The sequence below is a fragment of the Clostridium sp. OF09-36 genome (assembly GCF_003481985.1).
In the GTDB taxonomy this organism is placed as follows: domain Bacteria; phylum Bacillota; class Clostridia; order Lachnospirales; family Lachnospiraceae; genus Brotaphodocola.
The window spans coordinates 1-57,671 of sequence record NZ_QUMD01000006.1; the positions used below are offsets into that span (position 1 = coordinate 1).

The 57,671-nt window shown below is 41.9% G+C and carries 57 protein-coding genes and 3 pseudogenes (1 of these 60 running past the window's edge); 51 read left to right on the forward strand and 9 right to left on the reverse strand.

Annotated features, from left to right (window positions below; all coding sequences use genetic code 11):
* The first annotated feature begins 586 nt into the window (after positions 1–586).
* The 8 genes from DXA97_RS06510 (at position 587) to DXA97_RS06545 (ending at position 12,021) form a co-directional block, all read left to right on the forward strand.
* Complete coding sequence (locus tag DXA97_RS06510; RefSeq protein WP_118542808.1) at positions 587–1,729, forward strand: hypothetical protein; 1,143 nt, start codon at positions 587–589, stop codon at positions 1,727–1,729.
* A complete protein-coding gene (locus DXA97_RS06515) occupies positions 1,729–2,334 on the forward strand; it encodes a hypothetical protein (protein ID WP_118542809.1) in 606 nt (201 codons plus the stop codon). The genes DXA97_RS06510 and DXA97_RS06515 overlap by 1 nt, the downstream gene beginning before the upstream one ends.
* A 14-nt stretch (positions 2,335–2,348) precedes the next feature.
* Complete coding sequence (locus DXA97_RS06520; RefSeq protein ID WP_118542810.1) at positions 2,349–2,537, forward strand: hypothetical protein; 189 nt, start codon at positions 2,349–2,351, stop codon at positions 2,535–2,537.
* A gap of 166 nt (positions 2,538–2,703) precedes the next feature.
* The gene (locus DXA97_RS06525; protein ID WP_118719047.1) at positions 2,704–3,867 is read left to right on the forward strand and encodes a hypothetical protein; all 1,164 of its coding nucleotides are present in this window, start codon (positions 2,704–2,706) and stop codon (positions 3,865–3,867) included.
* 645 nt (positions 3,868–4,512) lie between these two features.
* A complete protein-coding gene (locus tag DXA97_RS06530; protein ID WP_182436822.1) occupies positions 4,513–6,507 on the forward strand; it encodes a TraM recognition domain-containing protein in 1,995 nt (664 codons plus the stop codon).
* A 1,723-nt stretch (positions 6,508–8,230) separates the two neighbouring features.
* Positions 8,231–8,794: an alkyl hydroperoxide reductase subunit C gene (ahpC, locus tag DXA97_RS06535; protein ID WP_118542815.1), complete on the forward strand. Its 564-nt coding sequence runs from the start codon at positions 8,231–8,233 to the stop codon at positions 8,792–8,794.
* Positions 8,794–10,416 (forward strand): FAD-dependent oxidoreductase, encoded by a 1,623-nt coding sequence (locus DXA97_RS06540; RefSeq protein WP_118542816.1) that lies wholly within the window; start codon positions 8,794–8,796, stop codon positions 10,414–10,416. Before ahpC ends, DXA97_RS06540 begins: the two co-directional genes overlap by 1 nt.
* 306 nt (positions 10,417–10,722) lie before the next feature.
* A complete protein-coding gene (locus tag DXA97_RS06545) occupies positions 10,723–12,021 on the forward strand; it encodes a DUF3854 domain-containing protein (RefSeq protein WP_182436823.1) in 1,299 nt (432 codons plus the stop codon).
* A 72-nt stretch (positions 12,022–12,093) separates the two neighbouring features.
* Here the strand turns inward: DXA97_RS06545 and DXA97_RS06550 are convergent, their stop codons facing one another.
* A complete protein-coding gene (locus tag DXA97_RS06550; RefSeq protein WP_118542818.1) occupies positions 12,094–12,495 on the reverse strand; it encodes a hypothetical protein in 402 nt (133 codons plus the stop codon).
* Between the two features lie 131 nt (positions 12,496–12,626).
* On the opposite strand from DXA97_RS06550, the gene DXA97_RS06555 reads away from it, so the two are divergent.
* From DXA97_RS06555 to DXA97_RS06570, 4 genes are all read left to right on the forward strand, one after another.
* The gene (locus DXA97_RS06555; RefSeq protein ID WP_243032099.1) at positions 12,627–12,800 is read left to right on the forward strand and encodes a helix-turn-helix transcriptional regulator; all 174 of its coding nucleotides are present in this window, start codon (positions 12,627–12,629) and stop codon (positions 12,798–12,800) included.
* Between the two features lie 309 nt (positions 12,801–13,109).
* Entirely contained in the window at positions 13,110–13,850 is a 741-nt protein-coding gene (locus tag DXA97_RS06560; protein WP_118542820.1) for a metallophosphoesterase, read from the forward strand.
* A gap of 456 nt (positions 13,851–14,306) precedes the next feature.
* Positions 14,307–15,158: a hypothetical protein gene (locus DXA97_RS06565; protein ID WP_118719049.1), complete on the forward strand. Its 852-nt coding sequence runs from the start codon at positions 14,307–14,309 to the stop codon at positions 15,156–15,158.
* 10 nt (positions 15,159–15,168) lie between these two features.
* Positions 15,169–15,606 (forward strand): DUF1810 domain-containing protein, encoded by a 438-nt coding sequence (locus DXA97_RS06570; RefSeq protein WP_118542822.1) that lies wholly within the window; start codon positions 15,169–15,171, stop codon positions 15,604–15,606.
* A gap of 388 nt (positions 15,607–15,994) precedes the next feature.
* Here DXA97_RS06570 and DXA97_RS06580 read toward each other — a convergent pair whose 3' ends face one another.
* The gene (locus DXA97_RS06580) at positions 15,995–16,495 is read right to left on the reverse strand and encodes a hypothetical protein (protein ID WP_118542824.1); all 501 of its coding nucleotides are present in this window, start codon (positions 16,493–16,495) and stop codon (positions 15,995–15,997) included.
* A 26-nt stretch (positions 16,496–16,521) separates the two neighbouring features.
* Positions 16,522–17,913, reverse strand: coding sequence for a hypothetical protein (locus DXA97_RS06585; RefSeq protein WP_118719051.1), 1,392 nt, complete (start codon positions 17,911–17,913; stop codon positions 16,522–16,524).
* Positions 17,914–18,591: 678 nt separating this feature from the next.
* On the opposite strand from DXA97_RS06585, the gene DXA97_RS06590 reads away from it, so the two are divergent.
* The 20 genes and pseudogenes from DXA97_RS06590 to DXA97_RS06685 all read left to right on the forward strand — a co-directional run bounded on the left by DXA97_RS06590 (position 18,592) and on the right by DXA97_RS06685 (position 39,334).
* Positions 18,592–21,207, forward strand: a complete 2,616-nt coding sequence (locus DXA97_RS06590) for an ATP-dependent helicase (RefSeq protein ID WP_118719053.1) — start codon at positions 18,592–18,594, stop codon at positions 21,205–21,207.
* 163 nt (positions 21,208–21,370) lie between these two features.
* Complete coding sequence (locus DXA97_RS06595; protein ID WP_118542827.1) at positions 21,371–21,811, forward strand: hypothetical protein; 441 nt, start codon at positions 21,371–21,373, stop codon at positions 21,809–21,811.
* 98 nt (positions 21,812–21,909) lie between these two features.
* Positions 21,910–22,134, forward strand: coding sequence for a DUF3791 domain-containing protein (locus DXA97_RS06600; RefSeq protein ID WP_118656560.1), 225 nt, complete (start codon positions 21,910–21,912; stop codon positions 22,132–22,134).
* Positions 22,135–22,200: 66 nt separating this feature from the next.
* On the forward strand, positions 22,201–22,680 hold the full coding sequence (locus DXA97_RS06605; RefSeq protein WP_243032091.1) for a DUF3990 domain-containing protein: 480 nt from the start codon (positions 22,201–22,203) through the stop codon (positions 22,678–22,680).
* Positions 22,665–22,901, forward strand: coding sequence for a hypothetical protein (locus DXA97_RS06610; protein ID WP_118542829.1), 237 nt, complete (start codon positions 22,665–22,667; stop codon positions 22,899–22,901). The genes DXA97_RS06605 and DXA97_RS06610 overlap by 16 nt, the downstream gene beginning before the upstream one ends.
* A 309-nt stretch (positions 22,902–23,210) precedes the next feature.
* Positions 23,211–24,908 (forward strand): hypothetical protein, encoded by a 1,698-nt coding sequence (locus tag DXA97_RS06615; RefSeq protein WP_118719055.1) that lies wholly within the window; start codon positions 23,211–23,213, stop codon positions 24,906–24,908.
* Entirely contained in the window at positions 24,905–25,891 is a 987-nt protein-coding gene (locus DXA97_RS06620; protein WP_118542831.1) for a hypothetical protein, read from the forward strand. Before DXA97_RS06615 ends, DXA97_RS06620 begins: the two co-directional genes overlap by 4 nt.
* Positions 25,892–26,331: 440 nt before the next feature.
* Positions 26,332–26,787 carry a hypothetical protein gene (locus DXA97_RS20770; protein ID WP_243032088.1) on the forward strand — a complete coding sequence of 152 codons (456 nt, stop codon included), beginning with the start codon at positions 26,332–26,334 and terminating at the stop codon, positions 26,785–26,787.
* A 28-nt stretch (positions 26,788–26,815) separates the two neighbouring features.
* Positions 26,816–28,384, forward strand: a pseudogene (gene dnaX, locus DXA97_RS06630) (DNA polymerase III subunit gamma/tau); the annotation flags it as partial.
* Positions 28,385–28,492: 108 nt separating this feature from the next.
* Entirely contained in the window at positions 28,493–28,627 is a 135-nt protein-coding gene (locus DXA97_RS21495; protein WP_279220375.1) for a hypothetical protein, read from the forward strand.
* Between the two features lie 416 nt (positions 28,628–29,043).
* Entirely contained in the window at positions 29,044–30,450 is a 1,407-nt protein-coding gene (locus tag DXA97_RS06635; protein ID WP_118542835.1) for a hypothetical protein, read from the forward strand.
* Between the two features lie 991 nt (positions 30,451–31,441).
* On the forward strand, positions 31,442–32,473 hold the full coding sequence (locus DXA97_RS06640) for a hypothetical protein (protein ID WP_118542836.1): 1,032 nt from the start codon (positions 31,442–31,444) through the stop codon (positions 32,471–32,473).
* A 976-nt stretch (positions 32,474–33,449) separates the two neighbouring features.
* Positions 33,450–34,007, forward strand: a complete 558-nt coding sequence (locus DXA97_RS06645) for a DUF4313 domain-containing protein (protein ID WP_118542837.1) — start codon at positions 33,450–33,452, stop codon at positions 34,005–34,007.
* A 330-nt stretch (positions 34,008–34,337) separates the two neighbouring features.
* Positions 34,338–35,066, forward strand: a complete 729-nt coding sequence (locus DXA97_RS06650) for a hypothetical protein (RefSeq protein WP_118542838.1) — start codon at positions 34,338–34,340, stop codon at positions 35,064–35,066.
* 25 nt (positions 35,067–35,091) lie between these two features.
* Positions 35,092–35,529, forward strand: coding sequence for a single-stranded DNA-binding protein (locus tag DXA97_RS06655; RefSeq protein ID WP_118542839.1), 438 nt, complete (start codon positions 35,092–35,094; stop codon positions 35,527–35,529).
* Positions 35,507–35,758, forward strand: coding sequence for a hypothetical protein (locus DXA97_RS19905; protein WP_118656554.1), 252 nt, complete (start codon positions 35,507–35,509; stop codon positions 35,756–35,758). Before DXA97_RS06655 ends, DXA97_RS19905 begins: the two co-directional genes overlap by 23 nt.
* Positions 35,724–35,972: a YodL domain-containing protein gene (locus DXA97_RS06660; RefSeq protein ID WP_118696810.1), complete on the forward strand. Its 249-nt coding sequence runs from the start codon at positions 35,724–35,726 to the stop codon at positions 35,970–35,972. Before DXA97_RS19905 ends, DXA97_RS06660 begins: the two co-directional genes overlap by 35 nt.
* Positions 35,973–37,140: 1,168 nt before the next feature.
* The gene (locus DXA97_RS06675; protein WP_118542842.1) at positions 37,141–38,403 is read left to right on the forward strand and encodes a DNA polymerase IV; all 1,263 of its coding nucleotides are present in this window, start codon (positions 37,141–37,143) and stop codon (positions 38,401–38,403) included.
* Positions 38,404–38,421: 18 nt separating this feature from the next.
* A complete protein-coding gene (locus DXA97_RS06680) occupies positions 38,422–38,736 on the forward strand; it encodes a hypothetical protein (protein WP_243032085.1) in 315 nt (104 codons plus the stop codon).
* Between the two features lie 10 nt (positions 38,737–38,746).
* Positions 38,747–39,334 (forward strand): SOS response-associated peptidase family protein, encoded by a 588-nt coding sequence (locus DXA97_RS06685; protein WP_118563161.1) that lies wholly within the window; start codon positions 38,747–38,749, stop codon positions 39,332–39,334.
* Positions 39,335–39,371: 37 nt separating this feature from the next.
* On the opposite strand, the gene DXA97_RS06690 is transcribed toward DXA97_RS06685, so the two are convergent.
* From DXA97_RS06690 to DXA97_RS06700, 3 genes are all read right to left on the reverse strand, one after another.
* Positions 39,372–39,785, reverse strand: a complete 414-nt coding sequence (locus DXA97_RS06690; protein WP_341460297.1) for a hypothetical protein — start codon at positions 39,783–39,785, stop codon at positions 39,372–39,374.
* The gene (locus tag DXA97_RS06695; protein WP_118542845.1) at positions 39,677–41,047 is read right to left on the reverse strand and encodes a hypothetical protein; all 1,371 of its coding nucleotides are present in this window, start codon (positions 41,045–41,047) and stop codon (positions 39,677–39,679) included. The genes DXA97_RS06690 and DXA97_RS06695 overlap by 109 nt, the downstream gene beginning before the upstream one ends.
* 112 nt (positions 41,048–41,159) lie before the next feature.
* On the reverse strand, positions 41,160–41,621 hold the full coding sequence (locus DXA97_RS06700; RefSeq protein WP_118563758.1) for a hypothetical protein: 462 nt from the start codon (positions 41,619–41,621) through the stop codon (positions 41,160–41,162).
* A gap of 37 nt (positions 41,622–41,658) precedes the next feature.
* On the opposite strand from DXA97_RS06700, the pseudogene DXA97_RS06705 reads away from it, so the two are divergent.
* Positions 41,659–41,979 (forward strand): annotated as a pseudogene (locus DXA97_RS06705) (glucose PTS transporter subunit EIIB); the annotation flags it as partial.
* Positions 41,980–42,162: 183 nt separating this feature from the next.
* On the opposite strand, the gene DXA97_RS06710 reads toward DXA97_RS06705, so the two are convergent.
* Entirely contained in the window at positions 42,163–43,059 is an 897-nt protein-coding gene (locus DXA97_RS06710) for an RsiV family protein (protein ID WP_118542847.1), read from the reverse strand.
* Positions 43,060–43,079: 20 nt separating this feature from the next.
* Positions 43,080–43,577, reverse strand: coding sequence for a sigma-70 family RNA polymerase sigma factor (locus DXA97_RS06715; protein WP_118696812.1), 498 nt, complete (start codon positions 43,575–43,577; stop codon positions 43,080–43,082).
* Between the two features lie 339 nt (positions 43,578–43,916).
* On the opposite strand from DXA97_RS06715, the gene DXA97_RS06720 reads away from it, so the two are divergent.
* The 14 genes from DXA97_RS06720 (at position 43,917) to DXA97_RS06790 (ending at position 55,511) form a co-directional block, all read left to right on the forward strand.
* Entirely contained in the window at positions 43,917–44,177 is a 261-nt protein-coding gene (locus DXA97_RS06720) for a hypothetical protein (protein ID WP_118542849.1), read from the forward strand.
* Between the two features lie 13 nt (positions 44,178–44,190).
* Complete coding sequence (locus tag DXA97_RS06725) at positions 44,191–44,892, forward strand: hypothetical protein (protein WP_118719065.1); 702 nt, start codon at positions 44,191–44,193, stop codon at positions 44,890–44,892.
* Positions 44,893–44,895: 3 nt separating this feature from the next.
* On the forward strand, positions 44,896–46,686 hold the full coding sequence (locus DXA97_RS06730; RefSeq protein ID WP_118719067.1) for a Mov34/MPN/PAD-1 family protein: 1,791 nt from the start codon (positions 44,896–44,898) through the stop codon (positions 46,684–46,686).
* 16 nt (positions 46,687–46,702) lie between these two features.
* Complete coding sequence (locus DXA97_RS06735; RefSeq protein ID WP_118542852.1) at positions 46,703–47,161, forward strand: hypothetical protein; 459 nt, start codon at positions 46,703–46,705, stop codon at positions 47,159–47,161.
* Positions 47,151–48,572, forward strand: coding sequence for a ThiF family adenylyltransferase (locus DXA97_RS06740; protein WP_118719069.1), 1,422 nt, complete (start codon positions 47,151–47,153; stop codon positions 48,570–48,572). Before DXA97_RS06735 ends, DXA97_RS06740 begins: the two co-directional genes overlap by 11 nt.
* Positions 48,556–49,257 (forward strand): hypothetical protein, encoded by a 702-nt coding sequence (locus DXA97_RS06745; protein WP_118542854.1) that lies wholly within the window; start codon positions 48,556–48,558, stop codon positions 49,255–49,257. The genes DXA97_RS06740 and DXA97_RS06745 overlap by 17 nt, the downstream gene beginning before the upstream one ends.
* A complete protein-coding gene (locus tag DXA97_RS06750) occupies positions 49,251–49,736 on the forward strand; it encodes a hypothetical protein (RefSeq protein ID WP_118542855.1) in 486 nt (161 codons plus the stop codon). Before DXA97_RS06745 ends, DXA97_RS06750 begins: the two co-directional genes overlap by 7 nt.
* Positions 49,724–50,503 carry a hypothetical protein gene (locus DXA97_RS06755; RefSeq protein ID WP_118719071.1) on the forward strand — a complete coding sequence of 260 codons (780 nt, stop codon included), beginning with the start codon at positions 49,724–49,726 and terminating at the stop codon, positions 50,501–50,503. Before DXA97_RS06750 ends, DXA97_RS06755 begins: the two co-directional genes overlap by 13 nt.
* A gap of 65 nt (positions 50,504–50,568) precedes the next feature.
* Positions 50,569–51,489, forward strand: coding sequence for a hypothetical protein (locus tag DXA97_RS06760; protein WP_118562744.1), 921 nt, complete (start codon positions 50,569–50,571; stop codon positions 51,487–51,489).
* A gap of 503 nt (positions 51,490–51,992) precedes the next feature.
* The gene (locus DXA97_RS06770) at positions 51,993–52,172 is read left to right on the forward strand and encodes a hypothetical protein (protein WP_118562743.1); all 180 of its coding nucleotides are present in this window, start codon (positions 51,993–51,995) and stop codon (positions 52,170–52,172) included.
* A gap of 510 nt (positions 52,173–52,682) precedes the next feature.
* Entirely contained in the window at positions 52,683–53,804 is a 1,122-nt protein-coding gene (locus DXA97_RS06775) for a hypothetical protein (RefSeq protein ID WP_118562742.1), read from the forward strand.
* Between the two features lie 5 nt (positions 53,805–53,809).
* Complete coding sequence (locus tag DXA97_RS06780) at positions 53,810–54,121, forward strand: hypothetical protein (protein ID WP_118719073.1); 312 nt, start codon at positions 53,810–53,812, stop codon at positions 54,119–54,121.
* Positions 54,122–54,494: 373 nt separating this feature from the next.
* Positions 54,495–54,815, forward strand: a complete 321-nt coding sequence (locus DXA97_RS06785; RefSeq protein WP_118542858.1) for a helix-turn-helix transcriptional regulator — start codon at positions 54,495–54,497, stop codon at positions 54,813–54,815.
* Positions 54,816–54,962: 147 nt separating this feature from the next.
* Entirely contained in the window at positions 54,963–55,511 is a 549-nt protein-coding gene (locus tag DXA97_RS06790; RefSeq protein WP_118719075.1) for an isochorismatase family cysteine hydrolase, read from the forward strand.
* Between the two features lie 373 nt (positions 55,512–55,884).
* On the opposite strand, the gene DXA97_RS06795 is transcribed toward DXA97_RS06790, so the two are convergent.
* Positions 55,885–56,190 carry a DUF2325 domain-containing protein gene (locus tag DXA97_RS06795; RefSeq protein WP_118719077.1) on the reverse strand — a complete coding sequence of 102 codons (306 nt, stop codon included), beginning with the start codon at positions 56,188–56,190 and terminating at the stop codon, positions 55,885–55,887.
* A 74-nt stretch (positions 56,191–56,264) separates the two neighbouring features.
* Here DXA97_RS06795 and DXA97_RS06800 point away from each other — a divergent pair, with 74 nt between their 5' ends.
* The 4 genes and pseudogenes from DXA97_RS06800 to DXA97_RS06810 all read left to right on the forward strand — a co-directional run.
* Positions 56,265–56,429: an aldo/keto reductase gene (locus tag DXA97_RS06800; RefSeq protein ID WP_118542861.1), complete on the forward strand. Its 165-nt coding sequence runs from the start codon at positions 56,265–56,267 to the stop codon at positions 56,427–56,429.
* A 10-nt stretch (positions 56,430–56,439) separates the two neighbouring features.
* Positions 56,440–56,760, forward strand: a complete 321-nt coding sequence (locus DXA97_RS20775) for a hypothetical protein (RefSeq protein ID WP_118585022.1) — start codon at positions 56,440–56,442, stop codon at positions 56,758–56,760.
* 12 nt (positions 56,761–56,772) lie between these two features.
* Positions 56,773–57,177: pseudogene (locus tag DXA97_RS20780) on the forward strand (flavodoxin); the annotation flags it as partial.
* Positions 57,161–57,671, forward strand: the 5' portion of a protein-coding gene (locus DXA97_RS06810; protein ID WP_118585026.1) for a DUF4405 domain-containing protein. The gene runs 179 nt beyond the window's last position; only the first 511 of its 690 coding nucleotides appear in the window; it begins with the start codon at positions 57,161–57,163; the stop codon falls past the right edge of the window. The pseudogene DXA97_RS20780 and the gene DXA97_RS06810, both read left to right, overlap by 17 nt.

Below are 57,671 nucleotides of genomic sequence, written 5' to 3' on the forward strand. Positions count from 1 at the left end.
ATATTTTTCTATGGCGGTTTTCTTCTCATATTTATTATTATCATTTTTATGAATTGATTTATTTTAAATATGATAAATTTCTATTTATCGATCATGAGATACTTCATTCAGTAAGTACATCTTCGAACTTGTTTAATTAGTAAAATTCTCTTTGTGAATTCATCAAATTTATTTTTATGTTTTATCAGCAGTGGGAGAGTAGTAACGCCATCAAAGCGCAATCATTATGCCATTATCACGCAATTATTATGCCATTCACCAAAATCAAGGTTATAGCGCGCCATTTATATGCCATCATCGCGACATTATATCGCCATTTCAGTGCAACTATAGTGCCACTAATACGCAATTCTTGCGCCATTTATTTAGATCAATCCTATTTCAAGAAGATAATAATATTGACATTTCCGTAAATACACAGTATTATAATGGTAACGTCATTATTATTTTTGATAATAATAAATTGGCTTAGTAGTTCTACAGCATCGAAAACATAAGATATAATAATAAAATTGATGTTAATTAAAAAGAAAGGGAAAGCTGCCATCTATGTAATAAAAAGAGAGGGTGAGCAGCAGGAAAAAGAATGGACCAGAAATTATATTTGAGTGTTGACTGCGGATTTGATAAATTTAAGTGCTGTATCGGCGACTATTTACTCGCCTTTTCATCTAAAATGATTGATGTCACCAATTCTATTAATGCTTTATCAGTAGCAGATGGCGACAACACCTACATAGAATACAAGGGATCTGTATACATGTTCGGTGACAGTATCGATCAAATCATCAGTATGAAATCCAATTTAAAAATGTATGCTGAAGAACTTGATAGTAACCGAAACAAACAACGTTTTAAAGACAGAACTTTCCATATTAGTTTACTCGCAGCAATCGGATACTCGATAGTAGCATATGATACCGTCTATAATCCTGAAAAAGATGTTGACAAACATCTTTTTAGAAACCTCAGTAACTTGCAGTATTTTATCGGTATTGGTTTGCCTTATGGCAGCATGAATGAATGGCCACAGATCAAGGAATTTTTGAAGCAGCGCCATCATTTCAAAATCCGCCGTGGTAGCAAATCCTGTACTTTTGATTTTGACCTGGATCTTTCAAACGCGAATTTCTTATGTAACGCACAGGTAATCACAGCTTTTCTTTTCCAAGGTGCATCATCAGACGGTAATTTAACTATTGATAAGAAGGCCTTACCGTGTATCATGATGGATGCTGGATATAAAACAGTTGGATTATTTGAACTGGCAAAGAATCTGTCGATCAATCCAGAAACCGCGTTCAGTGATACAGATCATGCAATGTACAACATTGATAAGTATGTTGAAGAGAAGGTAAAAGATGCTGGAAGAGAGGACTTTAGTTATCTTCAGGTACAGTATCATGCCAGAGGCGAAGGTAATCCAGCAGTTCGTAAGAACACAACCGTGATCAATGTAAAGGATATCTACGAAAAAGTTTTGGCAGAAGAAGCTATCAAACTGTGTAGCCTATTAGAAGGAAAATATTCATTGGATGACGTTGAAAATATGTTCATAACCGGCGGCACCGGAATCGCATATTATCCTCACATAAAAAAATACATGGCTGAACATCATGGACTTACAAAAGTGGTTTTAACAAATCGTGCTGATGATGGATCCGAAATTTCTCCAATGTACGCTATTGTAATCGGACTGCATAAACAGCTCAAAAACAGGTACAAATAATGGCTAGCTACATTCAAATCAACATCAATACAGCTAATGCGCCACATTTCGCTACGTGGTATCATAACCGCAGCGGTCAAGCAATGTCATTCTTGACCGCTGCCGTACTAAATTACGCAATCAAGCGGCAATTTCTCTTAATCGGCTACGCACCGAAAGACATTTCCCTTGAAGAGCTTCCAAAAGTATTTCAGATCCGCATTAAAGGCAATGAATCACTTGTCAAATGGGAAAACGATTTAAAAATGGCAAGCCTCAATAAACGCCGAACGATTGAGTATATATTGGAACAATCCATCAGTACAGATACGCCCATCCGTTATACACAAGCAGAAATGGATATGAAAATAGCCGAGCTTACTTTCGGATCAACAGCCCGAGAAGAGAAGAGTAGTGTGGCACTTTCATATGTACCGGTGGTAAACGAAAATCCTACTGATAATAGTTCCAATGAAGCGATAACGAAATCAACATCTTCCATGAAACAGGATACCTCAAAAGTTGTTTCTGAAAATAAGGATACCGAAACCGCTTCAAGTAGAACTACCGAGGAAAATAATTCCGATAATATATTCATGAACAGTGCATTTGCTGGCCTAGAATAAAAAGGATGATGACCATGCATATAACAAAGAAAAAACGAGATGCAATTGTCAAACTGCACCGTCAGGGCGAGTCGATCGAACTTCTGACCGCCATTAGCGGTCTCAACCGAACCACCATTACATCCATTATCAAAAAAGATGATAGTGAAAAGCTTTTTCGCGAATTCAATATGGTAAGTGAAAAATTATCGTTTGAGCGTTGATAAGTATTTCTGATCAGGTAAGAATTTACAAAGCTCATCTGATGTGATAAAATACCTATTACAAAACCCGCTTTCCGGCATAACATAATCAATCTGCAGAATTGCTGCAGCCGATTATGTTATGCTTTTTTGTGCCCAAAATTTGAATTTGTGAAAGGATTTTAAGATGATAAAAATGAAATCAGTTCCCATTATTTTCCTCATATTCATGTTCATCATATTGACGATCCCAGCATATGCCGCTGACACCAAAAAGATCACCAGCGTAAACATCCAGAGAATTTATAAAGCAAAGGAGGGCGAAATCAATCCAGATCAAGTATCTTTTAAGCCCGGCCGTTCCGAGTATACCATCACTTATCAGGGAATGTATGATGCCAGCGATTTACCAATCGGTTCTTATATGGACTATAGGATTACTCTTAATGCTAAAAAAGGGTATGATTTTGAATGGCTAAAAGAACGAAATTGTCTTTCAGATTCCGGGACAATACAGGGACTCTCTATATCTGCAGATTACTCATCCTGTAGTTTTACCCTACATTCCTATCCGCTACCAATGGTTTTAAATCAGCCACAGCAGCTTCGTTGGAATGGGACAGTCGCAGAATGGGATCCTGTTGAACATGCCGACTCATATCATGTGACTATATATACCATCGAAAAGGACGGTCGTCTTACCCAACGTGGAAAAGAACTTACATGCAGCACAACCTCTATCAACACAAGAGAAATCCTATATTCAAAACCAGGTGATTATATTTTTAAAGTCGAAGCAGCCAGCGACCAAACATACCTGTATACCAGTAAAAAAGCAGAGCTGGCCTATAATCATTCAAAATATCTATCATCTGAAGATATTGGCTATTATACAGGATACTGGCAGAAGAAAAATGATGCGCAGCTCTATAAGCTCGCTTCCTCCGAACGCTCTGAATACGATAGTGAATACCTTATAAGTGGCCGATACCTTATAAACGGAGACTACTACACTTTTAACGAAAACGGTGAGCGGCTGACCGGCTGGCAATCTTTTGGCGGAGAATGGACTTATCACGATGAAAACAATGGAAGAGCAGTTCGCGGATGGTTTTCAAAAACATGTAAAAAATACTACTTCGATCCTGCGTCATCCATTATGATAACCGGTTGGAAGACGATCGATCATCAAAGATATTATTTCGATCAGTCCGGGGCCATGGTCACTGGCTGGCAAAAAATCCATGGAAAGATATATCTATTTCAGAATAATGGCACGCTAAACCTTAGTACGATAGTGATCCAGGGGAAAACCTATAGTTTTCAAGCCGATGGAAGTCTCATTCAGTAAACACATTTTCACTTGGAAAGGCAGGAATCATTTATGCTCAGTTTGATATTTAAAATTCTACGGGATAAAGTAGGCGAGTTATACAATTCCATCAATCGGAAAATCCAGCCCTTACCATTTGGGGATGACCAGGACTATATCTTTGACTCCGATACTGTAACCGTATCTGATTTCTGGAAGAATTTTAAAAAGTATAGCCAGAGCCCCGCTCTGGTTGGTGTATTTTATGCGTTTTTGCTTCTCAACATAATAATAAATTTATTTATTATTATCATTTCTATTTCTAATCTTTCCAATCACTACTTAGGAAATCATTTACTATCACTCATAATGGCACTTTTCTGGCTATTTATGCCTCCGTTTATCTGGATGTATTCTACCAGATATGTTTTTTGGAACTACCGTTTGTACAAATATGGAAGCCTCATCCTCCTAACATTGAATGACCTTATAATCATTCAGAAGTTCATAATGAGCAGCCTTTATCCGCCCCTGATTCGTTTTCTCTCAGTCATTCCGGTGGGAGAGTACATCGGCAAGGATATGATCATGCAACTGGGCATTTTCCTATTTGCCGGACTACCGCCTCTTATTCCCATCTATATCGGATGCAAATTATATGGCACATTTTCTTCGGACCTAGTCTTGGATGAAATCGATCGGTTTAAACTCGATCATTACATAGATTTCCGGAAATCCAAAGAATTTGCTTATGATTTTAAAGCAGTCCGTTATCTTTCAACGGGATCCCAATTTATTGTAAAAGAGTTGGACCGATTTTTGCATATGTACTGCGACGGTACAACCGGCACCGCGAAAACATCCAGTGTGCTCACTGTTGCCATTGCAGACGACCTTGATCAGAAAGTATATAATGAGGACTATCAGAAAAGAACTTGTTATGCAGCTCTAAAAGAGGGGAAATTACGGATTTGTGTTCCATTCAAGGAAACCGATTTTTCCATCAATTACTTTGAACCGGTTCTGTTAGAAAACCCGAATACAGACAGACAGATTGAAAAAGAAAACAACAGCAGAAAAGAGCTGTACCGGCATCTCAAGTTTGACTCCCAATCCGCCGGCATCACCGTTGTAGCACCCAATGCTACATGGGCAGATCAGTGCTACTATATGGCCAAAAATCGCAAACTGAAGATCCATAGAATTGATCCGATTTTAAAAGATGGGAAACACAAAGAAGGGTTCACCGGTTTCAATCCTTTTAAAATCGATCCGTCACTGACCGGAAAGGCACTGGCAACCACCATCACAGCCCAGGCCTCCAATTTCGCTACCGTAGTCCAGTCCATTTATGACCAGTCAGGAGTATCCGATCCATATTTTTCTAGTCTCAATGAAACAGTAACTGTCAGCATAGCAGAACTATTAATGCTGACTTATCATCTGGTGCACCCCGGGCAGGTTCCCAAAGCATCCGATGTGCAGAACCTGATCAACGACTGTAGCCGCTGCCGTCCATATCTGGATGCACTTATTAAGCACTATTCCGTTCACAGCCTCAGAAGCAATGGAAATGACCGCACAGAACAGGTTGCTGAGATTGTAGATGTAGGGCAGTGGCAACAGGTATACACAACCATCAACAATGATCTTCTGGGCGAAAATAAAGCAAATATGTACGATCGCTGCAATGGTCTGCGAAACCTGATCAACAATTTCCTAAATGATCCTCTGGTCCGCGATGTTTTTGAAGCAGAAGAGACCGTTGATATTGATAAAGCCCTGGAGTACGGTGAGATCATCATATTAAATTATGCCCTTGAGCGAGGCGATTCTGTGGCAACCGGTTTTGGCCTGTTTTTCCTGCTTTCCTATGAAACGGCCGTCCTCAGGCGTCCTGGATCAGAAAATGACCGTATCAAAAATTTTATTTACATCGATGAGCTTCCTGTGCTCCTGCATCCGAAACTGCAAAGTTTCTTCACACTGTTCCGCCAGTACCGGGTTGCTGTCATCTGTGCCATCCAGACACTGGATCAGGTAAAGAAGATACAGCTTGACAGCATCATGCTCGGTAACTGCGCACACCAGATCATATTTGGACGCGTAAGCACCACGGAAATGGATATCTTTTCCAAAATGGCTGGCGAGACCCTGGAACACGTCACACAGGAAACTGTTACGGAAACAGCAATCACCGCAGAGCTACCGGCTTACTCATATTCCAGGCGCTCTACACCTACCTTATCCGAACGTTTTTCTGGCACGGTATTCCGGTATTTGGGCTTTCAGGAAGTTATATTCTTTTCCGTAAACAATTCTTCACCCATTTATCCCTTTAGGGGAAAAGTGAATTTTCTGCCCAAACCGAGAGAGAAGAGCGCCCCAAGACTAAAGATCGAATGGGAGCCATTCATGCCAGGACCGTTGCATCCATCCGTTTTTGAAAAACGATTCAGCGTTGCCCACATATCATCAAACGGGTATTTTTCTTCAGGCAAACCAGGAAATTATTTCCTCGCAGGAAATAAAAAATCCATTCCAGAACCCCAGGTCCAGACGGATCTGACCACAGAAACAACTGAAGCTGTCTCAGATGCAGAAGATCAAACGCCAGTAGAGCCGACCCATATCATAACCCCCACGGAACACACCGATGGCATCTTCTTCGGTGAATGAAAATGAAAGGAACGCGAATACCACCGCATATACCATGTCCTATTCCCCATTTCGATTTGATAGCACCACAACCATTAAATCCATTCAGGTCCCTAGATCATCAGGAGCATGGCAATCCATCACAAAAAATGAATTGTCTGATCTGGAACTGCTCATCCTATCCATAGTCTATGAGCTGCAGTATTGTACCGCATCTCAGGTAAGAGATTTTCTATTGTTTTGTGGGTGTGAAAACAGATTCAAGCGTTTTTCCGACGGAAACGGTAATCCCTATCGAAACCCCATCCAGCTCTGATACGCAAAGGATTGTTGATCCCACTTTCCATATTTCGCGGCGGAACAGCAAGCGGACCGTCTATCCTGCAGTTAAGCTCATTTACAAATAAATTAATGGAATTATTATTCCCGCATCCCAGAATTTTGATCATTTTCCAAACCGTACTGCAAATGATCCATCCACAATTTTAACAGTTCTGGTCCGCAATAGCGCCTGCATCAATATTCTGAGAAGCAATCACCAGATATTCCTTGCGCAGGCCATTGAGAATGCCCCATCTATTCCCCATATCTGCCTTAAGACGCGTTTGCAGGGGCAGATCTTAGTATTTCCCTACCGTTCAAATAAAAAGGCATTAAAAGCGGAACTGGATCGTCAAAATGCCACTTCCTATCAGACATGCATAGTGATCGCCGAAACTTTAGATGATGCAAGGAAATTGAACCACTTTCTGGACACCAGCCATTTTAAAACACCTTTACTCTTTAGCACCGATGCTTCGCTGAAGAACCCAGAAATTCCACTTCTTAAACACTTATACCAATTCACGAATGGGCATATGGAGTGCCTGGCACTTTCTGATACCTAAGAAAGATCGAAGCTTAAATCAGTAACCGTTTCAATACCACAGGAGGACAAAAATTACGATGTATTTGATATGTTTCTTACTTTTCTTGTTTCTTGCAACGCTTCTTTTCTGCATTGTACAGAACAAATCCCCATATGACCAGGCTATTGATGATTTAGCACAGGAAACCGTTCTAACGCAGTATTGTACCCATCGCAATACTAAATATCGCTGATTCCTTCTGTTTTCGTCCATGCACGGCAATGTGGTGATAGACGATGAAGGCCTGGTGTTCTTCACAGTGTTTAATGCCTCTTTTTTGTATTGATGCAACTCGCAAATAATGATAGAATTGGTGAAGCAGGATCATGCCTGACAAATGGCCCACCACTGCGTGTATCATTCGGAGCATGATCTTTTCTGGAATACTGGCCTTAAGAAGGATATGAATATGAAAATGACCTTAAGAAGTCCCAGAGCCGGCGTTGTGTAGAGCGGTTCGGGGACAAAAGAAAGTATCTATACAAAATTGTTGAGAACAACCCACTGTGCTTAATCAAACCCTGCACAACCTTACTTCCCCTGGCAGAAATAAGTGCTGATGCAAAGATCATCGGCCCGGACGGGCAGCCTGTCCCTGCAACCGGCGAATACTATATCACTGCAGAAACCATGGATCCGTACCATATCGTAACAGATTGGTTTTAGGAGCTGCAGGTAAAAGACATATAAGCCCAATGGACTTTGTATGTCTTTTTTGTTTCTGATTGCCATAAGATTGATGCCTTTCTCTATGCAAACGTCATTGTTGCAGCGCGGTCTCCGCATAACTTGATGTGCTTCTGGGAACCATTACTCCATAAAGGAGGACTGCGTAGATGTCAATGATCAACAAAGAAATAAATGATTTTTCTGTTCAGGCTTATCAGAATGGTGAATTTAAAACCATAACCAAAAACGATATCATGAAAGAATGGAGTCTCTTTTTCTTCTATCCGGCAGACTTTACCTTTGTATGCCCTACGGAGCTGGAAGATCTTCAGAACAAATATCCAGAGTTTCTAAAAGCAGGATGCGAAGTTTATTCGGTCTCTACAGATTCTCATTTCGTACACAAAGCATGGCACGATCACTCTGAGCGAATTGGTAAGATCGCATACCCAATGCTGGCCGATCCCGCTCATGTATTATGTAAGGACTTTGGGGTATTGATTGAGTCCGATGGAATGGCCGAGAGAGGAAGCTTCATCGTAAATCCAGAGGGAAAAATCGTTGTATACGAAATAAATGCGGGCAATGTTGGCCGTAATGCGGATGAACTGTTTCGCCGCCTTCAGGCATGCCAGTTCGTAGCAGAACATGGCGATCAAGTATGCCCGGCCAAATGGCAACCTGGTGCAGAAACCTTAAAACCAAGCCTTGATCTGGTAGGTATGCTCTGATGGAAAAGGAAAATTTCTATGATGTAGTAGTGATCGGCGGAGGGCCGGCCGGACTGACCGCCGCATTATATCTTGCACGTGCCCGCTATCGTGTCCTTATCCTTGAAAAAGAGAAATTCGGCGGCCAGGTCACCATCACTGATGAAGTGGTAAATTATCCAGGCATTGAGAAAACCAGCGGGAGAGCACTGACAGAAACCATGCGCAGACAGGCCGAGTTTTTTGGAGCTGAATTTCTATTAAGGGAAGTTACTGCGCTAAAAAAAGAAGAAACTGCATCCGGAGCAGAACTCTGGGAAAGCACTACAGACAAGGACAGCTTCCAAAGCTTTGGAATTCTGCTTGCAACAGGCGCCCATCCAAGAATGATCGGCTTTCCAGGTGAGGCAGAGTTCCGCGGTCATGGAGTAGCTTACTGTGCAACCTGTGACGGAGAATTCTTCTACGGGAAAGAAATCTTTGTAATCGGCGGAGGATTTGCAGCGGCAGAAGAGAGTGTATTCCTCACCAAATTCGCAAGCCATGTGACCATTTTGATCCGAGACGATGATTTTTCCTGCGCAAAAGCTGTTGCAGAAGCAGCCAAAAATCATCCTAAGATTACCGTCCTGACAAATACCGAAGTTATTTGTGTTGAGGGTGACCACATGCTGCGCAGGATCTGCTACAGAAATAGAAATACCGGAAAGGAAACTCTCTTTGATTCTGCAAATGACACGTTCGGAGTGTTTGTATTTGCAGGTTATGAGCCAAACACATCACTGGTAAAAGAACTGGTAAATCTGGATCCCCATGGATATGTGATAACCGATAAGAGCCGGCAGACCAGCTGCCAAGGAATTTATGCAGCCGGTGATGTGTGCCAGAAAAATCTGCGCCAGGTAGTAACGGCAGTGGGAGATGGTGCTACCGCCGCTACGGAGCTGGAAAAATATGCGGCTGCCATGCAGGGAAGAACCGGTATCCATGCAAAACAGGCGGTTAAAAAAGGTGCCGCGCCAGATGTAAAATCCTCAAATAGTTTTTTCTCACAGGATATCATAAACCAGTTAAATACGGTATTTGCCAAAATGGAACGGAAATTGCAGCTTGAGCTGCATCTGGATTCCCGGCCCGTGAGCCAGGAATTAGAAAATTATATGACAGAACTGGCAAAATATACAGATAAGTTGACTGTGCACGAACGCGTCCCTTCTGCAGAGACCGGTGCTTCGCTTCCTTTTGTGGATGTATTAACCGAAAGCGGAGAGCAGACAGGGCTGGCTTTTCACGGCGTCCCTGGAGGGCATGAATTTACGTCCTTTATTCTGGGATTATATAATGCTGCAGGGCCTGGGCAGCCACTTGATCCTGTAATAAGAGAAAAAATACTGGCAATCCAGCATAACGTTCATCTGCAGGTCCTGGTATCACTTTCCTGTACCATGTGCCCGGATCTTGTGACGGCCGCACAGAGGATTGCTTCCCTAAACCCTCTCGTAACGGCTGAAGTATATGATATTGCCCATTTTCCAGATTTAAAAGAAAAATATCATGTTATGAGCGTTCCCTGTCTGATTATCAATCAGGATAAAACCTCATTTGGCAAAAAGAACATCCAACAGATATTGGAATTAATCTGACTGGTCTGCATCTCTTAACCTTCCCATGAGTGTTTAACTTGCAGTCCTTTCAAAGGCTTTCCCTTCGCCGAACAGGGTTTCAGCGCTGTTGACAAGCATTTGTGAAGCAGATATAATAAAACGGTACTCATTTTTTTCAAATATAATTCGCTATGTGAAAGGCATACGATCTCATCCGGGATTGATATGCCCTTTTTTATGCGAAAATGATGCCGACAGGCAATCATATGCGTCAGCAGGACTGACATACTCCGCTACATGGCGGTAAAAAGCAAACAAATATCATATTTACAGGAGGAGAAGAACATGAGCGATGCATGGAAAGGGGTAAGCAGGGCCAGAAAATGCCCCATTTGTCAGCATGAAGACTGGTGTGGCTATTGGACACCGGAAGATTACGGTGGTGAGCTCATCTGCTGCCAGCGTGATAAAGAAAAGTGCAATATGATCGGTTCCGATGGCCAGGAATATGTGTTCATCGGAAGCGCAAAAGGTTCCGGCAGTTCCATCTATGAAGAACGCACTCAGTACGAACTGCTCCGGAAAAAGAAAACCGGAATGAATTATTCGCATATTTCAAAACCACAAAAAAGGGAACTGAAACCGGTTGATCAGATTGTGCCCAAAAACAATGAAAACTGCAGCAGTATTTACACCTATATGCAAAATCTTCTGATCCTTGACCCGGCACACAAGGCTTATCTTCATAGCCAGGGTTGGACGGATGAACTGATTGAAAAGCATCATATTGTATCATTTCCAGAAGAGGACAGCCTGCGGGTAAAGTACCATAACCGATACCGCACCAGAAATATAACCAGAGTCAGGCTTGCAGATCTAATTCTACAGAAATTTGGATCAAATTCACTCGAAGGAATTCCCGGGGCGTATTTAAAAGGAGAGCAGTGGACCTTTGCCGGCCCAAGTGGACTGGTATTTCCGATGTATGACCTCGATGGGAACACCTTTCGTCTTCGGATCCGGAAAGATTTTTCTGACATTGATGCAACCGTGATCACTTCCGGCCAGGATCGTTTCTACTATGCCGAAGGTAAAAAATATTTCATCAGCATGAAGGGAGTTTACTTTGTAACCCCTGGAGGAGAGAAAGAATTTCTCCCGCAAAAAGGAAAATACAGAACCCTGGCTTCCTACTATCAGGATTCTCAGGCTGCAACACGTGGAATATTGGCCAACATCTATAAAAAGGGCTGCGCGGCTGCAAACCAATGCAGTTTTTACGGCCTTCCTTTTGCCAAAACATCCTCCCTTTGGTACATCACGGAGGGTGAGCCAAAAGGACTATTTGCATCCAACGCCTTATCGACTCCGGTGGTAACTCTTCCCGGGGTCAATTCCTATTCTCTTATTTTAGATGACGGTGTCCTTTCTCAAATGAAAGAACTGGGAATGAAAATGGTTGTTGTTGCATTTGATGCAGACAAGCTTCATAATGAGCGGGTTTTATCGTGCGAAAAATCACTGGCAGACGGACTAAAAACCGCTGGCATCCCAGTCGTAATTGCAAACTGGAAAGAAGAAAATGGAAAAGGTATTGATGATCTTCTGGCATCCGGGGGAGCACCTCAATACTGCATTTATTAAGAGAATTCAATGAAAGGTCCATCTCATTAGTGTTTTGCTAATAGGATGAACCTTTTCTCATCCATTCAATTCTTAATCTTCTTCAGGAATACCATATATGAGAGTAAGTTCCACCTCATCAGCTCCAGACCACTTGTTTACAGCAATGTGGTCTGCGAATGCTATTGCCATGTGCATTTGTTTCTGGTTTGCAGTGATATCAACGCCATACTTGCTCCTTAATGTTACTGTCATACCGCCACACGCATCCTGATCAATTTTAAGGCAGCATCCGGAAACAGCAGCAAATTCATTAAGAATCGGGAAAAGAGCCTCATTAAACCATTTTTTAAATTTCATGACCTTTTTCTCTTCTTTTTCCTCTTTTATTTTTTCAATAGCTTCCTTGGCAAATACCGCTTCCTCATAAGACAGCCCATCCACCGCATCATACAAATCATTCGATGTTTCATTACTATAGTCAAATTCCTGCATATTCTCTTACCTCCTTCTAACCAGTATACAACATTGTGCATATATGCACAATGTTGATTTATCCGTAATTCAGCTATGATTGTTCTTAGGAGGACTTTTCAATGGTTGATTACAGCCCGTTATGGGACACGATGCAGAAACGCAAAATTACACAGTATACTCTGTTGAAGGATAAGGTCCTTGACAATCATACGCTTGACCGGCTCAAAAAAGGCCAAAATATAACCTTGGTAACATTAGAACGCATATGCAAATATCTGTCCTGCACGCCCAACGATGTCGTATCATTTACAGATGATGCATGAAAAATCTGCCACTTTCTTTGGAAGTTTACGTTTACGCTGTAAATGTAAACTTTTTTATTTCTAAACTTTGATGCAGACAACAAAGTAATTTTAGCGGGTATGTCTGTTATGGGCATATCCTCTTTTTGTTTTGCCAATCAGCCTCCTGGCCTAAGCCGGCCAGATGTAGGTGAATGCAAATCGAATTGACACTCCCGAAGCAACCCATTATACTAAAAATATCGTTGAGCATCCTCCCCATATAACATCGCAGTTTGTATTGTCCGGCCTGCTCATCAAACATTCATTTTAAATGGAGACTCAGAAAACATGGCACTATATGCTCTGGGAGATATGCATCTGGCCTTTTCCGTAGACAAACCTATGGATAGATTCGGGAAAGTCTGGAAAAAGCATGAAGAAAAACTCGAAAAGAATTGCAGAAAACTGATTGGAAATGAAGATACATTTGTCATCACTGGAGATCATTGCTGGGGCAAAAATCTGTCCGAAGCAAAAACAGATCTTGCTTTTATCGCAGATCTTCCCGGAAATAAGATTTTGCTGCGGGGAAATCACGATATGTTTTGGGATGCCAAGAAAACTGCAGTTCTAAATCAAGAATATGAACCACAGCTGCATTTCCTGCAGAATAATCACTATCATTACCAGGATTATGCCCTTGTAGGAACAAAAGGATATACCTTTGAGGGACCATTCTACATCAATTCAAAAGGGCAGATTGTCGGATGGGATGAAGCCAATGAGAAACAGGCCAAAAAGCTGGTAGCGCGGGAAGCGGAACGATTGCGGATTTCTTTTGAAAGCGCCAGAGAGGCCGGCTTCCGTAAATATATTATGTTTCTCCACTATCCGCCAACAAATATCGTGGAAGAGGAGAGTATCTTCACGCGGATGGCCGAAGAGTACGGAGTGGAGCATGTTGTATATTCCCACTGCCACGGAGAGTCCCGTTACGGCGACAGTATCCACGGAGTTCACCATGGGATCCGGTATCACCTGGTTTCTGGAGACTACCTCAATTTTAAGCCTGAAAAGATCCTGGATTAGATCTTCCACTGGAACGGTAGAATAGCATTATTTATGGAATTTTTCTTTCTATATGCTATAATCGTTGCTCATCTCCATAAAAGTTTACGTTTACGGCGTAAACGTAAACTTTTTGTTCTAAAATGCCTAAACAACTCCAAATCAAAAATATTTGACGTACTTGTCTGCTGAATTATCACATGTGGGAATCAGTGACCACGTGCACTTTAAATTCAACATATATCGTGAAATTCATTGTGTATTCGCCTAATTGCAAAGTAAAATTGATGCTGCATGATATAGCCTTGGGCAAAAATGTCCAGGGCTATTTTTATTTACATTTCTCGCAATAAAAAGTTTACGTTTTTCACTAAAAATAAACTTTCTATTGTTATGTGGCCTGTATGATGCTATAATACAATTAAAGTAAACGTAAATAATGTAAACGTAAACATTTATATCAATCAGGAGCATCCCATGGAAGAAATCAAAGAAAAATCTGCCAAAAAGCCGGTCAGCATGCGCTTGACCGCAACAGCATCGGAACGGCTGATGCACATCATTGATCTGTATAAAAATCTGGAAGACCCAAAAGGCGAGCAGCAGGAGAATGCTATTCTGCGCATTCTTGATATTGCAGAATCCGACAATATCAGAGGGACACATCCTGAGTTAGAAGGCCCCTTACTGGCAGTTGAAGCCACGATCTCTACATTAATTAAACAACTTAATGGTATAGCAGTCGGCCAGGATGCCAAAATTTCTAGGCTTCAGGAAGCATTAAATGCTGCGATTACAGAAAAAGAACAGGCTATTGCAAAGGCCCAAATTGATATGGATAGGGCCCAGCAAAATACTGATTTGGCTAACAGACTCCAAAAAGAGGCCATGGATACGATGAATAAAGCAGAGGAGGATGCCGCTGCCCAGATTGAAGCCATAAAAAAAGAAACCACTGCTCAAATTGAAAAAGTAATGAGTGAAAAAGAGCATGCATGCCGTGAGCGTGATGATGCCCGCACGATTGCCAATGAAAAAACTGCCAGCAATGATCTTCTTCTCAAAAAAATGACTGGTATGGAAGCCGATCTGGAAAAATACAAGGATTTACAGGAGCAGTACAAAGAGCTCCAGGACAAATTTTCAGCCCTACAGTCTCAGTTAAATGAAAGCAAATTGCGTGCGGAATTGATAAAGAGCGCGCCGTCATGGATAAAGAGCGTGAAATGCAGGAGCGTATCAGAGAAGCGGATAGAGAAAATGCAAAGCTGCAGGCAAAAATTGAACAACTGTCACCTGCAGAAGCCTCGCCAAAGTAAATATTTTTAAGGAGCCATTCATGAAAAAATCATTAGATCGTTTCCTAATAGCACAGCAGAATTACTATCATGACGCTTATGAGGAATTAAAGGTAGGTAAAAAGAGAAGCCATTGGATGTGGTTCATATTCCCCCAGATTCGTGGTCTCGGATACAGTAATATGGCGATATACTATGCCATTGAAAGTCGTGAGGAAGCTGAAAACTATATTACGGATCCAACCCTCGGCCATAATCTGATTGAAATATCCACTGTCCTGCTGGAAATTAAAGACAACGATGCAAAGAAAGTAATGGGTGAACCAGATGATAGAAAGCTCCAGTCCTGTATGACCCTATTTGATACTGTAGCTCCGGAAATTGATGTATTTGAAAAAGTACTCAAAAAATTTTTCGGTGGAGAAAGAGATAATAGGACCCTGGAAATTCTGCAGAGTTGTGATCATAGGAATGAATAACTGAGTCAATCAACATATAAAAGCACATTTTCATTCTTGCATAAGCAAAGGCTACCGCCTAACAAATACCAGGACGGCAGCCTTTGCGATTATTCCTAGAAGCCCACTTTTTATCATTTATTGAATTTTCTTTTCTCAATGTAATAACACAAACTTATTAGGTAACCAACCACTCCAAAGGAGAAACACTTCATTATTCCGTATGGGAGTCGTCTCAAAAGATACGTCGGAATTTCAGATAATCTGAAAAAGGTGAAATGCCCCGTCATAAATATCATAAATAGATATAGCAACATTCCACATAGAAATCCCTTAGCTGCACTCTTCAATTTCTTATTACAAGAAATCATCTTAACTGCCTCCCTTCAAATTTGAAGTTGCTGAGGTTTCAGTTAAGTTCATTTCCTTCAGCATCAATAAAAACGTACTCCGATGGGACAGATGAACAATAGAACACATACGGATAGGCATCTTTTTCTATCATTTCTTCATGTGTACCTGCTTCATCCGTAATTTTTACAGAAACACAATTTGGATTGTTCACAATAAAGGCATACCCACGATTCCAGTTCAAAACAGCAATATCCATGAAAGGAGACATCGGTTTGTATGTCCGAACATAAGCATATTCTGCTTCTCCTTTGATTTCTACTTCCATAGGAAGGTAGTAATGCGTCTGATATTGATTGCCAGAAATAAACCAAACGAGTGCCGTATCATCTACGGTACACATACCTCCATACTGCATATCAATCGTATCCGCATCGGAAACTGGAATTTCTTCTCTGGCTTTTTCTATCAGTTCATCCGTACCTTTATATGTCTTTGTACAGCCTGAAATAGAAAAACATAATATGCAAGTCAGTAAAATGCATGTGATTCTTTTCATAAAAAACACCTCTGCAACTCCCTATTTTACATTCCTAAGCCGACAGAATTCTCACGTTCTCCCTCCGGTAACACCTGCAGCGCATCCTGCACAGTACTGAACACACGCTCATTCAGCCAGCCTCCCTGTTTTCTGTTCTGGGCCGCAGATATCACTGGGTACTGCCAGATGGTCTTTTGATGGGTGTAATTGAGCCAGGAATCAATCCACCAGTCACTTTCCTTTGCCTTGATTTCGTAAGCCACGTATCCGCGGCAGTTTTCCCCGCGATGTGGCATGGAAAATTCTGCAAAAATGCTGGCATACTGCTGGCTTCCGTAAAATGGAAAATTCTGGTTGGTATCGTATGCTTCATTTTGTAAAGACGCATACTCTGCGGTGTAAGAAGTCCCATCCTTATTGTAAAGGACCTGGCCGGTAAGTTCTCCCTGGGCAGTCCAACCGCCGTTCAATTCCTGGTATGCAGGATTGATCTGCACTGCCTCTGTCCCGCGAAAGCCCGAATTTCCGTTCCATAAGAAATGATGGATTACCTTCCACTGCCCTTCCTGTTCCAGTTCCACTGCCACGCCGTCAAGCTGCAGCCGCTCATCCCCGTCCCGCAGCAAATCATCGCTTTGATTCAGCAAAATCTGTCTGGCATTTTTGCATGCCAGAATATCTTCTTCCTTTAAATCATGCAAAATCTCTTCCGGAAAACCCAGGGATAACAGATGTGCTTTGATTTCTTCACTCGCCGAATCCTGCGTTTCTTTTGCAGTTGTCCACGCCATGTGATAGGAACCAAAACATGTATAGCCGATGAGCAGGCCTGCCGCAGTCAGAATTGCTGCTCCCGCTGCGTATCTTCCATCTGAAATCCGCACCGGATGCTCTTCCAGTACATATTCGGCCTGTTCCAGTTTTTCTGCTATATTCTTTAACTCCACAAGGATTCCAATATATGCGGCAACGATCGCCAGGCCAAGAATCCAGCCCTCATATTCCCGAACCGCAAGCACGGTCACCACCACATACCAGATGATGATATGGAGCAGGACCTCATTTTTTATTTCCGCCTTACGCTTTTCCAGTTCCTCACGCATACCAAGGAAGAGACAAACCATCAGAAAAACCGGCAAAATTCCGCCACAGAAAACAATCACTTTCCATACATATGAAACATAAATTTTCTCCCGTTCGAGCACACTTCCAATCACAATGTTCACGATGGTAATCACAACTTTGAGCGCGGCGCCTGCGTATCCGGCTTTCAGCCAGCGGTTTTCCAGTCTCAGTTTTCGGAATCCCGTAAACAGCAAAAGGGCACCAAGGAAGGGAAGAATCTGATTGAGAAAGAGAAAATTCAATGTAATCCCAAAGAGACCCATTCCAATCAGAATCTTCTCATATGTCTGTTTCCAGAAACTCTCTTCCATGTAATCGCCCCTTTTTCAAATTATTTGTTATAAATATGGTAGCACAAAAGTGAACCTTTATCTTTAATTCTCCATTACAAAACTATTAATTATAACAAACGATAACCAGATATTCATACAGCGATAAACGGGCATTCATAGGAATATTGACTTTTCGATGAAAATATAATAAAATGTAGGCAGCTAAGAAATGTGATGATTTCCCATGCGGCAAAACGAAAACCCCAGAGGGTGCCTCCTCTGGGGTTTTCTTGTTCATTACGGCGAACCGACCGTTTAGGCTGTTGCTGCCTATTTATCTCTGTCCAGCCATTTGCATATGTAGTAGCTAACTACACCTGCTAAAACAGAGACAAAAAATGTGATGATAAAATCTCCCATCCGACTCACCTCCTTTCTGCTGGAGGTTCGGCAGCCTTTTTAGCATAGCACATTTCTTCCCATTAATCTACATAAGTTGTCATACCATCATCTGATAATCCTTGATTTGCCCCAAATCCAATGGTAAAATACTCATAGATTCTTTCATTTCAACAACATTTGTCTCTGACAAAGCGCACGCCATTTTATGACCGAATGAGTGGGGGAATTCTGGAAAAATAAACAGAATAATATGTACGTTGGAGGAACTTCCTTTGGGAGGTTCCTTTTTTCGTGCCCAAAAGGAGGACTTAGCCTATGAAACTTACAATCAGGGATCTTATCCGGCTTCGCCACTGCGAAAGCCACTACCGTCTCGGAAAGCTGGGATTATATGCTGCATCAAAACGTACCCAGTTTTTTTATCAAAAGAAGGACTCTTTAATTTTAGCATTATCCAAAGGGCCTACTTCATTTTCAGAAGCACTCGAAAAAGCATTTCTGGAATACAGCAGAGACTGGTTCCTTAATAACCGCCAGTATGAAACCTGCCGGGATCAGGACCTTGCCAGGTGGCATCGCTTTGCTGACTGGTTCTTTGAGCAGGGTTATCAGATTTTGAAGACCAGGCTCTGCTCAGCGATTTCAGTCAATACAAGCTGCAACCACGTAGCGGTGTCTGAATTATCTGCACAAGCAGATCTGGTTCTTAAAAAGGGGGAGCATGTCTATGCTTTAAGTATTTTCCCGAATGAACCACAGTATTCTGTGAGAGCCAGGAAGCAAGAGACCCAGGCATATTACAGCCTGGAACTGTTATCACAATACCTGATCAGCGCTCCAGCCTATGGACAGGAAACGATTTCCATGATCTGCTACTTAAAATCCAAAGAGGATAAGGCTGATTTTCTGGCCTCACAGTATACGGAAGGGAAATGCTATCTTCAAATGGGATACGGCGGGATAGCGGAGGCCACCCAGGCTCTCCTGAGCACGATCCAGCTTTCCGTACCTCAAAAATGTGAATACTGCCGCTATACAGATGTATGCCATCAGCAGAATACTTCCGCATTGGCACCGGAAAAACAACCAGAAGAAACTTCCATCCCTGTTCCAGCGGAAACAGTCGATTTAGAGAAAGGACTGACACCGGAGCAGCGGAGAGTTGTTGAACACATGGATGGCCCTATGGCAGTCATCGCGGTACCTGGTGCCGGCAAGACTCACTGTCTGATTGCACGTATGGTACGAATGATCAAAAACGGGATTTTGCCGGAACAAATTCTTTTTGTCACCTTCACCAAAAAGGCCGCTGGCGAAATTCTGGAACGTGCCAGACGGGTGCTCGGTGAAGAAAGTGCATTGCCGGCCATCTTTACCTTCCACAGCCTTGGCTACACGATTCTTCGCAAACATGAGGACTTCATAGGAAAATCCTTAAAAATTGCAGAGAAGGTAGACTACTATCGTCTGATTTTGCAGATCATTGATGAAATCTCTCCATTGTCCGGCATTGACTATGACGGACTCACCGGTGATTTCGGCCTGCTGAGCAGGATTTACAACGCTGTACTTTCCATTGAGAAAGACGGACTGGAAGAGTGGAAAAAACATGCGGATTTTCCTGATCCGGATGGTTTAGGGTGCCTTTATCAGAAACTGAAGGAACGAATGAAAGAAGAGGGGTATATCTGCTTTGATGAACAGATCCAGCTTACCAACCAACTGTTTAGCGAATATCCAGATGTATTAAAAAGCTATCAGCAGCGTTTTCGCTATGTAATGATTGATGAATTCCAGGATATCTCGTCAGATCAGGTCGATCTGGTATACGCCATCGCATCCCATGGAAATATTGTGGTTGTGGGAGACGATGATCAGAGTATTTATTCCTGGCGCGGAGGAAGCAACTATTACCTGCTTCATTTTCAGGAGATGTGGAGCAACAGTAAAATCGTGATTCTTCCAGATAATTTCCGGTCGGTAGACCACATTTTGGAAGCTGCAAATGCGCTGATTGCCAATAATACGAATCGGTATCGCAAATCTCTGCGTTCCCATCACCGCGCTACGGTTCGGCCGATTTATCGGAAAAATGTTCTGGTAGATACCATCCGGGATCTGGTTGCATCCGCAGAACGCTCTGGTTATAAACCTGGAGATATTGCCATCATTGCGCGCAAAAATAAAGCGCTGGAAAAGATCAAAAAAAGTTTAGATGGTTTTTACCTTGCAACTTCACCCAAAACATTACTCATAAAGGATGAGGTATTTATTGCCATTCGTGACACATTTTCTCTCTACGTGACCAATTTTCATGATCCACTGGCGCTTTACAGACAGCTGAAACGTAATGGATATGAACTGGACATTCCTGTCGAGCGAGACCACATGTTGGAAAGCTTCTTAAAATATTTCAATCTTCCAGAACCAGATTTATATGATCCGGATCTGCTTGAAATATATGAAACATCCGGCAGTCCCGGTATCGCACTTGCCAGGACACTTTCTTCCTGTAAAAAACTTCTGTATGCCCAGGATCTGTCCGATGCCGTTCGGTCCATTTACCAGTTTCTCTGGCAGAAGAAGGAACATCCGGCAGTAGAAGAGTTGTGCTCCCGCATCGAAATGCGGGCTATCAATACGGCTTCCGAATTTCTTAACCATATGAATGCCATGATCGAATTTTCTGATACAGCAGAGGTTGAATATCCCGCAAGCCCCGATACGATTACCCTTCTTACTGCTCATAAATCAAAAGGGAAAGAATTTCCCACCGTAGTAATTTATGGAGTAGAAGAGTTTGAAGAATCAGAAGAGGGCCGGAACCTACTGTATGTTTCCATGACCCGGGCCAAACGAAACCTCTTTCTTTTGCAGGGTAGTTTTTCCGATGCCCCACTGTATCCGGAGTTTAAAAACTATGTCGATTGACCGCTGCCGCGGCATCTTGTTCACGCACAGATATTGTGTTAAGATGGGGTATGGAAATAGTGGGGGGAGAATTACATAGCTCCCGGTCACCATAGAACCCTTGATCAAAAAAAATACTATATGGCATATACGGAAAGTAAAAATAACCAGGAGGAAAAGGATTATGAAATTTGAGTGGATTGAAGAAGGGGACGGCCGTTACCGTGTCCAGTTTTTTGACATGGATGAAAAGAAGGTATTCGACATTAAGATTACCGACTATAGTGATCCGTACTGGCAGCAATCAGACCTGGAACGGAAGATTCGTCGCGAATGCTGCTATGACGTTATCTTCTATGCCGGACACCGCAAGAGCTACTCTGACAACCCGAATTACGAAACGGAATATGGTTTTCAGGGTAAATCAGAACATGACATAATATATATCCGGGAACTGTGCAAAAATTTTATAGCAGATTCCTATGTTTTTGATTACGAAAAAGCATTGCGCGGCCTTCAAAAGAGGAAGGCAATGTCAGATTGGTTTCTGGCCAGTGGTTATACCGGAGATTATGAAGGAAAGCAGGAATATAAAAGATCTATTGTAGTTGACGAGCTTGACTAAAAAGCTTACTAAATTGGTTGCCACATCGTCATCTTGTTCACGCGCAGATATTATGTTAATATGGAGTATAGAAATAGCTCGGAAAGGAGGATTTCGCGATGAGCGAAAAAGAAGAGATCATATTCATGCAGACCCGATTGGTACGTTTAGCATCAAAGGAATGGCATCTTCCTGTGGATGAGATTTTTAACATCTTCGGAAAAGCAGATGTACTTGGCTATATCGAAAAATGTTATGGGATTTTTCACTGCGAAGGAGATGATGCTGTATTAGAAGACATCACGGAATTTCTTCAAAGAAAGGGGATCCAAATTAGTGCTTGATTTTACAGATGGGCTTATCCTTTACCATGGCAGCTATTGTGAGGTAAAGAAGCCTTTATTGGAAAGATGCGCCAGACGAAAAGACTTTGGACCACCTCCAAGGACCAGGCTATTCGTTTTCTCAAGACTTCCATTGCTAAAGCATTCGCAAATGGAAGCATTAAAGAGAATCAGGATTATGGCTATCTTTCCATCTTTCAGTTAAGACCTTCACCAGAATTATCCACATATGCATTTGATGATGCAAATGTGGAATGGCTGCACTGTGTTGCGGCTCATCGAAAAAGACTTTTGTTTCTGGATGTTGAAGATACTATGGCAAAATATGATATTATTGCTGGGAAAATTGCGGATGACGCGACAAATGCAACGCTGGCTGCATACCTAGTCGGCGCCTTTGGAATAGCCGGAAGCAAAGAAGCTGATGATTTTTGTATTAAACAGCTACTTCCGAATAAGTTAAAGGATCAGTATTGTTTTAAAACAACTGCAGCGCTTGATTGCCTGCATTTTGTGGAAAGCGAGAAAATATGGCTGAAGAAATGATTTCAAAAGAGCGAATAGACTATACGATTGACCTTCTTATTACCATGGCCGTCGAAGAAATTGCAGAAGATACAGGAAAAAGTCCAAAGGAAATATTGCCGGAATTTTATTCTTCCAAAACCGGCAAGGCACTTTACGATGAGCAGACCCGATTATGGTGCAATGGCCCATCCTATATTGCCGAATTATACATGGACGAACTCTCCAAAAGAAAGATTTGAGAAAAAGCTGTTTCTAACGTATTATGCGTTTGAAACAGCTTTTCTGATTAACAGACCTCCCGGCACTAAGGCTCCTTCTTTTCTGTCCATTCTTAGCTCCTTCTTTTCTGTCCATTCTTGGCGTTGCGCTCACCTTTGATCTATGTTAAACTATCCTTGATAAAATTTATTTCAAACACAATAGACTCTGTCTTCGTTTCAAGCACATTGCTTATTAAAAGGGGATGAGTCTGCACAGATGCGGACCAAATTAGAGGAATTCTAATTTGGTCTTTTTTTGTGCATTCACAACAAAGAGAGGAGGAACCTATGGCTATTTTACAACTGCCGTACAATTTGTCTGCGCTATTCAATTTCAATGAACCAGACACAAATGAGGGGGCGATGGAATCTTCGGATGAAGATTTTTTCGACCTTTTTGATTTTCTGCCAGAAAATACGGTGACTACCAATTATCTGGCCAAAGGAGAGGACCGGATCCAGTCACTGCTCCGGATCAAAACCCGCCGGACTTATTCCATGAATGACTTTTTCAAATTATTTTCCAGAGACCAATTCTGGAAAAAGAGCAACAGCCGAAAAGATTTCACGGAATATCTGATCAAGACCTACTGGAAAAAGGTGATCGATCCTTTTGTAAATACCCTTTACAAAGATTTTCTGGCCGGTCAGATCACGGAACAGGAGATTTCTGAAAAACTGCAGGAGATTCTGGGATTTAGCATTTCTCTATCGCAATGCCATGATGAGCAGGTAACGAGGCTGGTTGGAGCAACCGGTATGCCAACGGACTGTATTTTTCAAATGACTGTATTTGAAAATGAATACTTTCTGGTCTTCGGAAAACTAAAGCCCAGAAACCGGAACCGCAAAATCTATTTGAAAGACGATAAGAGAAAATGTATCTTATGGGATTCCTATTATCTTGCAACACTGGCAGTCATAGAACGTATCCGGATTGAATACAAGCGCTACATCCATTCCATTGAGTCTAAAGACCATGACCTGGTCTATATGTCCATTCTGGATGAAATTGCCCGTAGATACCAGGCTTTTGGGAAAATGTGTACCGTATATGCTTATGAAAAAGAGCAGGTTTTGTATCCAGAAGTCATGCAATTTTTTGACAAGCTGGAAATTCCTGTAAAGGAGCGAATAGCCGGCCAACAAGCGCACGGAATTATATTTCAATTTTCACTCCTGCAGCAGATCCTGCCGATCTTAAATCAGTATTCTATCAGCACAGTGGATTTTCTATGTAATGATAATATTCCAGAGGGATATCTCATCATTATAAAAGCCCTGATGGAACAGCACAAAATGCAGGAAGCGGATGAGCGCTATCATCGAAATAACACAGAGGTAGCCAATGCATTTATGACCAAAAAGAATATTCCGCCAAAGCATCAGGATTACATGAAAGAGAGCCGTTTCTTAACAGTTTACCTCTATATAGAGGTAGACGAAGACTGTGATCTTGACAAAATGCAGGAACTGGAAAAAGAATTTCTTGCTCTTGGGGATATTTTGGGAAAGCATCCCTATGATGCTTCCATTCGTTTCCGCAAGCTTGGCCGACACCATGCTTCCGGCCTTTATTCCCCGGCCTACCAGTGCGTATGCATTGATGTCCGCTCCCCTAGCAGCTACGTCCACGAATTTCTGCACATGTACGATCACTTTCATGGAATGCTGAGTGAAGGCTATGATTTCAAAGAAATCCGGCTTCAGTATGAGGCCTGCCTGCAGGAATATCTTTCGGATTGTGAAGATCCGGATTTAAAAGCACGGCTGAATGGAAACAGCAAATACAACCTGGATTACTATTTGGTCCCAACGGAAGTGTTTGCCCGCTGCGGGGAACTGTATTTTACGCGTTTTCGTGGTGTAGATAATTCTCTTCTGAAATTTGAAAGAGGATTTGACTATCCGGAAAACGAAAAATTATTGGAGCTGATCAAAAAATATTATGATCAGCATTTTTTAACGGAGGAGATATCATTATGAAGAAATTTTTTATCAAGGACCTGGCCAACATGGTCGAAAAGGAAATTGCAACGGAGTTTTTACTTCGGAATGTCAAATTGTCGATCGCGGATGGCCGGCGCTGGCAGGACCTTACGCTCAGTGATAAGAGTGGTATTGTATACGGAAAATGCTGGTCCGAACACATCTCGGATGAAACGGATAACTATGTTGGAAAAATTGTCCGTGTTGTCGGAAAAGTTGAGCTTTTCCGGGAGCAGTGTACGCTGCGGATTGTCCGGATCAGTCCGGCTGAAACATACGATCCGGCAGATTTCCGGGTTACTTTGTCCAGCTACGATGTAGAACAAAGTATCACCCTCTTAAAAAAACTCCTCGATGAAATTGAGGATCCCAAATTGTATAGTTTATGCTGCGCTGTATTCGGTATGGGGACTGCCAGATACGAACGGTTTTTGGAATTCCCACTGACCGAGGAAGCCACACATCCATACTTTGGCGGTTTTTTAAAGCATACCATCAATGTTGCAAACCTGGCTGATATGGCGCTTACTATCTGCGAAGGCAGCCCAAATGAAGTGATCCGGCCGGATCCATCGCTGGTCATTGCCGGTGCGCTTCTTCACGCAAGCGGCGTGCTTTCCCAGCTCACACTCAGCGCTGCGGAAGGCATCTTCACGGACCGGGCCCGCCTTTTGAGTTCCTCCACAGATGCGGTTTTAATGGCAGTCTGCACAAACAGCCGATTAGAACAGGAGAAACGAGTTACGGATATGTCCGCACTTTTACATATTCTGGAAGCTGCCAATGGAACGACACCGCCTAAAACCAAGGAGGCAGTTATTGTCACCAACGCAGTACGAATGAGCAAAGAGCTGAATTCTATCGATCAGATCTTTTTCGAGTCTGACCGTATGCATCCGACCGATAAGACCCGGAAAGCTTTCTGCGACTATCTGGGTTATGAGGTCTTTCGAGGTGGAGAGGAATGTTTGAAAAACTGATTTTAAACCCATATGTGAAAAATGCTCTGAAGCAATACATGGACAAAGGACAAAAAAATGCTCAGCATTTAATTCTGTCAGGCCCTCAGGGTACTGGAAAGCGGACCTGTGCAGATATCCTGGCACACTTTCTCCTGGACATCAGACTTGATAAGCCACTCCATTCCTGCGCAGATTTTTTCTGTCTGGACTGTGACCAGGCAAGCATCAAATTGTCTGATACGGAGGACCTAAGAGAATTTATTTCCTATTCCAGTACTGTGCGCCGCGTTGTTTTGATTGATAATGCGAATCAGATGACCCCAAACGTGGCCAACAGCCTGCTAAAAGAGTTGGAAGACGGGCAATGTGTATTCATTTTTATAGCACACAAGCCTTTGATCCGCACGGTATGCAGCCGATGCTTTGAAATCCGTTTTCTTCCGGTAAATGAAGATGATATGGCACAGTTTTTTATGGAACAGGGAGATCTTGTATCATTAGAGGTGGTTACAGCTTCTAATGGCTGTCCCGGACTATTCCGACAGCTAAATGCTGATGACGCTTTCATATCTATGACCGCCAGAATGATAAAAGCACTGAACCAACAAAATCATGCGGATCTTCTGTCAACCTTCGGTCTCCTGAAAGAAAAAGACGAATTTGCTTTGGAAGCATTTTCACCGGCCGCCCGTCTGGCAATCGTGAGGCTTTTGGAAGCCATCTATGCAGATCAATACCTGCATAAACTTGTTGGAAGCAAATTATTCCCGTATATGACGGAACTGCCTATTTCTGCTAAACAGGCTTACCAGATTTCTGAACAGGCACACAATATCCGGGGCAAAAAGCTACTCTACACAAAACATGATTTTCTGGAACTCCTGTTCCAGATGATGAAAGAGGGGGAATTATGACTCTTTATACCAAGATACGCCCAAAAACCTCGATGAGGTAAAGGGGCAGGAATTTACTGTAAATAATCTGAGAATGCAGTCCATCTGCGACAAATTCTTTCAGGTAATTATTCTGGCCGGGCAGTACGGGGCCGGGAAAACAACACTTGCCAGGATCGTGGCCACGGCAGCAAACTGTAAAAACAAAGATAAGAATGGAAACCCTTGCGGTACCTGTGATGGATGCAGATCTGTATCTAGTGGATCTGTAGACTTTCTGGAAATCGACGGTGCCAGTAACACCGGAGTTGATCATGTAAGGGACCTGACAGACTGGCTACACGAGCGCCCACTCGGAAAGCGGAAAATCGTTATCATTGATGAGGTACACATGCTTTCCCGTCAGGCTTTCAACGCCCTTTTAAAAACACTGGAGGAACCACCAGCTTATGCACTGATCATTCTTTGCACAACAGAAGCAGACCGGATCCCGGCAACCATCCGGTCGCGATCTGCCTGCTATACCATCACGCAGATCCCAGAGGCCATCATCTGTGAACATCTTCTTGAAGTTGCGACAGAATTTCAAATCCGTATTCAGCCGGAAGCTGCAGAACTGATTGCTTCCTATTCTGGTGGTGCGATGCGAAATGCCTTAAAACTGCTGGAACAGCTATCAAATGGCGAAGATGAAATCACGGCTGATGTCGTTCGATCTGTTCTCGGGATGTCTGAAAAAGATGAGCTGCTCCGAATCATCCAAGCGATGCTTTCTGGAAATTACACAAAGCTGCTGGAATCTTTAAATTCCATTGCCAAAAGCGGAAAATCTCTTCTAAGCCTTACGGAAGAGCTCCTAAATGAATCCACATCCTTGCTGCTGGCCAAAACAGGGCAGCCATCATCATCTTCAGCTATCGCAGAAAACTATACACTAGAACGGCTTTGCGAGCTGTCTGCTAAAATAAACTGGCTGAATGATGAACTAAAAAATGCTGCCGGCAGCGGAATAGCAGCCTATATCCATGCGACAAAAGATCTGAACACTGGTGAATCAGGTCTTGCTGGAAAATTAAAATCATTGGAAGATCAGATGTTCAGGCTGTCTGCCGAACTAAAGTCTATAAAATCCGTCGGATTTTCGAAACCGGTCGATACGGCTCTGGAAGCAGAAACCAATATCCCGATAACTTCCAATAGCTCTGCTCAGCCCGACTTACCCGAGGAGAGTGTACCTGTTTTAATCACTCCTTCCAAAACCTCTGAAGTTGCGCAAACAGAAACTACAGATTTTGACGCACTTTTTGGTGACTGGGGCTTTGACTCCTTTGATAATACGGACGAACCCGGATTTTTTGAAAGTGCAGAGGAAACTGGCACTTCTTTCCAAGAGACAGCAACAGTTTCTGAAACTTCTGCGGCTCTTTCTGCGGGAGAACTTGCACAAAAAAGTTTGTCCGAGAGAATCAGCAATGACCCTGTCATAAAGGAAAAACTTCTTTCTGCTGAGTGGATCACGCAGGAAGAGAACCTTTTACTTAAGGTGCTGCCAGAATACAAAGAAGATATCCTGTTATTTATTGCTGCAAGTGGCATAAAAAACATTACAATCTGCTAACTACACAGGGACCATGAACCGCAATTGTTTATGGTCCTCATGAATACTTATCACACATGATTACGGAACTATACTGTAAAAAATTTTATTTAGAATAGGGGGATATATATGGATTTCATTGATGATCTGGATGTTTCTATAATCGCAAATATACTTGTAAATATGGGTATTGACATTAGTAATTTAAACGATATTACTGATGCCGATGACTACGAAGATACAATTTCTACCATTACTGCATAACTTGAAAAATTGCGAAACGAGGAAGATCCACTATATGTGCTTCTTGAACTGATTGCTGGAGACAATGAAGAATTGGTGGATTTCTATTTTAAAATGGTTGGATTTCACTAAGGAACCTAGAATATGCACAATGATTGGGAAGCCCATTAACTTCCGGCCTTCAACACCTAAAGTGCATATCATTTCTACACAGCGTTTTCAATAGTTAGTATGTATAGACTGATAAACTGCAGCCAATTATAAAAGCTGCAGTTTATCAGTTTTTCTTTTTTATACCTCTCACAGTACTTATGATACCTTACAAAAGAGTCAATCTTAAACAATTCCCCTTCTACTTTCATTTGTCTTGCAGGAAATCCACTCTTTCTGTATAATATAAGCTAGGGTTTATTTTTTAGCTTTTAGGAGCGTGAATAATGGAAAAAGATTCAGATTTATTAAATAAAAAGAAAACTGTTCAGATTTCAGTAACAGATAAAGATGGAAAAGAGCACCCCATTGATGTTGAAACCGAGATGGTACCTGTTGGTCATGAGATCAATTATCAAACCGAAAATGAGTGGTGGTCAAAGGATCCTGAAACCGGAAAAGTATATGCGCCAATTCCCGAACATTATGCCCTGCACTTTCAGGAACTTCAAGCTCGTATGAAGTCTGGCCCACCTTTGACAGAAAATGAAAATCGTGTATATGAGGCTCTCAAAGTGGTTCTTCAGGAGCTGCCGGTTTTTGCCGCTGATAACGCATACAACGCACAACCTAATGCATCTTCTCTAGAATCCATAGAACACGAAACCAAAAAAAGGACCAACCGAACAAGAAAAAAAGACTATGTCGATACTTCATTGACCAAGCACATCTCCCTGATCATTGATCAGGAGTATGAATCTGGTTTAAGTTTACGCAAAAGCGGAAGTGCATATCTAACACCTCTGGAATCAACAGATGGCCTCAATTATGATGCTAATACCGGAAAACTTTATTTTGAAGGAGTACCTGTATCAGAAGCAAAACTGGAAGAAATTAGTCGTGGTAAGGTTGTTGAAATCGGTGAATTTGATCTGCCCTTATTAAAACTATTTTACAGTATTATTCTTGCCGATATTAAAAATACTATCAACCAAAACCAGTATGCGATAAACGAAAGTTTTACTATTTACTTACCCGATTTGGCCGAACTTATGGGGAAAGGACGTAATTTAAGTGATAATGATATAATCATGCTGCGAAATAAGACAGGAGCATTCCAAACCATCTACGGGATTATTCGCGATCCAAAATATCCAAAACGAATCGGATCCGCTTTACCGCTTTTGGTTTCACTGGGTTATGATGACACCACGAACACAATACGTTTTTCCTCTCCCTACATGCTTCGCTTAATTCAGACACTGTATAATGTAAAGGTACGACAGTCAAAACTCAACTTAAATAAGATTACTGAACCTGCAAAGTTCTTAATATCAGAACATACCGATATCATTTATACATCAATTGCTAAAGAAAGAAATAAACGCGCCGTAGAGATTGTTTTCGCCATTGTGACAATGATTGAGCAATCTACAGACGAAAATGTATGTATCACCGTTCGGGATATTTTTGATCGCTCTCCTCAATTAGTAGAAGCGCTTAACAATACAATCCGTACAGCGAATAAAAATACTCTATTAAAGCGTGCTTTTTCGAAAGCTTATGAGTTGTTGGAAAAAAAGACTACATTGAAAGAGCATTATCCTTATATGGTTTTCTCTGAAGAACTTTTGGGAATTCCAACTGTAAGTACTTTAAACGAAATGAAGCTGCACTTCATCAAAAAAAAGTAACTCGAACCGAGGACATACTGTTCTCGGTTTTCTATCATGTGGTGGCTACATAACTTCAAACCAAATATCTTTAGTAATTTTTAGAAAATGCATTAACCGATCAACTGCAGTTCAAATACAGATACATTTTTGCATAGTATAGTAATTAAACAGCTGCAGCTCAGATACAGCCACTTTTCGGAGAACTGCGCTATCTGAACAGCTTCGACTCAGATACACTACTTTTCGGTAAACTGCGCTAGCCGGTCAATTCCAGCCCAAATGCAGCTATTTTTCGGTAAACTGCGCTATCCAAGCGGCTCCAGCTCAGATGTACTACTTTTCGGTAAACTGCGCTATCTGAACGGCTCTACCTCAGCTGCGTTACTTTTCGGTAAACTGCGCTATCTGAACGGCTCCGCCAGATAACCAACTTTTCGGAGAACTGCGCTATCTGGTCAGTTCCAGCCCAAATGCAGCTATTTTTCGGTAAACTGCACTAGCTAAACAGTTCCAGCTAGATGCTCCACTTTTCGGAGAACTGCGCTAATCGGCCCGTTTCAGCGCAAATACAACTATTTTTCAATAAACTGCAGTAGCCTTTCGGCAAAATACTATAGCTTTTCGGTAAACTGCGCTAAGCTTTTTCGGAGAACTGCAGTAGCTTTTTCGGTAAACTGCGGTAGCTTTTTCGGAGAACTGCGGTAGTTTTTTCGGAGAACTGCGCTATATTTTTCGGAGAACTGCGGTAAATTTTTCGGTAAAGTGCAGTAGCTATTTTCGGTAAAGTGCGGTAACCATTTTCGGTAAAGTGCGGTAGTTTTTCCCGGAAAAACCCTTATTTTACAATACTTCCCCCATTTTCAGTCTTATTTTCCCCATTTATTTTCTCATTAACACATCTCACAAAACAGTCCTTTTTTACCCGTTTTCCCACACTTTGGCAATATTCCAAATTTTTTTATTTCCCTTTATAATTAACATTACATTGCGGAAAGGGGGTGGATCCAGAGTGAAACGTTTTGCGAATGTAAGCATTCCATCCATAAAGAAAATCATTCATACTTCATTCGAGAAGCAGCTATTAAAAAGCTGCTCTGTTCGGCTGTTCATTCTGATCCATTTCTATGCCAACGCAAATACCGGCATCACTTCACCACTCGATTTGGAAGATCTGGCACAAGCACTTGATTGTAACATCAAAACCGTTCGCAGCAATATTCTCCGGTTGGAGTCCTGCGGCTTTTTTGATGTATCTATGGATCCGGTCACAGAAGAGTATACCTTTACAATCCATGACTACACCAAAATGTATAATCCTATCGGTCTTGGCGGTGGTTATATCCAGTGTACATATGATTTGCTTGAGCAGCTCCTGCAGATCAAATCCATTAATGAGCTACGAGTGATCCTTATGCTTCTTTGTGAAGCGATCACCACTGAACTTCAGAGTTCTGCAAAGCTGGCCGTGGCCAAACTCACATTTAAAGAATTACTTGCCGGTTTACCAAAATATGTAAAACCAGGTGTGGTAAAGCAGATTTTGGATCATGCCAACTCCTTCAAAACTATTTTTAAGGAAGAGTACACCAGGAAAAAACGCTATATTGCTGCAAAGCTCAATGATTGTTTTAATGGAGCGACTACCAAAAACCAGGTCCGTCAGGAAGCCTACTCCGAAATTGTTTCTTTTACCACTGAAATGGATGATGTGATCCGCACCTTTAACACTTACCTGTTTGAGGACAAGTTAAGAGAGAGAATGCAGTATGAGGAGATTCTGAAAACAGAATATGGCATTGCCTTCGATCAGACACCTACCCTGGATGCTGAGCATTTACTTCCTATCTATGATTTTGAAGAAACTCAGTATCATGATCTTACCATCATGGCACAGGACTATGAAATTGGTACGGTTCTTGATGCACTGCACCTTTTCTATAACCGTTATATCCTCACAAAACTCTATGATGCAAAGAAAGGGCCTGGCTCGCTCGTTCGATCCATCATAAGGGAATTAATCCAAAATCCACAAATTGCATAAGTTGCGCTTCACCGGCATCCGCTAGGATGCCTATTTCTCGTTCCATTCTGTATTTTCATACCCGTTTTCTGGGTAATTTTTTTCCTATTTATTGCTTTTCAATGTGTATTTTTTTCAGCAATATCTAAATTTCCAGGTCGGTTATCCACAATTTCTTTTATTTGATCCAGAAAAAAATCACCCTTTTTATAAAAAAACCATTCTTTTCATCAGAAAATCATCTTTCTCAAAATAAAAACTGCATTTGCTTCTAAAAATCGGCTGATCCAAAAAATAATGCCTGAAATAGCTCCTTTGACAGCAGAAAATTACTCATGTTTTTACATGTCTTTTATGTCTTTGAATTTTTTTATGTTTTTTAGCTCTTTTAAATAAAACGCGTTCCGCGACTAGCCCCTTACGGAGAGAGTGATTGTGAAGAGGAAATAAATCATCCAAAAGAACCTTATTTCAACTCTATCAGAAAATAATACCTATTGTTTGCAAATATTGCCTGAAATATCTATCGGGAATCCCTATATATACGCCAAAGAGATCCATGTCTTCTATGTCTTCTATGTCTTTTATATTTTTTATATTTATAGAATGTCAGCTGCACAAGCATATCTGTTTGATTATTTGCTTTTTAGTATAACAATCCTTGCTTTGGAAAGAATTCAATGGTAAAATAATTACAAATTCTTTCATTTCAATTATATTTGCTTCTGGCAAAGTGAGAGTCAGTTAAGACCAAGTAATGGAGGAATTCTGCAAATAAACAGAATATATACACATTGGAGGAACTTCCTGTCGGAGGTTCCTTTTTTCGTGCCAGAAAGGAGGACGATGTCGATGAAACTTATGAAAGTGGATTTTATCCGGTTTTGCCGCGATGGAATCTTTATTTAGTTGTTTCAATCAATATGCAATGACCTGTGAAAAAATGATTTATTTTTAAGAAAACCAGGAAAATGAAAACAGGAAAGAGAGGATAACTATGAAAGAATTTAAAACACTGGGGTATGACTGGGAATGTGGCCATGAGGATTTGATCATCAGAGTATTATCCTATGCTGACAGAAAACGGCTTTATATTGGATTATACAAAGAAGAAAACGGAGAATGGGAGGACTTTGGTAATCTGACTGTAAATCTGCCTCATGAAGATGTAAAAAAGAATGAAGCATTCATTGATCACAATTTTTTCGAGTCCAAATTGCAGTTCATTAAAAAGTATCAGCTGGGAGAAATTTTACCTGAAACAGCCGTATCAGGATACTGCACTTTTTCGAAGGTAGCATTTGATCTTGACCGGCTGGAAGAATTTGATCCGGACGGAGTATGCGCGTACCGGGAACTCCACGGGGAAAAGAGCTCATCAGAGGATGAAGAAGAGGATCTGGATGATTACACGTTAATTAAAAAGATGCATGATTTAACGGAACGTTATCTGACACTGGATGATGGTCTGTCATCTGCAGAAAAAGCAGCTTTCCTTAAGGTGGAGATAGCAGAAGTAGCGTATGCTTTCTATATAAATAACGTTTTCTCCTGAGAGGAAGAAGAAGTATTCCGTGCTATTTCCAGATTAAATACGGATCTTACGGATATAGCGGCTGGCTGAAAATAGTCAGCCGCATTTTGGAAAGCTTCTATCAGAGTCTAAAAATCAAAGCGCAGCACTGAGAGTTTGGTGTGGCCTTAGATCTGTTGACAGGCATTGATGGCAATGTTATACTCCCATTAATAATAGCTTTTCATGTAAGTTATTTTTACAGAGTGTGGGTTTGTGACTGCATCTGTATTGAAATGGGATTCTTAGATTAAGTCAATGTGAATGTTACATTGGCTATTTTTTTTCAAAAATAGAGGAGGAAGGTGTGCGATGAAAGGCACAGTGAATGGAAAATCTTTGGATCAGGTGCTGAGTGAATTGAAGGCACCGTTTCCAGAAGAGGAACTTAAGAAGAATGAAAAAAATGAAACGTATATTCCGGTTGAAAGCCTGGAGAGCCGTTTGAACAGTGTCATCGGGGTTTTAAACTATGATACTTTGGTTACGTATGAAGGTATCCAGGAAGTTCTCGGGCGCTTTGTGGTAGTGGCCAAGACGATTCTGATTATCTATGATGATGAACGGAATGCCTTGATCCGAAAGTCTGCGCTTGGAGGCAGTAATATCATTGTTGTCAAAGATACTGGAAAGCCGTCCAGTTTAAAAACGGATATCGCAGCTGCACAATCGGAAAGTTTCAAAAATGTATGTAAGTTGCTTCAGATTGGTATCAGCCAGATCAGGAGCGGCAAGCAGCGCAGAGGACAGAATGGCACTAAGCAGCGCAGGGAAGAAAAGAATTTATATAAAATTCGTTTTACGTCTTCCCTTTCTGCGGGTAACAAATGCTATAAGGCAGATTGTGTGGATATAGCGACAGAAGAAAAGTTCCTGTTCGTAATTTTTAGTGGTCAGTACTCAAAGATTGAGAAATATGTAGAGTTTTCAAAATTTGTGCGTACCTACCGGGAAGGAAAAGAACTGGCCTTTTATGGACGTAAAGATGAATTTCATGGCCAGCGACGAATTGTTTTTGAGGAACCATCTGTAAAAGAATAAAAAATAATGAAATGGAGGATAGAGCATGAATCGAGTTATATTGATGGGTCGATTGACCAGGGATCCGGAAGTCAGGTACACTCAGGGTGAGCGCTCCATGGCCGTTGCCAGATATACACTGGCAGTTGACCGGAGAGGAGCAAGAAAGAGCCAGGACGGAAATGAGCAGACTGCCGATTTTATTAATATCGTGGCATTTGACAGAGCAGGTGAGTTTGCAGAGAAGTATTTTCGTCAGGGGATGCGTGTACTGGTGTCCGGACGCATCCAGACTGGCAGTTACACCAACAAAGAAGGTCAGCGTGTTTATACCACAGATATCATCGCAGATGATCAGGAATTTGCTGATAGTAAAAATGCGTCCGCTGGAGGAAAACAGGCACCAGAAATGGGAAAGCCGATCGGTGATGGCTTTATGTCAATACCGGATGGCGTAGAAGATGAGAGTTTGCCATTTAACTAAATATGTGCATGCTAGAGGAGGTTCTGATTTTTCAGAGCCTTCTTTATTTTATGAAAGGGAAATGAAAATGAAGCAGTATATACCGGATATTACAGAGCGCTTTCCTGAAGGGTATGGCGGTGTTGATATGACACCGGCCTATTTTGGAGAGCCGGTTGACTGGAGTAGAGCTTATCAAAGAGAAAAGGAAGATTATGAAGATCGAGATATTGATGCTGAAAGAGAATAATGAACGCGGGGTAAGAATGATGTTTCTTTCACTGGAGCAGCTTCAGAAATTGAAGCTTAATCCTACTCGCGCGGATTATGAAATTGCTTATGAGACGGAAGTGAAAGAGCAGGAGGGAACGGCATTGAATGTATCAGAAATTATGGAGGGTCTGTATGAGAGATTAAATCGCCAGATCGTCCCAATAGAAAAACAATGCGTTCCATGTCGGTAGGAGATATTATTCAGATCGATGGCAAAGAATTATTCTTTTGCGATTCTGTGGGATTTAAGAAAATTTCTTTTGCTGGTACGGGGGAACTCGTTTTGAAGGCCGGGAAAGAGAACTCAGAGAAAGGAAAATAATCAGATCCTGGTAGACCAGGTTGCGATGAGAGTGTTGTACTTCGCATAAAGCACCTGAAAACAGCGTGAGGATCAGGAATGATTAGTAGCATGGGAGGCTACAGGTGCTGCCATATCCAGTTCTGGAATATGGTGATTATGGAAAAAGAAAAACGATATGTTGCCTCCATCTCAGGAGGAAAGGACTCCATGGCAATGTTTTAGGGCTTATGGAAAAGGGCTGGCCGTTAACGCACTGCGTCTATTTTGATACCGGTATGGAGTTTTCATGCATTCGGAAAAATATAGAGAAAGTCCGACTGGAATTGGAGCAGTATGGGTGCGAACTTGTTATTCTACAGCCGGAAAGGCATTTCCTGGAAGAAATGCTCCTTCGACGGATCAAGTGCCGGGACGGATCATCGCACTATGGAAGCTATTGGTGCGGTGGGCCATGCCGCTGGATGACACGCCTTAAGATCAATGCCTGCGAAAAATATGTAAAATCACTCGGAGCAACTGCGGTGGAATACATAGGGATCGCAGCAGATGAATCTGGCCGAGTAAAGGAAAAGTGCTATCCATTGGTCGAATGGGGCTGGACTGAATATCAGTGCCTTCAGTATTGTTATGCGAAGGGATATAACTGGCTGGAGGGAGGCATAGAGCTGTATTCCATTCTTGACAGGGTAAGCTGCTGGTGCTGCCGGAACAAAAATTTGCGGGAGTTGAATGCAATCTATCATAACCTGCCGCAGTATTGGACAAGCTTAGAGCTCTTCAGAGTTATATCGAAGAGCCATATAAGCCGCCGTATACGATTTTCGATTTAGAGGAGCGGTTCGCAAAAAAGGGAAGACAGCGGGGACTCTGGGAAGTATAAGGATCTTGCGGAGCAGAGTCTTGGTATAGCAGAATGCTAAATGTGTGAAATAATACCTATGAGCGGTTGATCGAAAAGGTCAGCCGCTTTTTTTGCCTGAAAATCCCATATTGACATCTGGGAATGAAATGCTTAAAATGAAAATAGAACAAATGTTCGATTTAAAGGAGCGGATATGAAAAAAGTTATTTTTCATGTAGATGTGAATTCCGCCTTTTTATCCTGGGAGGCGTGTTACAGGATCCATCATCTGGGGGGAAAGCAGGATTTGCGACAGCTGGTGAGTGCCGTGGGAGGAGATCAGGAGAAAAGACATGGGATCATTTTGGCAAAATCTATTCCGGCAAAGAAATATCATATTCAGACCGGGGAAACGGTTGTTTCTGCAAAGGAAAAATGTCCGGACCTGGTTCTGGTGCCGCCCAATTATGATCTCTATAACCGATCTTCAAAAGCTCTGATAAAACTGTTAAGTGAGTATACGGACAAGATCGAGCAATATAGTATAGATGAGGCTTTTTTGGATATGACCGGCTGCTGCCAGGATCCGATAACGACTGCGTATGAAATAAAAAATCGTGTGCATGCAGAATTAGGGTTCACTGTAAATATTGGTGTTTCCGAAAATAAGCTTCTGGCAAAAATGGCTTCAGATTTTACGAAGCCGGATCACGTTCATACGCTCTGGAAATCAGAAATGTCAGAAAAAATGTGGCATCTTCCGGTGGGTGATCTGTTTTATGTGGGCCATGCCTCTTTATACAAGTTGAAAAAATTGGGATTTCATACGATTGGAGAACTGGCAGCTATGGATCCTGCAATTTTGCGCGCGCATATGAAGTCACAGGGAATACTTATTTGGCAATATGCAAATGGTATAGATGAATCTGCAGTGATCAGCTCACCTCCGCCGGCCAAAGGCTATGGAAATTCTCTCACCACGCCTTATGATGTTATGGATTGTGAAACTGCCAGGCAGTATCTTTTATCGTTATCGGAAACCATTTCAGCCAGGTTAAGGGCAGATGGAGTAAAGATTAGCGTTGTTTCTATCAGTCTAAAAGACTGGGATCTGCGTTTTTACGGACATCAAATTACACTATCTGTTCCAACGGATCTGACCCTGGAAATTTATGCTGCAGCCTGTCGGTGTTTATCTGAATTGTGGAATGGGATTCCGCTGCGGCATCTCGGGATCCATACCAGCCGTGTATCATCAGATCCCTTTCGCCAGATGCAATTTTTTGAAACGATCGACTATGAAAAATACCGGAAGATGGAGAAAACTGTGGATCAGATACGGAAAAGGTTTGGAATGGATAGCATAAAAAGGGCATGCTTTTTGCCATCTGCAGGATCTGTAGAAATAGACCATATGGGTGGAGGCGTCAGCCGGGAAAAGCGGACGGTTGATTATTCCCAGGAGAAAATATTATAATATAAGGGGTTGATGAACGTGACCAGATTTGCGCAAGCAACAAAATATGGAATAGATGTAGATAGCGGGATCCCTAAAGGAAACATGTACCATATCGCCTGTTCGGCATGGTTTACATCAACTGGCCAGACTATGCCAAGATATTTTAAGTTTGAGGATGATGCCGGGGAGGTTCAAACAGTAAAGGACATCCTAGTGAAATATACGGAAGAAAAGAATTATTCTGGCATACCGAGCCGTGAATATGGATGCGAAGCCGTAATTGGTGGGTTGATTCGGGAATTTAAACTGATATTTTTCCTGGAGGCTTGTAAATGGGTGATGCTGGTGTGAGGAGCAGCTTATGTGTGGAAGATATTTTATAGATGATGAAATGTGGCGGGAAATCAGGAAAATCTGCAAACAGATTGATGATGCAAAATTGAAAGTGACAGTGGGAGATGTGCGTCCTACCGATATGGCCATGGTTCTGACTGGAATGAAGAATGTGCATCTGGAGGCAATGCGGTGGGGATTTACAAGTAAGTATCAAGACTGGCTGCTTATTAATGCCAGGGCCGAGAGTATTTTATCGAAGCCTGCATTTCGGAACAGCGTGCGGAATTGCCGGTGTGTAATTCCTGCAGCTGGTTTTTATGAATGGAATAAAGAAAAAGAAAAAATCTCTTTTACCATGCCGCAGTCAGATATTCTTTACATGGCCGGTGTCTGGCAGCCAACAGAAAAAGAAAGCCAGTTTACGATCATAACAACTGTTCCTAACAGCTCTGTATCATCGGTACATGACCGGATGCCACTGGTACTGACACCAGAGGAAATACAGCCATGGATCCAGGACTGGAGCACGGCAGAAAGACTTCTGACGAAGACACCTCCGCTTTTGGAGCAGAGGCAGGAATTCGAGCAGTTGTCTATATTTGATATGCAGTAAGGGGATTTCCGAGGAGGATTCTCCGCTCACGGGCCCATTATCTTTTTTGCGCTTTTACCAACAGCATCATGGGACGGCGTAGTTCATCCTTCATGCCTGGAATATCCAGCATATCTGGGGACGGCATAGCTTCTTCCACAGCCTGTAGTGTAAAGCCATTATGTAGCAATCCCATCAAAATCTGCGTTAAAGTATGGTGTTGTTTCACAACATCGTAATCTAAAAAATTTGTGTGCCGTTCTCCGGGCGGATAATAGTTATCGACCGGCCAGAACTGTGCTGTGCCATCATCGGAATAAATCCAATCCTGATTTATTCCGGCAGTGAAAACCGGATGTTTAATTACTTCAGTATCTGATAGCTCATCATAAAAAGAATAACCATCAGGCCTAAAAATATCTTGACCAATTTCTGATATATCGTTGTTGCTGGATTTATGAGTGGGTTCCATGTTTCCTTTGCGTCCGGTATATTGTTCCTATTTTCTCCAGTTACTTTCTGGGCATAGAGACGGTTTGACGCATAAGAGAGCATTTCCTTGGCTGCTTCGGCCTCATGCTCTGATACTTCAAAGGTTCTGCCATCTGCGAAAGAGAGCATTTTCCATTTGCCTGCTTTCTTTTTCGGGGAGATCCATCCGCTGATGTCTGTGAGAAGTGGAAGATAGTAAACACCGGCGGCGTCCTGTTCATCAATGATAAAATGATAAGTGACCGTGAACGATCTGTTTCTGGAAACCGGCTGCATGAGAAAATATTCCGTGCAGAAAAGCTCTCTGATCTGCTTGCGCTGTCCCCATGAATAAAAGTATGAAAGTGTCCGCATGACTGGACCAATGACGATAAGAACGACAAACACTGCGCCTGTCAGCAGCATAAAGGCTGCGTATATCATAATCGACGAGTAATCGCTGAAAGGCGATGCCGCTTCCCGAAGCATCACTCCACAAAGCGGAATCACCAACGCAGCTTCCAGTAGGGAGATACCACGAAAAATGGCATTCTGGCAAAACAGATAATAAAAGCTGACAAAGGTAACAGCATTCTGCCCACTGTGGTAGCGAAGCGGAATCCGCATAAGCAAAAGTTCAGATAAAAGGCCGACAAGCAGTACCGCTTCCTTACATGCAAGGATATAAATTCCATACATCCATATATGGAGCCAGGTTCCGTAGGAGCCATAAAGGGCCAGTAAATCTCCAACCTTCGCATTTTCCAGAACACTATTCAGGATATTTTCCCCGAAAAACAGGTGATAACCGATGCCCAATATCAATATGATCCATGCAATATAATCAGGAATGCAAGACAGCACCCAGCGTTTGCGGCTGCCGTGCTCATGCCTCCTCTGTCGTAAGAGCCCGATTCCCCATAGAATTGGATAAAGAAATACAATAAGAAGCAGCGCAAGGTTCGTTTGTGGCTGCGTTGTCGTTATGATCAGGCTCAGGCGTTTGGCCTGTGAAGCTGTGCTCTGAAGATTCGGCACATGCGCAAAAATTGATAGCACCGACACAAAGAGTACTGCAAAGACTCCTGGTATCGCCATCAGACTGAATGTTTCTGCTTTTGACTTTCGCTTCACCAGATTATATAGATCGTTAAGATACAGACCTGCATTCAGATAAAGAAGTATCATTGTGAGCCAAAAGTCCGGTAAATAATCGGCATCCGCCGTATACAATCGAAAGAAATTCCAGAGTGTCTCTATCATTTTTCAATTTTCTCCCTATTGAAAGTTATCCTGTTTATTTTTACAGAAATCATATCATATTTTGTCGTAAAAATCCCGATTTGTATTCTTTACGCATTTTGTTAAAATGTCTTTAGTCATTGTAATAATTATCTGGATCTCCGTATTTCAGAACTGCTTCTTGCTGTTCCTCATCATCTAGGTTTCTCATAAACAGCCAGTTTTCCTCGTACATATAATGGGGGTATCTAAATCGTGTTCTTGCAAACGTATTATTTACATAGAGAGCAATATGTTCATCATACTGCTCCACCTTTTCCTCAAATTGAAAACTATAAAGCAGCCAGTTCCATGCGAGAAACAGGAAAAGAAAAGCTGCGGCCGCGAACATCGGTATCATAACAATTCTTTTCCTCCACCCACAGAAGATTTTATTTACCCGCATTGATAAGAAAAATGTCCCTGTTATCAAAGCAATCTGCCAGAATATGCAGAAAACAAGCGCGATGGTGATTGCCCTGTCAGGTATGTAATACCAGCCGCCACCCAGCCAACTTTCGCCAGTAAAAAAGAGAACAGTAAGTACACCAATCATGCCGACTGTGAGCAGCAATATATGGATGCATTTTTTCCTTACCAAGTTTAATCTGAAGACTCCGGGACGTGAGGATGACGATGCAGATGAGACCAAGGTAACTCTGTCCAATAACAACTTCACGGAAGTAGCGAAGATCGTTCTGGAAGGCGTTGGCGGTCCGGAGAATGTGGCTTCTATTGATAACTGCATTACCAGACTCCGTCTTGAGGTCAAGGATTATACCAAGGTCAATGAAAAGCTGATCAAGTCCGCCGGTGTGGCTGGCGTGATGCGTCCAAGCAAGACCTCCGTACAGGTCATCATTGGAACCCAGGTACAGTTTGTTGCAGATGAATTCAAGAAACTCTGCAAATAAGTACGACCTCCCTGGTTTCATGCTATAGACATACGAAAGGGGCTGTTGCTCCATAGATGAGTGATTATCTATGGAACCGCAGCCCCTTTTGCTGTATGAAAGCGGAAGCTGCAGCGCTATCATCTATTGATGATTTTGCGACAGCTTTTTCTTCCTTATATTAATGAAGGAGTATTTTACCGCTTATTCCAGTGTGCCAGTTACTGATTGCGGGATGGCGAATTCCACCGCGCCCATGTAAGCGGGGGCAACATCCGTTTCATCAAAGGTGATCACAAGTTCGCCTTTTTCATTGAAATAAAAGCTTTCATCGCCTCGTAATTCTTTAAAATCCCATTCTGGCATATCGCTGTTGTAAAAATAGGTGACAGAGGAATCGGCGGCCATTTGTGCCTGCATCTGTTCCTTTATATTGTCGCTGATCGCAGTGAGCATTTCTGGCTTGTTGCGGAAAAGATCAGACAAAGAAATCATTTTGCCGGTGCGTTTATCAATGGTGAAAACTTTGGTATATTCGGTTCCACTGGCCATTACCAGAGTGGTATCAATTCGCAGGCAGAGATAGTTGGGGGTATCCGTTACCACCTGATAGGAAGAAGTGAGCGAGTAATTGCCCTCTCCCTGGGATGAGCGCAGGTCGCTTTCATACTGTGCGATTAAGGCATTGGCATATTCTTCGATGCTCTGGTTGACCTCTGCCGGTGCAGACTCTATTTCTGGGACATCCACTTTAGCTTCAAAGTGATTGGTCTGGTCTTCGTAAGTCCGGAAGGTGACGATTTTGGAGATTGGGCCAAGGATAGGGACATTTTCCATGGCATTTGCAATGGTAGGGTTTATGTTTGTGAGGATTACCAGCGCGGCCATGGCTGCCACAGCAGTTGCACCGGTGTTCCGTAAAATATAAATAATATGTGATTTCTTTTTCCGTTCGCCTGATTTTGTGGAATGTGACTGGACAGCGGTTGCTGCCTTGCCCTGTGCAATTCCAGCTAAAATACGTTCTTTGGCATGTGGAGAAACGGGGATCTGTTCATATTCCTGCTTTAATTCATCAATAGTGTGATTGCTTTCTTTCATAGTAAGAACTCCTTTCCGAATTAGTTGGTGTCAGGTGCTTCCAGGTTGATACGCAGCTTTTTTAAAGAACGGTAAAGCCTGGTTTTTACAGTACTCAGATTTTCATTTACAGCCAGTGCAATATCTTCCAGTTTCATATCTTCGCAATACCGTAGGACGACGATGGTACGGTTTTGAGGTTCCAGGCTCTCTAGGGCATTTTTTAAATCTGTTTCCTGGTAAACATCTTCCGATGCCTGTTCTGGAAGCTCTCCAGGCAGATCTTCTTTTTTTCTGCTTCTTAAAAGATCCATGGTGGTATTTACTACAATCCTGCAGATCCAGGAATAAAGTTTGGAGGGATCTTTTAAGGAGTTGCACTGGCATATCGCTTTGCAGGCGCTTTCCTGAACAATATCCAGGGCATCATCTTCATTGTAAACATAGCTGTAAGCTAACCGGTATAGCCGGTCATATTTTTCAATCAGGACCTGTTCGGTCTGTACGGTAATTGAATCCAGCGCGCTAGAATGGATCATTACATATTTTCCTTTCTTTTTGTTTTCATATATTAGACGGATAAAGAGAAGAAAAAGTTGCAAGGAAATTATAACTTAATCTATATTTTTCGCGCAATGGCTTCGTATATGTATGGGATATGCCAGGAATGGTATCCTGCAGTGAGAAATGTTCCTTGTTAATTAGCCCGGGCAATGTTATAATCAAAACAAGATTATTTCTTTCGATGATAGTGGCCTCTGGCCATGGATGAGATCTTTCATGGATCATTGAAAAGGGGTAGTCTATTTTTTTAGTCAATGCATGAGTGTGCATTGGCTTTTTTTATTTTATAGACGAACCAGGAAAGGAGAGAAACTATGTCCGAGGTTACACGGATGTATGAACTGCTCTATGAAGAGCGATGGGATGAAAAAAAGCAAAAGGAACGACGGAATGAAGCGGCATTTTTTTCACCGGAGAGTCCGATCACCAGAGAAATTCCAATCGAAGAATTGTTTGATGTTCTTGATGCCGGAGTATGGGCATATCAGACGCGGTACAATTCGGAGGCACTGGTGCATAGCTTTTTTGAACAGATCAAGCGCTGTTCTGTAGTGAAACGACGGAGAATGCTGTAAGAGGAGGGAGAAAGTGAGCAATATTGTAAAATGGGCAGCAGTCAGTGATGAGGAAACTTTCGCAAAAGTTCGAGTGGAATTTTCCTTCGGTGACGGAAGTGCTGTTCAAAAAACAGTTACGATGGCCGATTTCATCAGAGCCATGAGCACGATTGAAGCAGAGCAGGAGAGATGCCTTGAAATTGGACAGATACCAAATGGATTTTATGACGGGGTACTGATCCAGAATAAGGAACAGAGTTTTGATGTGATCATCACGGTTTCGGCACATCTGGGGGTTATTTATCTGTTTGGAGTGCCAAAGCAGGTTGTGTTTCCGGATCTGGCATTTCTGTTTAAGGTAAGAGAGGGGATGGTATCCGCCTCTTTTTGTTTTGCCTTAAAGCGGGATGAATCCGGGATGATCGGGCCGGCCAGCAGGTTATGTTATTACCCATTTGGAAATGTATATGATAATGGGAAAATATGTTGGGGAAATACGGTATTTCCGAAAATGACTTCGATCAAAGATGCGGAGAAGCTGATCCAGGCATTTTTTGATGCAGAAACCAATAATGATCTGTACCAGAACCGGATCGCGGAGCATCCGGAATTTAAAGAACAGTCCGGTCTTTTGGAAACACTTAAGGAAATGGAAGTGTTCCCGCAGAAATGGCTGAAGGAAAATGGAAATCAATTAAGCAATTTATGTGTTGCGATAAGAGGAGGAAAATAGGTTATGCAGATGAGTTTTTTTGATTTTGAGGAATTTAATGAGCTGAAGGCTGAGGCAAAGAAGAAAGAGGCACCGAGAAAGAAGAAGGAAGAAAAGCAGAAGAAAAAATCTGCGCCGAAAACGGTTTACAAGCTGCCCCTTACGTTAAAGAGTATTGCTGGTGATCTGGTGATGACGGAGGGAACGGGAACAGAGGAAGAAGTGAAGCAGTTTCTGGCAGAGCAGGGCCCATTCTTTGCAATCTGTGATGTTTCAAAGAAAGAGGATGCATATTTGTGCCGCCCAAAGAACCATGAAGGAGTGGAAAAAGGAACCATCACGGTTGACGGAATGCAGGTGTTCTTTGGGGCAGAAGCAGTGGATGTTACGGCATTAACAGGTGAGGTGGATCTTACAAATCTGTTTGAGTATGTGTTAAAGAGCAAGGAGCTTAGCGGATTAAAGCTTACTTTGTTTAAAAACGAAAACAATGTTGTGCTCCTTCCGGCAGAATCTTCTGCAATCACCGTACCATTTGAAGATACAGAAGAGATCAGGGTGCTGAAGGCAGGAGAAGAGCTTACCATTGGAATCAGCGAAGAAGCAGAGACACTTGAAGAACAGCTCAAGGAACTTGAGGGTTATGGATCCTTATATGATCTGTACCCGTGTGGCGAAAAATACTATCTTGGCCCGAAGTATGCTGGTGTATCCAGTGCCAGTACGGTTAAAGTGACCAAGTATGCCATTGACGGAGTTAAGTTATCCCTGATGTTTACCTCATATGACTTATCTTCAGAGGATTTTGGCGGTAAAAAGTCCGTCACGGAAGAGGATCTGCTGAATTTTCTGGATGCAAAAGGACATCTGGAATACCGGCTGGCAGGTGCAGTATTTACCTGGCTCGGAAAAGATAAGAACATTCTGTATGTGGGAACAAAGGGCAGCAAAAAAGGTGCGGATGATAAGGAAACATTGGATAAAATGCAGCTTTCTATCGGAAGACAGCGGGTGATGCATCAGGGAGAAATCTATGATATTCTGAACCATCCATGCTTTTACTGCGGAAGCTCATTGGAAAGTGACCAGAAACTCTTTATTTGGAAACTTGAAAAAGTGGATATTTCTTATTGGTTAGCTATATCACGGTTTTTTTGCGAAAACTGTGACAGCGAAGTAGCTGTGCATCTTTTTTATGACCCCAAAAGAAAGAGCTTTAAGTGGTTTGTGCCCTTTCAGCAGGTATATCATGCATCCGTTGAAGCAGAACGGGAGCCTTATTTAGAGTGTTATGAAGTTTCAGGATTGGTAAAGGTTGGAGAATTTCATTCCCATGGCAGGATCCCGGCCTTTTTCTCTGCCACAGATGATGAGGATGAAACATTTCCTGGACTTTACGGCGTGGTATCCTGCGGCGATGACAGGAAAGTTTATCGTGCCGTACTAGGGGCAGATAAACAGATTTTTCTCACAGAAGAACAGATGAAAACCGTTGTGTATGATTCCGATGAGGATCGGCTGTCCTGGGTTTTGGGCTGGTTTCATCAGGTCTACAACAAGAGCATCGGAAATGGAAGCCACTATATTGTGCTGGTGGGGCAGGAAAAGACAAAGGCCATTTATGTTCCATCGTATGAAATGGCACGATTTTTTGAAGGTATTTTCCATGTATATTCCATTGACCGCGGCCTGCGAAAAGATTACTGTCCGCAGGATCATCATTTTCTGATCTCAGCAGAGGAGCTTACCTGGAGAAAAGGAGATCCTTTGCTGTGTGGATGTGGTTATGCTGATCAGTTGGTCGCATTATTATAATCGGAGAGGTATGTTTATGATAGAAAAATTGGAGGAGTATGGCCGGTTTCTGTTTGGCTGGGCATTCCGGGCGATGCAGAGCGAAATGACAATGCAGGAATCCCTGAATGCAAAGTCAGAGAGAGCCTATCTTACAGGAACAGAAATCGCACTGTTAGAGGATAGCAGTCTTTTTATCATTGGGATTGGTATTCTGGTGCTTATGGAAGCATTTTTTGTTGTGGTAGTTATATCCTTATTGCTGCATGGTGTGATGGAGCTGATTATACGGTGCCTGGTCGAGGGGTATAGCTTTCTTACAAGGGAAAAGAGATCCCGGCAGCGTGCAGCGGCCAGGAGGATCCAGAAGCGCCAGGAAGCGCTTCTTTTACAATACGTTCTGGAGTCTGAAGAAAGGACAAAAGAGATGCCGGATGTGTTAAAACTGCCAGAATTTATGGTAAACAGGGAAAGGAGAAACAAACATGCGTATTAATCTGCATGTAATTGTGATAGGAGCTGGCTTGACCGGCTCCTTCTTTTTAAAGGAAATGATTGCGTATCTTCATATGAAACAGGAAAATTTGATCCGGACGGATATTACGGTTTTCGATCCTGGTTCAATCAGTAAAGAGGACCTTGGCGCGGTATATATCCGGGAAGATCTTGGTCAGAACAGGGCACTTTTATTATCAGAACTTTTGAAAGAACAGTATGACTATGAGGTGACAGCTGTTCCGGGAGATTTTTCTATAGACAGTCAGGTACTACAGATTTCCAAACGGGATTATGTTTTTATGATTGATTGCAGCGATGGGAGTATTCCTGGAGACTACCGAACGGAATGGAAAAAACTGTCCGCGAAAAGAAAACTGTATCTGAAATTTGGAGATGCAAAGCTGTATGTGGATGACGGAAGTGGAGAGGAACCATTTTTTTTAAACACGGAAGAGAAAAGCAAAGATTTTGTCTGGAAGCATTTGGAAAGAATGTTTTTGGTGAACCTTGCCATGTCAAAGATTGTGGCTGTCTATGAAGAAGGACAGGTTGAATGCGGGACATTTTGTGTGAATGAAAAAATGGCCCAAATAGGACCACAGCTTCATAACGACCAGAAGCTGGATCTTTCTCTGGGCCGGAAATCAACCGAAGTTTATCATTATCAACTGGTTGTGGTAGGCACTGGTGGGACCGGTTCTTATTATCTGAAGGAATTAGGGGCGATCCTTTCATCCTTAACGAAGGAGGAACGCAACTCCTATGCATTGTCCATAATCGATGGAGACCGGGTGGAGCAGAAGAACCTTGACCGGCAGAATTTCCTGAAAGATGATGTTGGCCAGCATAAGGCAATGGTACTGGCACAAGCTCTTAGAGACCATTATGGGATCGAAGTAAGAGCATATCCAATGTACATTGACTCCGCAGAGCAGTTAAAAGTGGTCTTTAAACAGATGTCAGGAGCGTATTATAGACGCACGGTCCCGATACTGATTGGGTCAGTTGATAATCACCGGGCCAGACAGGAAATGGAAAAATGGTTCCGTCAGACGCCTACTGGTATCTGGATCGATACGGCAAATGAATTTCACACTGGCGAGGTTGTAGCTGCAGTCAAAAAGAATGGAAAGATGTTGTCACCTTCCAGGCCGTACTATTTTCCGGAAATCATGCGAAGCCGGGAAAAGCGGGCAAGTGAATTAAGCTGTGGGGTGATCAACCAGTCTTCACCGCAGCATCGGTTTACCAATATGGCTGCGGCAATGCTGGCTTTATCAGCTACTCTCGGAATTTTAAGAAACGGGTTCCTTCCATATAAAATAGTTTATTTTGATGTGTTTAAGGGAAATGCTATTCCGGTAAATGCGGGAGCGGAAAGGGGAATATTTTTTGAAGATAGTGAATGAGGAGCGTTATCAGCAGCTCTTCGATCATCCGGAAGAACTGCGTAAGATCATTACCTATGCAAAGCGTCTGATGCAGTATGAAAAATGTTTTGATTATTCTTTTCGGGATAACTGCATGAAGATGGAACTTTTACAGGTAGCGGTACAACGCATCCTGCAGGAATATGGGATTGAAGTGGGGGAAGTTTATGATTTATCGATTGAATGGATTGAGTCAGACGATGAAGATGACTTCATCAGTGAAAATGAAGAAGTACTCTTTTGTGTAGAAACTCCATATCCTGGGATTATTGGGTTTACCGATGTGGTTTCTGCCTATGAGGATGATACAGAAACTCTGGAACTTTTTCCAGAAGAAGTAAAGGCAGAACTGAAAGAATACCTGGGGGAATGTGGAACTACGGTACTTACTTTGGACGTTGTGGAGCAGGTAATACGCTGGTATGAAGAATGCAGGGACTGGAGACTTTGTGAAATCGCATTTGAAGCATATGAGTTGTTTTGCCAGTCTTTAAGTGTTTCTTATTCGTCCGGGACAGATTTTATTCAAATTGGTGAGCATTATTACTGGCTGTACAATCCAGAAGAGAACTCAGACTGGGGAGATATGTTTCCGGTATCTCCGGTATGTGACTTATGTGGGATTGTTCTTTATGTGTTAGGAAAGGCAGGAGGAGTATGCTAAATCTGAGCGATTATAAGGAACACTTTTGTGAATACATATTGTTCCGGTACGCATGGGCGAATGAATTTGTGAAAGAACCGTTTCCAGAAAATTTATACGAATATTATGATAGTTTCGCAAAAGCTTACCGGTATCTGATCGAAAAAATAGGATATCCGGTGCTTTACTGCGGAGTGACAACATCTGCAGAGCAGATCCTGGAACCTATTCTTGCAAAATGCAGAATGAAATATGAACAGTACCATAATTTACTGAAGCTTTATGATCAGGATGAGCCGTATCTTATGCTGGTGCTGCAAGATAACCAGCAGACCGATCAAAGAGGCTTAAACGTATTTGGCAATGCGTTTAATGGAGGCGGTCTTTACATTTCCTATGGTACATATAAAGATAATGTGCCGGCCTGGAAAACATGTCTGCTTGCTGCGAAATTGGAAATGTGTTATCGGCTAAAGGAGGAGCGCGCGTGGAAGTATTAAAACAGGTGATCCGGCTCATGAAAAGGATAGAAGGTGCTTTCTGTCCGTGGAGTTATCTGGATCAGATGGACTATTTTCAACAGGGTGGTTGCAACGAAGAAGAGGCATATGCGTATGCAAATTCCAACATGGGCAGATCTGCCAGGTATTATCCACATTATCAGATGTGGGTCAGCCATTTAGTAAACCGGCTGATCAAAGCAGGTATTATAACCTGTGAGTATGAGACGGCAGAACTAAGAATGGAGGATGTACCGGTTGAAAATCTTTTATGTATTGTCAGTGATGAATGCTCTGAGGGATTGGAAGTGGCAGATGGCCAGAGGAAAAGAACGCTAGATGCCATTATGAAGGCATTAGGGTTTGAATTATTGGAATTTGCTGAATTGGAGGATTTGGATCATATATTGTCCAGGGATCAGAAGGCGGCATTTTACAGAGCATTTGATGAATTCCGATGCGATTTTTATGGAGAAGAGCGAGAGTTTGTCATTGTACTCATAAAAGGAGAAAATGCACCGCTTCTTTCTGAAACGGATATTTTCATGGAACTGGATTATTTTGTGATTTCATTTGAAGATTTTTTCATTATGATATATCCTTCCGAAACTGGATTTTGCGATGGATACGTGGAAATCACATATGGGATTGGCTTCTTGTCATGGAATCTTATCCCATTATTACAGATGCTGTATGGAAAGTTAAATGGAAATGTCGAAGAATTTTTTAAACATTCTGTCATGGAACAGGAAGCGCAGCCATTATAGTGTAACCAATGAGGGCACGGCTTCGCTTCATTGAGTACGAATTACTGAGAAAGTGAGTGGAGAAAATGGTGAAAATTGTATATGGAACGGAACCATACCGTATTGACCATGAAGTACGGAAATTAGCAGAAAATACGGCATATTATGTGCAGGTATTTGATGACATGGATGGAGTGAAAGAATTTCTGCAGAGCATTTCATTCTTTGGTGTACCATGTGCCATTTATAAGGTGGAGGATGTGAAAAAAGAGAGGAAGGAACTCTTGTATCTTATGGAAGAGTGTCCGGAAAGTTCCTGTTTGATCATTCGGACGGAAAAGCCTGACAACAGCAAGGACTGGAATGCATGGAAAAGTAAGCATGGCATATGTTGTGATAAGCTGAATGGAAAGTCTTATCAATGTTGGATCCAAAAAGCTTTTCAGTCCTTAGATTGTCCAATACCGGAGCCGATGCTACGATATTTTATTGACAGGAGCGCTTATGCATACCAGGAACGCAGAGACGGGAAAGATGAGACGACAGATCTTTACCAGATAGCTATTTTCATTAAACAGATTGCATTTGCGTCCATGGATACTGGAGTGAACAAAGAGACGATTGACCAGGTTGTTCCTGCAGCAGTGGGGAAAAGCTGGGAATTGGCATCAAAGCTTTTACTGGATCCTATGGAAGGTATGAAGCTTGCGGTGGAGTTGTTCGATCATGGGAATAATAGCCTTAAGCTTTATGGGCTGCTTCTTCGGAATTACCGGGTTGCGAAAAAAGCGTTATTGTTGTCAGATATGAAGGAAAATGAAATTTTAAAGCTTTTAGGCCTTACGGAAAAGCAGATGCGGGGAATACGGGCCTATCGGAAATTACCGGAAGAGCGATTGGATACGGTAATGTCGATATTGATAGAGGCAATGAACAGAACGAAAATTTCTTTTGGAAACGAGAGAAATCTATTTATCCAGACTATGGCAAAATTGATTACATTATAATAGGAAGAAACCCAGACAGAGATCAGTGATAATCGTGTCTGGGTTTTTTATGTGCGCCCGGCGGCGCACGTTTCGTTTGCGCGCCATGGGCGCGCTCTCGCAGGTGAAAGTCCTGAACATGCCCAGGTAGTGGGAAATGTATAGCTGAACAGCAAGGGTATCCATCGTGAGGTGGAATCTGAAGGAAGCTGTAGGCAAATCCTTGGTCCGACGGACAGAAATCGCATATGAGGCTAGGCTTCGAGAGATAAGCTGGCGAAAGACAGCAAAGTCTAATAACTACCACATTTGTAGAAGTAGAGTAATCAGCTGCGAGTACATTATACGGAGTAATGATTATCAAAGACAATATCTCAAATATATGTGCGGAAGTAATTTCCATAAGACTGGAATTTACTCTTGCCAACTGGAATTTAAATATACATTCAAGTTCTTTCATTTTCTTCATCAGTATGTTATAATTATTTAGAACGCATGTTCTTTTTGGAGAGGAGGGGAGCCCATTGTATCTGAAAGTATGCCAACAACTAAAACATCTATCAAAAGAAGAATTTCTCATCCTGCGTGAATTATGCCACACTGCTTTTTCGTCCCTTATGGCGCTTCGTGACTTTTTAGGTTATGGCGTCCACTATTTTGCACTAAGCAAATTAGTGGAAACAAGTTCCACGCAGGGCATTTAGCCCCTTAATTTGTTCTTTTGGGAGCCTTCCAGTCTCCCGGCGAAGCCATCCCTTTCGGTCCAGGACGGTACCCGTCCTACATGCTGGATGAGACATCCAGCACTACCTCAGCAAGTGACGCATTTACTTCAGAATCAAAATTAATAGTCGATTTGCCGACCATAGCTATCGATATCATATTCAGAGCCGTCTTCGGTTTTTACATGTGCTTTATTAGAGTCAAAGATAGTTACCTCTGTATAGATTGCTTCTGTAAGTATGTGCCCCTCGCTTGATAGATGGCCATATTTTCCGGTACTATCTTGGTATCTGGCAACTCCACCATAATGGTGATTCAGATCATCTCCCAAAATATAGTAAACAAGTGACGTGGCCCACCACAAAAAATAGAGAAAATAGGTTTATTATAAAATGTTTCAGAATTTTGATAATGCAATAAGATACTTGACAGAATATAAAAAATGTAATATCATTAATACAAATAAACTGAGATTAATGGGAGGAAATTGAATGAAAACTTTCAAGCGTTTTGTTGCATTTGGCTTAACATTGAGTATCATAATGTGCTCAACTGCTGCATCGACTTTTGCAAGTGAATCAACTCAAGGACGAGCTTCCAATAGTACGGAAGTGCATGACTTCCTTGTAAGTGGCTTAGCAGCTGCGGAAGCTGTGTCAGAATTCGAAGATACAACCAAAACTAAATTTAGTGTTGAAGATTTTTCAAATCTTAATATCACTGATGATTGGGAGACGGATGCGGAAGCTTTCCTCAATGATTACCTCGCTTCAAGAAGTATATATAGAATAGAAACGTTAGCTCAGGACGAGGAGTTACAAGAGGCAAAAGCGACATCTATTGCGTATTCGATAGATTGTGCTGAATGGAGCATCGAGCAGAACCGTGCAAAAGATATAGCCAAAGAAGCAAAGTATATGTTTATATCTCATTATGTAGATCGAAAAGATTATTTTTGGAATCAGGGAAAGGCTGCTTTACTTTTAGATGGAGAACAACGTTCAGGTCCTGATGGAGCTTTGGCAAGGTGGCTGACGGCTTCTGATCGACAGGCATATGATACTTATATGAGTTCAACAAAGGTTTCAAGTTCGATACAAAAAGTTGGGTCACTGGCTTCTGGGATTTCTTCATTAAAAGGTAATTATGAGACGTTAACAGAAGGATATGAACATTTTGTTCTTACAAGAAATGTTTTTTCTACAGCATTGGCTGAATTGCTCAATGGATTTGACGCGAGCTTAAATAAAGAAGATCTTTGTGAGGATTCAAAGTGGATGGTAAATCAGATGATATCCAAGTGTTCGGAAGATCCAAATGTTCGCTTGAATGCTTTAGTTCAACAGTATATGGAAGATGATACTATTCTCTTAAATTATGGAGAAGTTGATAAGGAAAAATTGATTCAAAATTCGGCTGTGGTTGTTTGCAGCTATATCCTTGGTGGATGTGCGGGAGTAGCGGGATCTGTTTTGGGAACTTTAACATCTACAATGATTAGTTTTACTATCGAAACATATACAGATTTTTTTAATTATGTGGCGTGGTTATCGTTACAGTACGGCTATAGTGGCAGGTACGCACTGCGCTTTTCTGACTATGCGGGGATATAACGAATATGAAATATATACAGTTTTACCCGGAATGTGTTATAATTACTGCAGTCGTATTGTATATTAAACATTTACTCTATCCTTATGATTTTCGTGAAAAATTTCCTTATGACGATCCGCCGCCGAAGTTTTTTGGCTCTTTCTCATTGGGGGAATTAGTACAATATATAATCCAAGTATTAACGTTACCTATTATAGGATTTGCTATGATTCCTTTGCAATTTTTAGGGAAGGTAGCGGATGTAATACTTATAATTTTATTAGTTATGTGGTGGTTTATACCAACAGGACTCGCTAGAAAAATAGATGACTGGTAATAGAAAAGCGTCCCTGTATAAAAGCAGAGGACACTTTTCTATTGCAGTAAGATATGTTTTAGAAAGAGCGAAAGGCATTTGTGAAGATAAAATAAATTCTTTTCATCAGATGAGAAGGGTGCAATCGAGTAGGAGGCGGTGACTAACCGCCTCCTACTCGATTAGTGTTTCTAAGCGTCTGATTGCCCGTACATCCCCAATAGATATAGCTCCATTTGAAAAATGCTGTGCATTGCTATTGATAATATGAATTAAAACAATATATTGATAATAAAATCATTAGAATTGCAACATATTAAATGTAAATTGATAATTTTATAACCAACGCCATCTTCAAATTCATACTAAAATAATTGAAACGGGAGGTGGGAAAATGGCCAATGCGCAGCAAGAGGATTTTGTTCGTAGACGGATTACGGAATTGAGACTAAGCAAAAACATTTCTGAGCACAAAATGAGTCTGGATTTGGATAAAAGTGGATCATATATACGTGGCATAACTAGCGGAGCGGCCTTACCGTCTCTGAAAGAACTGTTTAAAATAATTGCCTATTTAGATATGACGCCGGCAGAGTTTTTCGCACCACTGGATGATGAAGATACCACATACAGAAAAGTGTGTGAAAAATTACGGACTATGAATGAATCGGATATTGAAAAGATTAATACTTTTATAGGGTGGATTGAAAAGTAGAAATTGCTTGAAACTTGAGAGGGATGCTTTAGGGGCATCCTCTTTTTTCTTTTGCTAATTGGAAATCGGTAGTATAATGGGGGAAACCGTATTCGGGGTGTTGCAGATTTTCATCAGAAGTCGAAATATTCTGATTATAGCAGGGTAATGCATAATTTAGGAAAACGGGAGGAAAGAGGAATAGGTAAGGTTTTGATCGTGATCGACATGCAGAACGATTTTGTGACAGGAACTCTTGGCAATCAGGAAGCGCAGGCAATTGTTCCAAATGTGCAGGCAAAAGTAAAAGAGTATGCGGACCGCGGGGATTGGATAATTCTTACCAGGGATACCCATGAGGAGAATTATCTGGACACGCCGGAGGGGAAAAAGTTACCAGTGAAGCACTGCATCAATGGAACGGAAGGCTGGCAGATTGTGCCTGGGCTGGAAGTGGAAAACTGCGAATATATAGACAAGCCGACCTTTGGCTGGCTTAACTGGGAGGGCTTTGGCTCAAACGATGAGATTGAACTGGTTGGAGTATGCACGGATATATGCGTGGTCTCCAATGCGTTGATCCTGAAAGCCAAGTATCCGGAGGCGATAATTTCAGTGGATGCAAGCTGCTGTGCCGGAGTTACACCAGAAAAGCATAATGCCGCACTCGAAACAATGAAGAGCTGCCAGATTGATGTGTATGGACAGGAAGAGTAAAAAGGAGTATATGGAAAATTTTTAGTGGTTCTTTGCCAGAAAATATTCTATAATAATCTTGTATACGCAGTTTTCTCCCCGCCGAAAGGCAAAAAAATTATGTGTATGCAATCAACTTATAAGGCTCTTTCTCAGTTATATTAAAGGGAAAGAGCCTTTAGTATATCGTGGAGAGATAATATAATAAATGGGCTATCGACTATAAGAATTGATAATGTAAAATGTAGGTTTTGCGCTGGTCATATCGGGTAAAGTATTGTATAATAATTAACAAGCACACAATTCTGACATCATATCTTCCTTCACAGGAGGAGCTTTTTTAGGTTAAAAATTATAGAAGCAGTGCTGAGAAAGCGTTTTTGCAATGATATTCCTATCTTTTTTCAAATATATCGTCATAGATTTGAATGATGTTCCGCTCAATATTAACGCCATGCAAAAAGCTGAAAGGAATATGGTGGGATTGGATTGTTTGCATGAATTTGTAATAATTGCTGTGGCCAAGTGTATCCGTAAAGAGGATAACCCGTTCTGCCTTTAAAATGGACATATTATCCACGGTGCTTGATACGGATGCGCTGACAAATTTCCAGTTTGGGAACTCCTGTCGAAGCTTTTTAACCCAGTTTTCATTACCACCCACAATCGTGATCCGTTTCGCTGCAATTGCTTTTTTCATTTCTGAAATCGGAATATTTACAGTAGGAGAAGCGTCCTCAGTGCTGTTGTAAACAAATTCCCGCAGAGCCGTGAGTGATTTTGAGATGGCATTTGCAGGATGGACACATTGCAATTCCAGGCTCTCATAACGAAAAGCATATTCAGGAAAATTTTGATATTTTTGATTTTGAACTTACCCCGGATGAAATGGAACAAATTGCTTCTTTGGATAAAAATGAGCGCCTGGGCGATTGGTAAAGGAGACACTATGAAACGATTTTTGATATTTATTCTATCGAGTATTATGGTATTGGCACTCACAGCTTGCGGAAATAGTTCTTCGGCAGAAATTGTTTCAGAAGGTGAAACAAGGACATCTAATAATAAGGATATACAAACGGAACCAGCAGTTCCGGCAAACAGTACGCAGCAGAACACTTTACAAGCGGATGACACCGCACAATCTGAAAAAATAGAAGGAGGCAGCAATATGTTAGTAGCTTATTTTTCTCTTGACGGTGAGCAGTACGGTGTTGGTGTAGTAGAGGAAGGAAACACCAGCATTATCGCTCGCATGATTGCGGAGTAAACAGGAGCCGATTTATTTGAAATCAAACCGGAAACACCATATCCGACCACTTATCAGGGGCTTCTGGATGTATCCCGACAGGAAATGGCAGACAATTCCCGCCCGAAAATTGCCGACACGGTGGACAATATGGATAATTATGACACGCTTTTTATCGGCTATCCCAACTGGTGGGGCGATATGCCAATGATCGTTTACAATTTTTTGGAGAGATATAATCTGTCGGGCAAGACCATTGTTCCGTTTTGCACCCACGGCGGCAGTGGGCTTTCCAATACGGAATCTACGATTGCCGATATTACAGAAGGCAAAATGAAAGACGGTTTCGCAATTCCCGGCACGACTGCCCAGAATGACCGTGATACAGCCAGAAACAATGTGACGGACTGGCTCAGAGAGGATGGATTTATTGAATAAAAAGTTGAGAATTGCCGTAGACAGTGGAATGGTTCTGCTTTTGCCTTTGCTGATGGCATATTCTCTGGTGGGAGAAACCGCCCATGAATATCTCGGCATTGGAATGTCTCTACTTTTCGTTGCCCATCATATTTTGAATGTTGCATGGTGGAAACATCTGCTGCGTGGAAAGTACACACCACTCCGTATTTTAGGAACAGCGATAGACTTGGCACTGGTAGTTATTATGCTGGCTTTGCCAATCAGCGGCATGATTCTATCCCGTTATGTATTTCGTTTTCTGCATCTTGGTGGAGCAGCCACAGCAAGGACAGTGCATCTACTGGCTTCCTATTGGGGATTGGTGCTAATGAGCTTCCACGCCGGTATGCACGGCAATAGGATAATGGAAGTATTCCGAAAAATCACTACTACACAGCAAACCTCTAAAATCAGGACTTGGAGTTTGCGAATGATAATAGTGTTGTTAGCAATCTGCGGTCTTTATACTTATA

Excerpts from the sequence above, each read along its gene's own strand:
- DXA97_RS06735 (WP_118542852.1), top strand. The coding sequence starts at position 46,703 with ATGATAGAAAAATTGGAGGAGTATGGCCGGTTTCTGTTTGGCTGGGCA.
- DXA97_RS06785 (WP_118542858.1), top strand. The coding sequence starts at position 54,495 with ATGGCCAATGCGCAGCAAGAGGATTTTGTTCGTAGACGGATTACGGAA.
- DXA97_RS06545 (WP_182436823.1), top strand. The coding sequence starts at position 10,723 with ATGAGCGATGCATGGAAAGGGGTAAGCAGGGCCAGAAAATGCCCCATT.
- DXA97_RS06700 (WP_118563758.1), bottom strand. The coding sequence starts at position 41,621 with ATGATTGGTGTACTTACTGTTCTCTTTTTTACTGGCGAAAGTTGGCTG.
- DXA97_RS06595 (WP_118542827.1), top strand. The coding sequence starts at position 21,371 with ATGAAATTTGAGTGGATTGAAGAAGGGGACGGCCGTTACCGTGTCCAG.
- DXA97_RS06525 (WP_118719047.1), top strand. The coding sequence starts at position 2,704 with ATGATAAAAATGAAATCAGTTCCCATTATTTTCCTCATATTCATGTTC.
- DXA97_RS06750 (WP_118542855.1), top strand. The coding sequence starts at position 49,251 with ATGCTAAATCTGAGCGATTATAAGGAACACTTTTGTGAATACATATTG.
- DXA97_RS06780 (WP_118719073.1), top strand. The coding sequence starts at position 53,810 with ATGAAATATATACAGTTTTACCCGGAATGTGTTATAATTACTGCAGTC.
- DXA97_RS20775 (WP_118585022.1), top strand. The coding sequence starts at position 56,440 with ATGAAACGATTTTTGATATTTATTCTATCGAGTATTATGGTATTGGCA.
- DXA97_RS06570 (WP_118542822.1), top strand. The coding sequence starts at position 15,169 with ATGAAAAAATCATTAGATCGTTTCCTAATAGCACAGCAGAATTACTAT.
- DXA97_RS06740 (WP_118719069.1), top strand. The coding sequence starts at position 47,151 with ATGCGTATTAATCTGCATGTAATTGTGATAGGAGCTGGCTTGACCGGC.
- DXA97_RS06560 (WP_118542820.1), top strand. The coding sequence starts at position 13,110 with ATGGCACTATATGCTCTGGGAGATATGCATCTGGCCTTTTCCGTAGAC.
- DXA97_RS06795 (WP_118719077.1), bottom strand. The coding sequence starts at position 56,190 with ATGAAAAAAGCAATTGCAGCGAAACGGATCACGATTGTGGGTGGTAAT.
- DXA97_RS06760 (WP_118562744.1), top strand. The coding sequence starts at position 50,569 with ATGGTGAAAATTGTATATGGAACGGAACCATACCGTATTGACCATGAA.
- DXA97_RS06675 (WP_118542842.1), top strand. The coding sequence starts at position 37,141 with ATGAAAAAAGTTATTTTTCATGTAGATGTGAATTCCGCCTTTTTATCC.
- DXA97_RS06550 (WP_118542818.1), bottom strand. The coding sequence starts at position 12,495 with ATGCAGGAATTTGACTATAGTAATGAAACATCGAATGATTTGTATGAT.
- DXA97_RS06565 (WP_118719049.1), top strand. The coding sequence starts at position 14,307 with ATGGAAGAAATCAAAGAAAAATCTGCCAAAAAGCCGGTCAGCATGCGC.
- DXA97_RS06635 (WP_118542835.1), top strand. The coding sequence starts at position 29,044 with ATGGAAAAAGATTCAGATTTATTAAATAAAAAGAAAACTGTTCAGATT.
- DXA97_RS06720 (WP_118542849.1), top strand. The coding sequence starts at position 43,917 with ATGTCCGAGGTTACACGGATGTATGAACTGCTCTATGAAGAGCGATGG.
- DXA97_RS06775 (WP_118562742.1), top strand. The coding sequence starts at position 52,683 with ATGAAAACTTTCAAGCGTTTTGTTGCATTTGGCTTAACATTGAGTATC.
- ahpC (WP_118542815.1), top strand. The coding sequence starts at position 8,231 with ATGTCAATGATCAACAAAGAAATAAATGATTTTTCTGTTCAGGCTTAT.
- DXA97_RS19905 (WP_118656554.1), top strand. The coding sequence starts at position 35,507 with ATGAGAGTTTGCCATTTAACTAAATATGTGCATGCTAGAGGAGGTTCT.
- DXA97_RS06590 (WP_118719053.1), top strand. The coding sequence starts at position 18,592 with ATGAAACTTACAATCAGGGATCTTATCCGGCTTCGCCACTGCGAAAGC.
- DXA97_RS06710 (WP_118542847.1), bottom strand. The coding sequence starts at position 43,059 with ATGAAAGAAAGCAATCACACTATTGATGAATTAAAGCAGGAATATGAA.
- DXA97_RS06730 (WP_118719067.1), top strand. The coding sequence starts at position 44,896 with ATGCAGATGAGTTTTTTTGATTTTGAGGAATTTAATGAGCTGAAGGCT.
- DXA97_RS06540 (WP_118542816.1), top strand. The coding sequence starts at position 8,794 with ATGGAAAAGGAAAATTTCTATGATGTAGTAGTGATCGGCGGAGGGCCG.
- DXA97_RS21495 (WP_279220375.1), top strand. The coding sequence starts at position 28,493 with ATGGATTTCATTGATGATCTGGATGTTTCTATAATCGCAAATATACTT.
- DXA97_RS06660 (WP_118696810.1), top strand. The coding sequence starts at position 35,724 with ATGAAGATCGAGATATTGATGCTGAAAGAGAATAATGAACGCGGGGTA.
- DXA97_RS06610 (WP_118542829.1), top strand. The coding sequence starts at position 22,665 with ATGGCTGAAGAAATGATTTCAAAAGAGCGAATAGACTATACGATTGAC.
- DXA97_RS06650 (WP_118542838.1), top strand. The coding sequence starts at position 34,338 with ATGAAAGGCACAGTGAATGGAAAATCTTTGGATCAGGTGCTGAGTGAA.
- DXA97_RS06655 (WP_118542839.1), top strand. The coding sequence starts at position 35,092 with ATGAATCGAGTTATATTGATGGGTCGATTGACCAGGGATCCGGAAGTC.
- DXA97_RS06685 (WP_118563161.1), top strand. The coding sequence starts at position 38,747 with ATGTGTGGAAGATATTTTATAGATGATGAAATGTGGCGGGAAATCAGG.
- DXA97_RS06690 (WP_341460297.1), bottom strand. The coding sequence starts at position 39,785 with ATGGAACCCACTCATAAATCCAGCAACAACGATATATCAGAAATTGGT.
- DXA97_RS06585 (WP_118719051.1), bottom strand. The coding sequence starts at position 17,913 with ATGGAAGAGAGTTTCTGGAAACAGACATATGAGAAGATTCTGATTGGA.
- DXA97_RS06615 (WP_118719055.1), top strand. The coding sequence starts at position 23,211 with ATGGCTATTTTACAACTGCCGTACAATTTGTCTGCGCTATTCAATTTC.
- DXA97_RS06620 (WP_118542831.1), top strand. The coding sequence starts at position 24,905 with ATGAAGAAATTTTTTATCAAGGACCTGGCCAACATGGTCGAAAAGGAA.
- DXA97_RS06715 (WP_118696812.1), bottom strand. The coding sequence starts at position 43,577 with ATGATCCATTCTAGCGCGCTGGATTCAATTACCGTACAGACCGAACAG.
- DXA97_RS06510 (WP_118542808.1), top strand. The coding sequence starts at position 587 with ATGGACCAGAAATTATATTTGAGTGTTGACTGCGGATTTGATAAATTT.
- DXA97_RS20770 (WP_243032088.1), top strand. The coding sequence starts at position 26,332 with ATGGCACAGTTTTTTATGGAACAGGGAGATCTTGTATCATTAGAGGTG.
- DXA97_RS06600 (WP_118656560.1), top strand. The coding sequence starts at position 21,910 with ATGAGCGAAAAAGAAGAGATCATATTCATGCAGACCCGATTGGTACGT.
- DXA97_RS06645 (WP_118542837.1), top strand. The coding sequence starts at position 33,450 with ATGAAAGAATTTAAAACACTGGGGTATGACTGGGAATGTGGCCATGAG.
- DXA97_RS06605 (WP_243032091.1), top strand. The coding sequence starts at position 22,201 with ATGCGCCAGACGAAAAGACTTTGGACCACCTCCAAGGACCAGGCTATT.
- DXA97_RS06555 (WP_243032099.1), top strand. The coding sequence starts at position 12,627 with ATGCAGAAACGCAAAATTACACAGTATACTCTGTTGAAGGATAAGGTC.
- DXA97_RS06790 (WP_118719075.1), top strand. The coding sequence starts at position 54,963 with ATGCATAATTTAGGAAAACGGGAGGAAAGAGGAATAGGTAAGGTTTTG.
- DXA97_RS06695 (WP_118542845.1), bottom strand. The coding sequence starts at position 41,047 with ATGATAGAGACACTCTGGAATTTCTTTCGATTGTATACGGCGGATGCC.
- DXA97_RS06515 (WP_118542809.1), top strand. The coding sequence starts at position 1,729 with ATGGCTAGCTACATTCAAATCAACATCAATACAGCTAATGCGCCACAT.
- DXA97_RS06520 (WP_118542810.1), top strand. The coding sequence starts at position 2,349 with ATGCATATAACAAAGAAAAAACGAGATGCAATTGTCAAACTGCACCGT.
- DXA97_RS06580 (WP_118542824.1), bottom strand. The coding sequence starts at position 16,495 with ATGAAAAGAATCACATGCATTTTACTGACTTGCATATTATGTTTTTCT.